Origin of the sequence: Salinarimonas chemoclinalis (assembly GCF_041514305.1) — a bacterium.
GTDB lineage: Bacteria > Pseudomonadota > Alphaproteobacteria > Rhizobiales > Beijerinckiaceae > Salinarimonas > Salinarimonas chemoclinalis.
The window spans coordinates 670649-726463 of the sequence record NZ_JBGMWH010000002.1 but is presented as its reverse complement, the minus strand read 5'-3'; the positions used below and the strand labels follow the sequence as shown (position 1 = coordinate 726463).

The 55815-nt window shown below is 71.3% G+C and carries 53 protein-coding genes and 1 pseudogene (1 of these 54 running past the window's edge); 15 read left to right on the top strand and 39 right to left on the bottom strand.

Annotated features, from left to right (window positions below; all coding sequences use genetic code 11):
• Positions 1-121 precede the first annotated feature (121 nt).
• Positions 122-751, top strand: coding sequence for a MarC family protein (locus AB9M23_RS07160; RefSeq protein ID WP_372423745.1), 630 nt, complete (start codon positions 122-124; stop codon positions 749-751).
• Between the two features lie 6 nt (positions 752-757).
• Here the strand turns inward: AB9M23_RS07160 and AB9M23_RS07155 are convergent, their stop codons facing one another.
• Positions 758-2350, bottom strand: a complete 1593-nt coding sequence (locus tag AB9M23_RS07155; protein WP_372423743.1) for a DUF3369 domain-containing protein — start codon at positions 2348-2350, stop codon at positions 758-760.
• On the bottom strand, positions 2347-3978 hold the full coding sequence (locus AB9M23_RS07150) for a PAS domain-containing sensor histidine kinase (RefSeq protein WP_372423740.1): 1632 nt from the start codon (positions 3976-3978) through the stop codon (positions 2347-2349). The genes AB9M23_RS07155 and AB9M23_RS07150 overlap by 4 nt, the downstream gene beginning before the upstream one ends.
• A 486-nt stretch (positions 3979-4464) precedes the next feature.
• On the opposite strand from AB9M23_RS07150, the gene AB9M23_RS07145 reads away from it, so the two are divergent.
• Together AB9M23_RS07145 and AB9M23_RS07140 are read left to right on the top strand one after the other, a co-directional pair.
• Entirely contained in the window at positions 4465-4905 is a 441-nt protein-coding gene (locus tag AB9M23_RS07145; RefSeq protein WP_372423738.1) for a helix-turn-helix domain-containing protein, read from the top strand.
• 302 nt (positions 4906-5207) lie between these two features.
• Positions 5208-6455 carry a lipopolysaccharide biosynthesis protein gene (locus AB9M23_RS07140; protein ID WP_372423736.1) on the top strand — a complete coding sequence of 416 codons (1248 nt, stop codon included), beginning with the start codon at positions 5208-5210 and terminating at the stop codon, positions 6453-6455.
• On the opposite strand, the gene AB9M23_RS07135 is transcribed toward AB9M23_RS07140, so the two are convergent.
• From AB9M23_RS07135 to AB9M23_RS07110, 6 genes are all read right to left on the bottom strand, one after another.
• Positions 6434-7588: a glycosyltransferase gene (locus AB9M23_RS07135; RefSeq protein ID WP_372423734.1), complete on the bottom strand. Its 1155-nt coding sequence runs from the start codon at positions 7586-7588 to the stop codon at positions 6434-6436. The genes AB9M23_RS07140 and AB9M23_RS07135 overlap by 22 nt on opposite strands.
• A complete protein-coding gene (locus tag AB9M23_RS07130) occupies positions 7585-8865 on the bottom strand; it encodes an O-antigen ligase family protein (protein ID WP_372423732.1) in 1281 nt (426 codons plus the stop codon). The genes AB9M23_RS07135 and AB9M23_RS07130 overlap by 4 nt, the downstream gene beginning before the upstream one ends.
• Positions 8862-10406: an undecaprenyl-phosphate glucose phosphotransferase gene (locus tag AB9M23_RS07125; protein WP_372423730.1), complete on the bottom strand. Its 1545-nt coding sequence runs from the start codon at positions 10404-10406 to the stop codon at positions 8862-8864. Before AB9M23_RS07125 ends, AB9M23_RS07130 begins: the two co-directional genes overlap by 4 nt.
• Positions 10407-10483: 77 nt before the next feature.
• Positions 10484-11662 carry a glycosyltransferase family 4 protein gene (locus AB9M23_RS07120; RefSeq protein ID WP_372423728.1) on the bottom strand — a complete coding sequence of 393 codons (1179 nt, stop codon included), beginning with the start codon at positions 11660-11662 and terminating at the stop codon, positions 10484-10486.
• A 47-nt stretch (positions 11663-11709) separates the two neighbouring features.
• Positions 11710-12267, bottom strand: coding sequence for a polysaccharide biosynthesis/export family protein (locus AB9M23_RS07115; protein WP_372423726.1), 558 nt, complete (start codon positions 12265-12267; stop codon positions 11710-11712).
• A gap of 98 nt (positions 12268-12365) precedes the next feature.
• A complete protein-coding gene (locus AB9M23_RS07110; RefSeq protein WP_372423724.1) occupies positions 12366-12905 on the bottom strand; it encodes a MarR family winged helix-turn-helix transcriptional regulator in 540 nt (179 codons plus the stop codon).
• 120 nt (positions 12906-13025) lie between these two features.
• Here AB9M23_RS07110 and AB9M23_RS07105 point away from each other — a divergent pair, with 120 nt between their 5' ends.
• From AB9M23_RS07105 to AB9M23_RS07095, 3 genes are read left to right on the top strand one after another with little or no spacing between them, the layout of a single operon-like run.
• The gene (locus AB9M23_RS07105; RefSeq protein ID WP_372423722.1) at positions 13026-14801 is read left to right on the top strand and encodes an N-acetylglutaminylglutamine amidotransferase; all 1776 of its coding nucleotides are present in this window, start codon (positions 13026-13028) and stop codon (positions 14799-14801) included.
• A gap of 59 nt (positions 14802-14860) precedes the next feature.
• Complete coding sequence (gene ngg / locus AB9M23_RS07100; protein ID WP_372423720.1) at positions 14861-16606, top strand: N-acetylglutaminylglutamine synthetase; 1746 nt, start codon at positions 14861-14863, stop codon at positions 16604-16606.
• Positions 16606-17769, top strand: coding sequence for an osmoprotectant NAGGN system M42 family peptidase (locus AB9M23_RS07095; protein WP_372423718.1), 1164 nt, complete (start codon positions 16606-16608; stop codon positions 17767-17769). The genes ngg and AB9M23_RS07095 overlap by 1 nt, the downstream gene beginning before the upstream one ends.
• A gap of 559 nt (positions 17770-18328) precedes the next feature.
• Here AB9M23_RS07095 and AB9M23_RS07090 read toward each other — a convergent pair.
• Positions 18329-18655 carry a helix-turn-helix domain-containing protein gene (locus AB9M23_RS07090; RefSeq protein WP_372423716.1) on the bottom strand — a complete coding sequence of 109 codons (327 nt, stop codon included), beginning with the start codon at positions 18653-18655 and terminating at the stop codon, positions 18329-18331.
• A 118-nt stretch (positions 18656-18773) separates the two neighbouring features.
• On the opposite strand from AB9M23_RS07090, the gene AB9M23_RS07085 reads away from it, so the two are divergent.
• Genes AB9M23_RS07085 through AB9M23_RS07075 form a run of 3 tightly spaced genes read left to right on the top strand, consistent with a single transcriptional unit; the run spans position 18774 to position 21686 of the window.
• Positions 18774-19571: a class I SAM-dependent methyltransferase gene (locus AB9M23_RS07085; protein ID WP_372423714.1), complete on the top strand. Its 798-nt coding sequence runs from the start codon at positions 18774-18776 to the stop codon at positions 19569-19571.
• A complete protein-coding gene (locus AB9M23_RS07080; protein WP_372423712.1) occupies positions 19571-20734 on the top strand; it encodes an MFS transporter in 1164 nt (387 codons plus the stop codon). The genes AB9M23_RS07085 and AB9M23_RS07080 overlap by 1 nt, the downstream gene beginning before the upstream one ends.
• Before the next feature lie 13 nt (positions 20735-20747).
• Positions 20748-21686 carry an aspartate/ornithine carbamoyltransferase family protein gene (locus AB9M23_RS07075; protein ID WP_372423711.1) on the top strand — a complete coding sequence of 313 codons (939 nt, stop codon included), beginning with the start codon at positions 20748-20750 and terminating at the stop codon, positions 21684-21686.
• A 50-nt stretch (positions 21687-21736) separates the two neighbouring features.
• Here AB9M23_RS07075 and AB9M23_RS07070 read toward each other — a convergent pair whose 3' ends face one another.
• Together AB9M23_RS07070 and AB9M23_RS07065 are read right to left on the bottom strand one after the other, a co-directional pair.
• Positions 21737-22450, bottom strand: coding sequence for a uracil-DNA glycosylase (locus AB9M23_RS07070; RefSeq protein ID WP_372423709.1), 714 nt, complete (start codon positions 22448-22450; stop codon positions 21737-21739).
• A gap of 34 nt (positions 22451-22484) precedes the next feature.
• A complete protein-coding gene (locus AB9M23_RS07065) occupies positions 22485-24002 on the bottom strand; it encodes a bifunctional metallophosphatase/5'-nucleotidase (RefSeq protein ID WP_372423707.1) in 1518 nt (505 codons plus the stop codon).
• Between the two features lie 210 nt (positions 24003-24212).
• Here AB9M23_RS07065 and hemH point away from each other — a divergent pair, with 210 nt between their 5' ends.
• Positions 24213-25367 carry a ferrochelatase gene (hemH, locus tag AB9M23_RS07060; RefSeq protein ID WP_372423705.1) on the top strand — a complete coding sequence of 385 codons (1155 nt, stop codon included), beginning with the start codon at positions 24213-24215 and terminating at the stop codon, positions 25365-25367.
• 67 nt (positions 25368-25434) lie between these two features.
• On the opposite strand, the gene AB9M23_RS07055 is transcribed toward hemH, so the two are convergent.
• On the bottom strand, positions 25435-25689 hold the full coding sequence (locus AB9M23_RS07055) for a YjhX family toxin (protein WP_372423704.1): 255 nt from the start codon (positions 25687-25689) through the stop codon (positions 25435-25437).
• A gap of 223 nt (positions 25690-25912) precedes the next feature.
• Complete coding sequence (locus AB9M23_RS07050; protein ID WP_372423702.1) at positions 25913-26263, bottom strand: DUF805 domain-containing protein; 351 nt, start codon at positions 26261-26263, stop codon at positions 25913-25915.
• Between the two features lie 169 nt (positions 26264-26432).
• Between AB9M23_RS07050 and AB9M23_RS07045 the strand changes: the two genes are divergently transcribed.
• Entirely contained in the window at positions 26433-27245 is an 813-nt protein-coding gene (locus AB9M23_RS07045; protein ID WP_372423700.1) for an enoyl-CoA hydratase, read from the top strand.
• Between the two features lie 105 nt (positions 27246-27350).
• A pseudogene (locus AB9M23_RS22570) lies at positions 27351-27518 on the top strand (patatin-like phospholipase family protein); the annotation flags it as partial.
• A 1579-nt stretch (positions 27519-29097) separates the two neighbouring features.
• Here AB9M23_RS22570 and AB9M23_RS07035 read toward each other — a convergent pair.
• A complete protein-coding gene (locus AB9M23_RS07035) occupies positions 29098-29601 on the bottom strand; it encodes a hypothetical protein (protein ID WP_372423696.1) in 504 nt (167 codons plus the stop codon).
• 205 nt (positions 29602-29806) lie between these two features.
• Here AB9M23_RS07035 and AB9M23_RS07030 point away from each other — a divergent pair, with 205 nt between their 5' ends.
• The gene (locus AB9M23_RS07030) at positions 29807-30970 is read left to right on the top strand and encodes a M24 family metallopeptidase (RefSeq protein ID WP_372423694.1); all 1164 of its coding nucleotides are present in this window, start codon (positions 29807-29809) and stop codon (positions 30968-30970) included.
• A gap of 7 nt (positions 30971-30977) precedes the next feature.
• On the opposite strand, the gene AB9M23_RS07025 is transcribed toward AB9M23_RS07030, so the two are convergent.
• Both AB9M23_RS07025 and AB9M23_RS07020 read right to left on the bottom strand, forming a co-directional pair.
• Positions 30978-31394, bottom strand: a complete 417-nt coding sequence (locus tag AB9M23_RS07025; protein ID WP_372423693.1) for a DUF4864 domain-containing protein — start codon at positions 31392-31394, stop codon at positions 30978-30980.
• A 95-nt stretch (positions 31395-31489) separates the two neighbouring features.
• Positions 31490-32215 carry an SDR family NAD(P)-dependent oxidoreductase gene (locus tag AB9M23_RS07020; protein ID WP_372423691.1) on the bottom strand — a complete coding sequence of 242 codons (726 nt, stop codon included), beginning with the start codon at positions 32213-32215 and terminating at the stop codon, positions 31490-31492.
• Positions 32216-32377: 162 nt separating this feature from the next.
• Here AB9M23_RS07020 and AB9M23_RS07015 point away from each other — a divergent pair, with 162 nt between their 5' ends.
• Positions 32378-32665 carry a hypothetical protein gene (locus tag AB9M23_RS07015; protein WP_372423689.1) on the top strand — a complete coding sequence of 96 codons (288 nt, stop codon included), beginning with the start codon at positions 32378-32380 and terminating at the stop codon, positions 32663-32665.
• A gap of 339 nt (positions 32666-33004) precedes the next feature.
• Here AB9M23_RS07015 and AB9M23_RS07010 read toward each other — a convergent pair whose 3' ends face one another.
• The 17 genes from AB9M23_RS07010 to AB9M23_RS06930 all read right to left on the bottom strand — a co-directional run bounded on the left by AB9M23_RS07010 (position 33005) and on the right by AB9M23_RS06930 (position 48351).
• Positions 33005-33901, bottom strand: a complete 897-nt coding sequence (locus tag AB9M23_RS07010) for a sugar kinase (protein WP_372423687.1) — start codon at positions 33899-33901, stop codon at positions 33005-33007.
• 215 nt (positions 33902-34116) lie between these two features.
• Entirely contained in the window at positions 34117-34587 is a 471-nt protein-coding gene (locus AB9M23_RS07005; RefSeq protein WP_372423685.1) for a hypothetical protein, read from the bottom strand.
• A gap of 190 nt (positions 34588-34777) precedes the next feature.
• Positions 34778-35143, bottom strand: coding sequence for an AzlD domain-containing protein (locus tag AB9M23_RS07000; protein WP_372423683.1), 366 nt, complete (start codon positions 35141-35143; stop codon positions 34778-34780).
• On the bottom strand, positions 35140-35877 hold the full coding sequence (locus AB9M23_RS06995) for an AzlC family ABC transporter permease (RefSeq protein ID WP_372423681.1): 738 nt from the start codon (positions 35875-35877) through the stop codon (positions 35140-35142). The genes AB9M23_RS07000 and AB9M23_RS06995 overlap by 4 nt, the downstream gene beginning before the upstream one ends.
• Complete coding sequence (locus tag AB9M23_RS06990) at positions 35870-36667, bottom strand: glycosyltransferase family 2 protein (protein ID WP_372423679.1); 798 nt, start codon at positions 36665-36667, stop codon at positions 35870-35872. Before AB9M23_RS06990 ends, AB9M23_RS06995 begins: the two co-directional genes overlap by 8 nt.
• A 103-nt stretch (positions 36668-36770) precedes the next feature.
• Positions 36771-37004: a DUF2783 domain-containing protein gene (locus AB9M23_RS06985; protein ID WP_372423677.1), complete on the bottom strand. Its 234-nt coding sequence runs from the start codon at positions 37002-37004 to the stop codon at positions 36771-36773.
• Positions 37001-38611, bottom strand: a complete 1611-nt coding sequence (locus tag AB9M23_RS06980) for an FAD-dependent oxidoreductase (RefSeq protein ID WP_372423675.1) — start codon at positions 38609-38611, stop codon at positions 37001-37003. Before AB9M23_RS06980 ends, AB9M23_RS06985 begins: the two co-directional genes overlap by 4 nt.
• A 53-nt stretch (positions 38612-38664) precedes the next feature.
• On the bottom strand, positions 38665-39615 hold the full coding sequence (locus AB9M23_RS06975) for an MBL fold metallo-hydrolase (RefSeq protein ID WP_372423673.1): 951 nt from the start codon (positions 39613-39615) through the stop codon (positions 38665-38667).
• Positions 39616-39751: 136 nt separating this feature from the next.
• A complete protein-coding gene (locus tag AB9M23_RS06970) occupies positions 39752-40063 on the bottom strand; it encodes a hypothetical protein (protein ID WP_372423671.1) in 312 nt (103 codons plus the stop codon).
• Positions 40064-40082: 19 nt separating this feature from the next.
• Complete coding sequence (locus tag AB9M23_RS06965; protein WP_372423669.1) at positions 40083-40775, bottom strand: orotate phosphoribosyltransferase; 693 nt, start codon at positions 40773-40775, stop codon at positions 40083-40085.
• An 85-nt stretch (positions 40776-40860) separates the two neighbouring features.
• Positions 40861-42174, bottom strand: coding sequence for a hydantoinase/carbamoylase family amidase (locus tag AB9M23_RS06960; RefSeq protein ID WP_372423667.1), 1314 nt, complete (start codon positions 42172-42174; stop codon positions 40861-40863).
• A complete protein-coding gene (locus AB9M23_RS06955; protein ID WP_372423665.1) occupies positions 42171-43124 on the bottom strand; it encodes a dihydroorotate dehydrogenase in 954 nt (317 codons plus the stop codon). The genes AB9M23_RS06960 and AB9M23_RS06955 overlap by 4 nt, the downstream gene beginning before the upstream one ends.
• Positions 43121-43963, bottom strand: a complete 843-nt coding sequence (locus AB9M23_RS06950; protein WP_372423663.1) for a dihydroorotate dehydrogenase electron transfer subunit — start codon at positions 43961-43963, stop codon at positions 43121-43123. Before AB9M23_RS06950 ends, AB9M23_RS06955 begins: the two co-directional genes overlap by 4 nt.
• Before the next feature lie 14 nt (positions 43964-43977).
• Positions 43978-45261 (bottom strand): TRAP transporter large permease, encoded by a 1284-nt coding sequence (locus tag AB9M23_RS06945; protein ID WP_372423661.1) that lies wholly within the window; start codon positions 45259-45261, stop codon positions 43978-43980.
• A complete protein-coding gene (locus tag AB9M23_RS06940) occupies positions 45258-45767 on the bottom strand; it encodes a TRAP transporter small permease (protein ID WP_372423659.1) in 510 nt (169 codons plus the stop codon). The genes AB9M23_RS06945 and AB9M23_RS06940 overlap by 4 nt, the downstream gene beginning before the upstream one ends.
• Before the next feature lie 394 nt (positions 45768-46161).
• Positions 46162-47190, bottom strand: coding sequence for a TRAP transporter substrate-binding protein (locus AB9M23_RS06935; RefSeq protein WP_372423657.1), 1029 nt, complete (start codon positions 47188-47190; stop codon positions 46162-46164).
• 120 nt (positions 47191-47310) lie between these two features.
• Positions 47311-48351 (bottom strand): helix-turn-helix domain-containing protein, encoded by a 1041-nt coding sequence (locus AB9M23_RS06930; protein ID WP_372423656.1) that lies wholly within the window; start codon positions 48349-48351, stop codon positions 47311-47313.
• An 87-nt stretch (positions 48352-48438) separates the two neighbouring features.
• Here AB9M23_RS06930 and pyrC point away from each other — a divergent pair, with 87 nt between their 5' ends.
• A complete protein-coding gene (pyrC, locus tag AB9M23_RS06925) occupies positions 48439-49488 on the top strand; it encodes a dihydroorotase (RefSeq protein WP_372423655.1) in 1050 nt (349 codons plus the stop codon).
• 62 nt (positions 49489-49550) lie between these two features.
• On the opposite strand, the gene AB9M23_RS06920 is transcribed toward pyrC, so the two are convergent.
• From AB9M23_RS06920 to urtE, 6 genes are all read right to left on the bottom strand, one after another.
• Positions 49551-50219, bottom strand: a complete 669-nt coding sequence (locus AB9M23_RS06920) for a dCTP deaminase domain-containing protein (RefSeq protein ID WP_372423654.1) — start codon at positions 50217-50219, stop codon at positions 49551-49553.
• A 5-nt stretch (positions 50220-50224) separates the two neighbouring features.
• Positions 50225-50752 (bottom strand): hypothetical protein, encoded by a 528-nt coding sequence (locus tag AB9M23_RS06915; RefSeq protein ID WP_372423653.1) that lies wholly within the window; start codon positions 50750-50752, stop codon positions 50225-50227.
• 187 nt (positions 50753-50939) lie between these two features.
• Positions 50940-53207 carry a VWA domain-containing protein gene (locus AB9M23_RS06910; RefSeq protein ID WP_372423651.1) on the bottom strand — a complete coding sequence of 756 codons (2268 nt, stop codon included), beginning with the start codon at positions 53205-53207 and terminating at the stop codon, positions 50940-50942.
• Entirely contained in the window at positions 53198-53995 is a 798-nt protein-coding gene (locus AB9M23_RS06905; protein WP_372423648.1) for a CbbQ/NirQ/NorQ/GpvN family protein, read from the bottom strand. The genes AB9M23_RS06910 and AB9M23_RS06905 overlap by 10 nt, the downstream gene beginning before the upstream one ends.
• A 555-nt stretch (positions 53996-54550) precedes the next feature.
• On the bottom strand, positions 54551-55588 hold the full coding sequence (locus tag AB9M23_RS06900) for an aliphatic amidase (protein WP_372423646.1): 1038 nt from the start codon (positions 55586-55588) through the stop codon (positions 54551-54553).
• A gap of 57 nt (positions 55589-55645) precedes the next feature.
• A protein-coding gene (urtE, locus tag AB9M23_RS06895) for an urea ABC transporter ATP-binding subunit UrtE (protein ID WP_372423644.1) crosses the window boundary here: on the bottom strand, positions 55646-55815 show its end. Its footprint extends 529 nt past the window's final position; the window shows 170 of its 699 coding nt (coding positions 530-699); its start codon lies beyond the right edge, outside the window; its stop codon occupies positions 55646-55648.

Here is a 55815-nt window from a genome sequence, read left to right as displayed (position 1 = left end):
GGGGTCCGCTCCGCTCTCGTCCTGCACGACCGCCTACCCTTGCCGCCCCTCTCGCCCCCGCGCTAGAACCCGTCGACGCGCAGGCCCGTCGGCCTGCCGCCGTGACCATGCCGGGGGGCGCATGCCGTCGATCGACATCACCGAACTCGTGCAGGAATTCGCGGTCCTGTTCGCCGTCATCGATCCCGTGGGCACGATCCCCGTCTTCCTCGCGGCGACCGCCGGGATCGCGGCGGAGCGGCGGACGGGGGTGGCGGTGCGGGCGGTCGGGATCGCGGCCCTCGTGCTGCTCGGCTTCATCGCCGTGGGGCAGATCTTCCTGGAGGCGGTGGGGGTGAGCCTCGTCTCGTTTCAGATCGCCGGCGGGATCGTGCTGTTCCTGTTCGCGCTGGGCATGATCTTCGGCGAGTCGAAGCCCGACCAGGAACGCGCCCTCGTCGAGAAGTCCGATGCCGAACTCGCGGTCTATCCGCTCGCGATCCCCTCGATCGCGGGTCCCGGCGCCATGCTGAGCGTCGTGCTGCTGACCGACAACCGCGCCCACCCGGTGCTCGAGCAGATGCTGACGGCCGCGATGATGTTCCTCGTCCTGGCCATCGTGCTCGCGCTGCTGCTCGCCGCCTCCTGGCTGCACAGGTTTCTCGGCAATGCCGGCGCGGCGATCATCAGCCGCGTCATGGGACTCGTGCTGGCCGCGCTCGCGGTCGAGACGATCCTGAACGCCGTGTTCGGCCTCCTCGCGACCCGCTGAGCGTCCTCAGGCGGCCGCAGAAGTGCGCGCCGCGGGACCGGCGGCGGCGTCGGGATGGCGCCGGGCGATCTCCAGGAAGCGCTCCAGATTGTCGAGGAACAGGCGGGTCAGGTCGGGGTCGAACTGCGCGCCGGCCTCGCTCTCGAAATGGGCGACGATCCGGTCGAGCGGCCAGGGCTCCTTGTAGCAGCGCTTGGCGCCCAGCGCGTCGAAGACGTCGACGATCGCGGTGATGCGCCCGTAGAGGTGGATCGCCTCGCCGGACAGGCCGCGCGGATAGCCGCGGCCGTCGAAGCGCTCGTGATGCTGGCCGGCGACGATGGCGCCGGCGCGGATCACCGGGCGGCTCGATTCGGCGAGCAGCGCCTCGCCCACGAGCGTGTGGCGCTTCATCACCTCCCACTCGTCGGGATCGAGCTTGCCGGGCTTGTTGAGCACCGCGTCGGGGACGCCGACCTTGCCGACGTCGTGGAGCGCGGAGGCGAGGCGCAGCGTCTCCAGATCGGCGGTCTCGAGCCCGGCGAGCCGGCCGAGTTCCTCTGCCATCGCCGAGACGCGGGTGACGTGATGTGCGGTCTCCTGCGAGCGGGTCTCCACCGCGCCGCCGAGGATCGCGGTGATCTCGGCCTGCGTCGCCTCGAGCTCGCCGCGCAGCGACAGGTTCTCGAAGGCGATCGTGATGTTGCGCGCGAACAGCCGCACGAGCTCCTCGTCGCAGATCGGACGTCGGGCGGGGTTGGCGAGGTAGAGCAGCGTGCGGGACTCGACGCTGCGGCGCGTGCACACGGCGATGTGGTCGTCGGCGACGAGGACGCGCCCGTCGAGGGCGCCCGAGATCCAGCGCTCGAGCAGGTCGGCGGGGACGATCTCTTCGAGCACGACCCGCGGCTCGCGCTCCAGCGCGCCGATCGCCGCCAGCACGTGCGGGGGACCGGATTCGACCGCGGCCGCGACGCTGCGCGCGCTCACGAGCGCTGCATCCGGCTCGAGGTAGAGGAGCGAGGTGAGCTGCTCGAGCGCGCCCCGGGCGAACTGCTCGAGGTAGCGTGCTTCGTAGAGCCGCGCGGACGCCTCGATCACCGTGCGCAGCCCCTGGCGATTGCGTTCCAGCGCGAGGATGTCGCGATGGCCGCGGATGGCGGAAACCACGGCGGAGAAGAGCTTCTGCGCGGTCAGCTCCGCCTTCTCCTTGTAGTCGTTGATGTCGTAGTCGAGGATCACGCTGCGCTCGGGGGCCTGGCCCGGCTCGCCGGTGCGCAGGATGATGCGCACTGCGTGATCGCCGCGCTCCCGGCGGATCCAGCGCACGAGGTCGAGCCCGGCGCGGTCGGTCTCCATCACCACGTCGAGGAGGATGACCGCGAGCGGCGGCAGCGTCGGCATCAGCGCGCGGGCCTCGCGCGCGGAGAAGGCCGAGTGGAAGACGACGCCGCGGCCGGCCAGCGCGAGGTCGGCGAGCGCGAGCCGCGTGACGTCGTGCACCCCGGGCTCGTCGTCGACGATGAGCACGTGCCAGGAGCCTTCGCGCGCGCCCTCGGCGGCATCCCGGGCGGAGCGGGCGGCGGCGGCGTGGGTGTCGTCGACGAGGAAGTCCATCATGCCTCGGCTCCTCGGATGGGCAGGGTCAGGACGAAGGTCGTGCCGGCGCCGGGGGCGCTGTCGACGGCGATGTCGCCGCCGAGCCGGGCCGTGACGAGGTTGTGCAGGATGTGCAGGCCGAGGCCGGTCCCGCCGCTCGAACGCTTCGTGGTGAAGAACGGGTCGAAGATGCGTGCGGCGACCGCCGGCTCCATGCCGACGCCGTTGTCCGAGAAGCGGATCTCGAGGGTCCGCGCGCCGATCGCCGCCACGAGCGCGACGCGCCGGTCGTCGCGGCCCTCGAAGGCGTGGATCGCGGCGTTCGAGACGAGGTTCGTGATCACCTGCGCGAGCGCGCCGGGGTCCGTGGTCACCTCGCCCTCCGGCTCGACCGCGAGGGAGACGCACAGGCGCGCGCGCTTCGTCGTCGGCTCGAGGCTGACGAGCAGGCTGCGCAGCCAGTCCCCCAGCGCGATCGCGCGCACCGCCTGGCTCGACTGGTCGACGGAGGTCTGCTTGAAGCTGCGCACGAGATCGGCGGCGCGCGCGAGGTTGGCGTGCGTGATCTCGAGCGAGCGCGTCGCCTCCGCGAGCCCCTGCTCGAGCTGGACGCGCCCGAGCGTGCCCTGCGCCAGGGCCCGGGTCAGCGTGGCGATCTGGCCCTGGAGATGGGTGACGGCCGTGACGCCGATGCCCACCGGCGTGTTGATCTCGTGCGCGACTCCGGCGACGAGGTCGCCGAGCGAGGCGAGCTTCTCGCGGCGGATCAGCGTCTCCTGCGTCGCCTCGAGATCGGCGAGCGCGTGACGCAGCTCGGCGGTGCGCAGCGACACCTGCCGCTCGAGCTCGGCCGTGGCCTGCGAGCGCAGGCGCTCGGCCTCGCGTCGCTCGGAGATGTCACGCACCGACAGCTGGAAGGAATCCTCCTCCTCGTCGATGAGCGTGATCGTGCCCTCGCCGGGGAAGATGGTGCCGTCGAAGCGGCGGAACTCGCGCTCGGTCTCGAACCAGCCCTGAGCGCGGGCGACGCCGAGCGCCTCCTCGACCTGGACGCGCGTCACGTCGACGTCGTTCGGCGACAGCGCGCCGATGGGCAGATCGACGATGGCCGCGTCGCCGGCTCGGAACAGCTCGTGGGCGCGCCGATTGGCGGCGACGTAGCACCCGCGGCGCGCGATCAGGATCGCGTCGCCGGAATGCTCGAACAGCCGGCGCCAGTGCTGCTCGCTCTGCGCGACGCGCTGCTCGGCGCGTCGCCGGTTGGTGACGTCGCGCACGAACACGGCCGCCTCGCCCGCCGCGGAGGAGAAGGCGGTGATCTCGACGACGCCGCCGTCCAGCGCGCCGTCGTAGGCCAGCTCCATGGTCGCCAGCGCCTCGCCCAGGAGCGCCGTGCGCCTCAGGCGGGCCGGTACGCTTGTGCCGGCGATGCGGGGGAAGGCGTCCTCCAGCGCGCGACCGATCAGCAGGGCCGGGTCGACCGCGAGCGTGCGCGCCGCCGCGGCGTTGATCCGGCGGATGCGCAGCGCGCCGTCGGCGGCGATCGCGAGCGTGACGACGCCGAACGGAATCCCATCGAGGATCGCGTGAAGGCGTGCGCCGGCGGAGCGGTCGGCGTGGTCGGGGAGGAGGGCGGCGGCTTCGATCATGGGTCACGTAACGTCAAGCTGTGATGCATCCTGACATGTGGGAAATTAATTTTTCCTGTCGCGCGCCCCCACCGGATTCGTCCGCAAGAACTCGCGCTTGCCAGCGAGTTCTGTATGGTTCAACTCGAAGTAAACCGCCCTTAGGGCGCTGCTCGCGCGAGGGGTGCCAAGCAGCACACTCATTACGATTATCAGTCGTGAACTCAAACAGAAGTAGATACTATTACGATTTTCGCGCCGAAATGCACGTTTTCGTTTGACACGTGAAGATTGCCACGCCAGAAATGCGGGAACAAAGAGTGCTCGGGGGCGTGTGGGGCGCGGTTCCGGTTTCCAGGGCGCGCCAGACTTTCCGAAACTCTGCGTTGGAGTTCGACGCTCGCGGGGTCAGGCCGCGGTGTCATTCGTGCGCGTGCAGTCGTCGTGCCGGCCGGTACGGGGGCACAACGTGGAGGCAAACGTATGTCGGGTGATGATGAGCCTAAGATGGATATGAAGAAGCATCCGAACGAGATCGATCGCGAGATCGGACGTCGCATCAAGCAGCGCCGCACCGAACTGGGGCTCAACCAGCAGAGCCTCGCGCAGCAGATCGGCGTCTCGTACCAGCAGGTGCAGAAGTACGAGAACGGAACCGACCGCGTCGGAGCCAGCCGTCTCTACGCCATCGCGAATGCGCTGCATTGCCCGGTGGCGGATTTCTACGAGCGCGGCGCGGAGTTCCGGGAGACGGGACCGGTCTACGAGCCCTCGATGGACGCGCAGCGCGTGCTCGCCACCGAGGACGGGCGGTTGCTGATCCACGCCTTCCTGAAGATCGAGGACGCCGCCGTGCGGCAGAAGGTCGTCGAGCTCGCCGCCGTGCTGGCCACGGCCCTGAAGCGGCCGTCCAACGGGCGCCGGGTGCGGCGCCGGCCGCCGCTGTGATCGCGCCCACCCGGCGCGCCCACGCGATCGCGCGCCGGGCCCCGATCGGGTGTGGACAGAGGCTGACGAATGCATGAATTCTCGTTGCCGGACATCGCGCGCCGGCCTACGGTGCCACGTGCGCCTGTGGGGGCGTACATCGAGAGCACCTTCATGGCCCGCCGATCCCGTATCGGCGGGCCTCTTTTCGTCGGCGCGCGCCGTCCTCGCGGGGCGAATGCCGGCGTCTCAACGCTTTCTCAAGCGGGGAGGGGCTAAGCGGGAGGACCGGCGCACCGCGCCACGACCGATCGAGCCGCTCCGTGATCGTGCGCACCTTCATCCCCGTCTACGGCGCCCAGCTCGCGCGGCTGGTGATCCCGGTCCTCGTGCTGCCGATCGTCGCCCGCCGGCTCGAGGTCGACGCCTTCGCCGCGCTGATGAGCGCGCAGGCGCTCGCCTACCTCGTCATGCTGGCGCCGGAGTACGGCTTCGCCACCTACGGCGCGCGCACCGTGGCGCAGGCGCGCGGCGAGGAGGGGCGGCTCGCGCGTGCGGCGCGGGAGATCGTGGCGGCGAAGCTCGTCCTCTGTCTGCCGGCCGCGGCCGCGGGGACACTCGCGGCCCTCCTCCTGCCGACGCTGGGGGGCGATCCCGCCCTCGTCGCGCTCACCGTCGCGCTCGGCCTCGCGCTCGGGCTCGCCCCCGGCTGGTTCTTCCAGGGTGTCGGCCGCGCGCAGGCCTACGCCTTCCTCGAGATCGGGGCGCTGGCGGCCTTCCTCCTCCTCGTCTTCCTGGTGCCCTACGGCCCACGCGATGCGGCGCTGGTGCTCGCGCTCCAGGCCGGGCCGCTGGCGCTCGCGGTGGCGATCGGGCACTGGATGACGGCGCGGCGCGTGGGCGTCGCGCGGCCTCCCTGGAGCGCCGTCGCGGCGCACCTGCGCGGCGGCGCCTCGCTGTTCGTGGCCAAGGCCGCGAGCGCCGCGCCGGGGCTCGGCCTCGTCTACCTCGCGGGCTTCCTGATGGCGCCCCAGCTCGTCGCGGTCTACGCCGCCGCGGAGCGCGTGGTGATGGGCTCGGCGAACGTGCTCTGGCCGGTGATGCAGGTCGTCATGCCCGAGATCGCGAGCCGGCGCGTGCACGATCCGGAGGGCGCGGCGCGCGTCTTCCGGCGCGGTGCCGGCGCGCTCGTGGCGCTCGGGGTCGCGCTCGGCGGCTTCCTGTTCGTCGCCGCCGACCCGATCGTGCGCATCCTGTTCGGCGCCGGCTACGGCGAGGCGGCGGAGGTGCTGCGCATCGCCGCCTTCATCCTGCCGCTCGTCGCGGTCAACGCGGCCTGCAACAACGGCGTCCTCGTGGTGCACGGGCGCGACCGGCAGATCATGACGATCCAGGTCGCGACCGCGATCCTCGTCTTCGCGGGCGCGGCGCTGTTCGCCGGCGGCGAGGACCCCGCGCGGCTCGCCTGGGTGCGGCTCGGTGCGGAGGTCTTCGCCGCCGCGGCGATGGTGGCCGCGAGCCTGGCCGCGGTGCGCGCGGCGTCTCCCGCCTATCCGCGCAGCGCCTCGTAGAGCGCCAGGTGGCCGCGCGCCGCCTCCCCCCACAGTGATGCCAGGTCGACCGCGATCGCCTCCTCGCGCCGCTCGTGCGCGGCGACGAGCGCGTCGGCGAAGGCCCGCGCCGGCGCGTCGACGGGCACGAGACGCGTCGCCGGGCTCGCGATCTTCGCGGCGAGCGCGGGGAAGAGCGCGAACTCGTCCGCCCGGGCCGGCTCGGTGGTGACGAGCGGCCGCGCGATCTGCGCGAGCGCGTGGAAGGTGCCGCGCCGGGCGCTCACGCCGTCGGTGTAGGGCAGGAGAAAGGCGTCGCAGGCGGCGAGCACCGTCATCAGCTCGGTCTCGTCGTCGATGCGGCCGCGGAAGTCGAGCGCGTCGGACACGCCGAGCGCCGCGGCGCGGGCGAGGAAGGCGGGCCGGTCGTCCGGCTTGTCGTGCAGAAAGTCGCCGCAGACGACGAGGCGTGCGTCGAACCCCTTCGTGCGCAGGGCGGCGAGCGTCTCGAGCAGAAGCTCGGGGCGCTTGGAGGCGTAGAGCACGCCGAAGAAGCCGACGACGAGCTGCGGGCGTCCGTCGCCCCTCGCGCGGATGCGGGCGCGCTCCGCGGCGATCGCGGCCTCTTCGCCGGGGCGCGCCATGATGTTGGGTCCGATCGGGATCATCGTCGCCGCCTCGCGCCTGGCACGCGCCACGACCGGCGAGCCGCGGAAGGCCGCGCGCTGGTGCTCGGAGACGAAGACGAAGGAGTCGGTCGCCCACACGTCCGGGAGGAGCGAGAGGTAGCGCAGCCGGTTGAGCGACATCCATTCGTGCAGCGTGACGACGATGTGCCCCCGGCGGGTCGCGAGCCGCGCCAGGAACAGTGCGACGCCCGGAAGCAGCGAGTTGCCCCAGCCCTCGATGGGCAGCTGCATGTGCACGGTCTCCCCGCGGCGCAGGCGGGAGACGATGACCCGCAAGAAGTCCAGGGGGCGGCGGGTCTCGACGGGCTCGATCCGCACGAGGCCCGGCGCGAGGACGTCGATCGCCTCGACGAGGCGCCGCGCGTAGTCCATCACGCCGCAGGTCACCGGCGCGTCCGAGCCGACGATCGTGACGGGCGCGATCGCGTCCGTGCCCGGCCCGGTGAGGGAGCGCATCTCGTTCATGCCGCGTGTCCTCCGTGGGGTGCGCTCGCGAGGCCACGCGCGCGCGCCGCCGACTCGACCCGGGCGAGCGCGAACAGGCCCCAGACGAGGCCGAGAAGCAGGTAGTAGTGCCGCCAATGGTCGGTATCGATCAGGAAGCCCTGGAGCATCTGCACGAACAGCGTCGACCAGACCGCGATGGCCAGCGGCTGCAACGAGGAGCGCATCGCCACGGTCGCGAAGCCCACGGCGACCGTGGCGAGGGTCAGCGCGAGGTAGGCGACGCCGCCCAGCCAGCCGTAGGAGGCGAAGGCGTTGATGTAGACGTTGTGGGGGTCCTCGGGCCAATGGTAGCGGAATTGGCGCGGGCCGTAGCCGTTGGGCATCTCGAACAGCGTCGGCAGCGAGCGAGCGTGGTTGCCGAAGCGGCCGGTCGGGCCGACGTCGTAGTACTGGTTGAGGCTCGCGCGCACCTCGAACATCTCGCGCACCGGCTCGATCGAGAGCGCGGCGGCGAGCGCGCCGACGCCCACCACGGGGGCGAGCGCCACGAGGCCGAGGATGCGCATGCGGACGCGCGGCGTCGCCGCGAACAGGAAGGTGAGGCCCGTCACCATGAGGATCGAGGCGCCCGCATGCCCCCAGGCGCCGCGGGAGAAGGACAGGAAGACGCCGCCCACGAAGATCACCGCGAAGAGCGCGGCGTTGCGCCAGAAACGGCCGCGGCCGGTCAGCATGTCCTGCGCGATGAGCACGAGCGGGAAGATCACGAAGGTGCCGAGGACGTTCGGGTCCTTGAACGTGCCGGACGCGCGGTCGTTGACCGTGAAGATCGCGCCGAGCCCGGCGACGTCGAAATAGCCGAGGATGCCCGCCACGCTCGCCGTCGCCGCGCCCCAGGTCAGCCCGGAGCGCAGCGCACCGAAGCGCTCGGCGCCGCGGTCGAGCAGCATGGCGGAAAACAGCACGCTCGTCGCCATCAGGTAGATCGAGACGGCGATGAACATCACCGAATCGGAGTCGTGCAGGAAGGGCGCCAGGCTGAAGACGCCGCCGATGTTGAACAGCGCCAGCAGCGCGACCATCGGCAGGGTCGAGCGATGGAGCCTCAGGCCGCCCACGGCGAGCACGAAGAGGACGAGGAAGAAGGCGAATTCCCACGGCGAGGGCTCGATGAAGGCGAAGCCGCCGCCGTAGCCCATCAGCCACAGCACCGCCCCCTCGACGCGGGGCGAGAACCCACGTCGGACCGCGGGCGCGGTCCCGCCCGCGCCGCCGAGGGCGAGGCCCGTGCTCAATACGCGTTCTCATTCTTGGAGACGAGGGAAACCGGCGTCATCGCCAGGATCTGCAGGTCGAAGAACACCGACCAGTGCTCGATGTAGTAGAGATCGTGCTCGACACGCCGCTGGATCTTCTCCTGCGTGTCGGTCTCGCCGCGCCAGCCGTTGATCTGCGCCCAGCCCGTGATGCCCGGCTTGACCTTGTGGCGGGCGAAGTAGCCGTCGACGACCTGGTCGTAGAGCCGGTCCGCGGCCTTGGCGTGGAGCGCGTGCGGGCGCGGGCCGACGAGGGAGAGGTCGCCGGAGAAGACCACGTTGAACAGCTGCGGCAGCTCGTCGATCGAGGTCTTGCGGATGAAGCGCCCGACGCGCGTCACCCGCGGGTCGTCCTTGGTGACGAGCTTCGACGCGGTCGCGTCCGACATGTCGGTGTACATCGAGCGGAACTTGAAGACCTCGATCAGCTCGTTGTTGAAGCCGTAGCGCTTCTGCCGGAAGAACGCCGGACCCTTCGAATCGAGCTTCACGGCGATCGCGGTCGCGAGCAGCACCGGCGAGAGCATCACGAGCAGGAGGCTGCCGACGACCTTGTCGAACAGCCACTTGAGCACGAGGTCCCAATCGGCGATCGGCCGGTCGAAGACGTCGAGCACCGGCACCGAGCCGATGTAGGAATACGATCGCGGGCGCAGCCGCAGCTTCGAGGTGTGCGCGGCGAGGCGGATGTCGATCGGCAGGACCCAGAGCTTGGAGAGCATCTGCAGGATGCGCTCCTCCGCCGAGATCGGGACCGTGAAGATGACGAGGTCGAGCTGCGTGTGCCGCGCGAAGTCGACGAGATCGTCCACGCGGCCGAGCTTGGGGTAGCCGGCGACGACGTCGGCGGAGCGCTCGTCGGAGCGGTCGTCGAAGACGCCGACGATCTTCACGCCGGTGTCGGGCTGGGCATCGAGAGCCTTGATCATGCTCTCCGCGGCCGGCCCGCCGCCGACGATGGCCGTGCGGCGGTCGAAGCGTCCCGCGCGGGTCATCGCGGTGAAGACGAGCGCCGTGACGAGACGCGAGGCCGTCAGCACCGCGAGCCCCGCCACGAACCAGCTCACCAGCCAAACGCGCGAGAAGGTCGCGCCGACCTTGAGCAGGAACACGGCGGCGAGCGCCACGAGGAAGACGAGCGTCCAGCCCACGGCGATCTTGAAACCGAAGCGGAAGAAGGCGCGGAAGGCGCCGATCGAGTAGACGCCCAGCGCCTGGAAGGCGAGGATCGCCAGCGCGCCGACACCGATCAGTGCGGTCCAGTACTCGAAGGAGACGACTCCGCCGAGATAGGCGGCGTGCACGACGAGGCCGCTGCCGACGACGAGGAGCGCCTCGAGCGCGCGCACCGAGCCGACGAGGACGACCGGCGACCAGCTGCGCGCGATCGGAAGCCCGCTCGCGCTCTCGGCGAGAGGCGCTCCGGCGAGGCGCGGGGCGGCGCGCCCGGGCGCGGGCCCGTCCACCGCCGCCGCGCCGGCCGCCGCCGCCATCAGGTCGCGAATGTTCAAGCCGCTCATCGTCTCGTCCCTCGCAGGGCCGGTCGTCGTCCGCCCCGTTCTCTCCGGCGTTGTAGGGAACGGGCGTGAGAGAAGACTTAAGCCGCCCGAATTTCCGCTGCGGAAGACGGACGCGGTTCGTCGATGTCGAGCGCGGCGGCGTAGGCCGCGAGCACGCCCTCGGCCATCGTGTCGAGGGCGAAGCGGCTGCGCACGTGGGCGGCGAGCGCCTCGGCCTGCGCACGGCGCGAGGCCTCGCCCTCGTCGAGCTTCGCCGCGATGGCGGTGGCGAGGCGCTCGGCGTCGTCGGGCGGGATCAGGCCCCGGTGCTGTGGCCCGAAGATCTCGGGGATGCCGCCGACGTCGGTCGAGACCATCGGCTGCGAGGCGGCGGCGGCCTCGAGCACGACGTATGGGAGAGACTCCGCCCGCGACGGCACGACCATCACGCGCGCGCGCCCGAGCGCCTGGCGGATGGGGCAGGGGCCTTCGAAGGTGATCGCGCCGGAGAGCCCCAGCTCGGCGGCGCGGGCGACGAGTGCCTCGCGGTCCGGCCCGGAGCCGACCGCGAGCAGCGTGATCGGCCGGCCGGCGGCGTGCAGCCGAGCGAGCGCGTCGAGCAGCGTGTCGATGCCCTTCGCGGCGCGCAGCTCGCCGATGTAGAGCAGGTCGAAGGCGGCGCCGGAGGTGTCCACCGGCTCGAATTCCGCGTCCGAGATGCCGTTGTAGATCACCCGCACCCGCTCCTCGAAGCCGCCGACGTTCGCCGCGAAGCGGCCGGCGATGAAGGCGCTCTCGAAGGTGAAGACCTCGGTGCGGCGGGCGAGCAGCGCCTCCACCGCCATGTAGACGCGGTGCGCGGCGGTGCCGGGACGATAGTTGAAGCTGCCGCCGTGGGGCGTGTAGAGGCGCGCCACGCGGGCGTTCGCGGGCAGCGGCAGGAGGCGGGCGTAGGCGCCGCCCTTGGCGCCGTGGGCGTGGAGGATGTTCGCTCCGGTGTCGCGCCGGACCCGCCCGAGGGCGCGCAGCGCGGAGAGGTCGCCGAGCCCCGGGTTGCGCGCGATCGGCACGCGGTGGAGGCCGAGCGACAGGCGCGGGGCGAGCTCGGCGAGGGCGGCTTCGGTGACCGCGTTGCCCGTCGTCGAATCGCAGAAGATGCCGACGTCGTAGCCGCGGGCGAGCTGCGCGCGGGTGAGGTCGAGCACGTGCCGGAACAGGCCGCCGAGCGGCGCGCGGAACACGTGCAGGATGCGCAGGTGCGGGGTCTTCGTCGCCATCGTGTCGCCTCCGGTGCCGTCGCCGGCGCGGGGGCGGCGGTGCGCGTTCAGAGCCAGCGCTCCGCGACGACGATCGTGTCTCCCGGCCGGACCGGAAACGTCATTGGCACGGCTTCCGTTACCATCGCGTCACCGACCGTGCGGGTGATCTCCGCGCTCGTGCGTGCCGCCCGCGGGGTGAAGCCGCCTGCGATGGCGACGGCGGTCTGCACCGTGATCCCGTCGACGTAGGGGAACTGCCCCGGGCTGGCGACCTCGCCGAGGATGAAGAACGGGCGGTAGGTGTCGACCTCGACCGCCACCTGCGGGTCGCGCAGGAAGCCGCCGCGCAGGCGCTCGGCGACCCGCGCCTCGACCGTGCGGGTCGTTGCGCCCGTCACCGGAACCGCGCCGATCAACGGCATGGCGATCGTGCCGGCGGGCTCCACCGTGTAGAGGTTCGAGAGGTCGTCCTGGCCGAAGACGATGACGCGCAGGCGATCGCCCGCGGCGAGCCGGTACTCCCCCTCCGGGCCGGGCTCGAGCCGGCGCGGCTGCGCGGTGACGCAGCCCGCGAGCAGCGGCGCGCCGAGGAGGAGGGCGAGGGCGTTTCGACGGTGAATCATGCGCTTGAACCATCCCGTATCCGGTTCGAGCTTTACGCGCGCATGGTTAACCGACCGTCACTCCGGTCGCGGGTCGCGCCCTCGTTCCTGCCGCAGCGTCAATCCGGCTCGCCCGCATTCCCGCGCAGGAGGGCGGCGACGGTGCGGAAGGAGGCGACGAGCCCCTCCCGCTCCCGGGGAGCGAGGCGCGCCAGAGCGTCGAGGGCGGGCGGCGGCAGCAGCGTCGGCGCCGCGGAGAGGGCGACGTCCCCCGCCGCGGTCAGCCGCGTGTGGACGATCCGCCGGTCCGCGGCGTTGCGGTAGCGCTCGACGAAGCCGCGCTCCTCCAGCTTGTCGAGGATGGAGACGACGGTGCCGGCCGAGAGGTGGCAATGGCGCGAGAGCAGGCTCGTCGTGACCTCTCCGCGCACGCGCACCGCCTGCATGACCACGATCTGCGGGATCGTCAGGCCCGACGCCCGCGAGATCGCCTTCGAGCGCGTGTCGATCGCCTGCGCGATCACGCGGATCGCCTTGGTGAGCGCCTCGATGTCCGCCTCGACCGGTTCCGGGCCGGGTGCGGTCGCGAAGCCGTCGGCCAGCGACCCAGCCGCGAGCGCGGCTTCCGGAACGAAGCGCAGCCGTTCATCGTTCGTCATGCGTGGACCTCCGGAGATCATTTGACATCAAAACATTCGAGCTGTAAACATCCGATCTCAAACGAACGGGCGAAACGCCTCGCCGCCTGGGCGGGGCACAGGAGAAGGCGAAACCACGACATGTGCGGAATCTGCGGCGAGCTCACCTTCGACGGCTCTCCGGCCTCGGCCGACGCCATCATCCGGATGACGGACGCGATGGAGCGGCGCGGGCCGGATTCGGAGGGAGTGGTCGCCCGCGGCCGCGTGGCCTTCGGGCACAGGCGCCTGCAGATCATCGACCTGTCGTCGAAGGGCGAGCAGCCGATGGTGGACGCCGCGCTCGGCCTGACGCTCGCGTTCAACGGCTGCATCTACAATTATCCGGAGCTGCGCGCGGAGCTGGAAGGGAAGGGCTACCGCTTCTTCTCGACGAGCGACACCGAGGTGATCGTCAAGGCGTACCACGCCTGGGGCCCGGATTGCGTCACCCGCTTCAACGGCATGTTCGCCTTCGCCATCCACGAACGCGAGAGCGGGCGCGTGGTGCTGGCGCGCGACCGCTTCGGCATCAAGCCGCTCTACCTGGCACAGACGCCGCGGGGCCTGCGCTTCGCCTCCTCGCTGCCGGCGCTCGTCGCGGCAGGCGACGTCGACCGGACGATCGACCCGGTCGCGCTGCAGTTCTACATGAGCTTCCACGCCGTGGTGCCGGCGCCGTGGACGATGCTGAAGGGCGTGCGCAAGCTGCCGCCGGCGACGGTCCGCATCATCGAGGCCGACGGCGCGACCACCGAGAAGCGCTTCTGGGCACTCGACTTCTCGCGCTCGGCGCAGGACGAGGAGCGCTCCTTCGACGAGTGGCGCGACCTGACGCTCGACGAGCTGCGCAAGGCCGTGGCGCGCCGCATGGTGGCGGACGTGCCGGTGGGCGTGCTGCTCTCGGGCGGGGTCGATTCGAGCCTGATCGTCGGGCTGCTGGCGGAGGCGGGTCAGTCTGGGCTGCGCACCTACTCGATCGGCTTCGAGGAGGCGAACGGGGAGAAGGGCGACGAGTTCGTCTATTCCGACCTCATCGCGAAGCACTACGGCACCGATCACACGAAGATCTTCATCCCCTCGGTGGACATGCTCGAGGCGCTGCCGGACACGATCCGCGCCATGTCGGAGCCGATGGTCTCCTACGACAACGTCGGCTTCTACCTGCTCTCGCGAGAGGTGGCGAAGCACGTCAAGGTCGTGCAGTCGGGGCAGGGCGCCGACGAGGTCTTCGCCGGCTACCATTGGTACCCGAAGGTCGACGGCTCGAACGATCCCGTCGGCGACTACGCGCAGGCCTTCTTCGACCGCTCGCACGCGCGGCTGAACGAGCATCTGGGCGCGCAGTGGCGGCTCGACCGAGACGAGGCGCGCGCTTTCGTCGAGGCGCACTTCGCGCAGAGCGGCGCCACCGACCCGGTCGACAAGGCGCTGCGCCTCGACTCGACGATCATGCTCGTCGACGACCCGGTGAAGCGGGTCGACAACATGACCATGGCCTGGGGCCTCGAGGCGCGCGTGCCGTTCCTCGACTACGAGCTGGCCGAGCTCGCCGCGCGCATCCCCTCGCGCCACAAGCTCGCGCACGGCGGCAAGGGCGTGCTCAAGGAGGCCGCGCGCAAGGTGATTCCCGCGGACGTGATCGACCGGCCGAAGGGCTACTTCCCCGTGCCGGCGCTCAAGTACATCGAGGGTCCGACCCTCGACATGGTGCGCGACACGCTCGGCTCGCGGAAGGCGCGCGAGCGCGGGCTGTTCTCGGAGGCCTACCTGCAGCGCCTCTTCGACGATCCGCGCTCGGCGATCACGCCGCTGCGGGGCTCGGAACTCTGGCAGGTGGCCCTGCTCGAGACCTGGCTGCAGAGCCACGGCGTGTGAGCCGCCGCCCGAGAGACACCGACCCGACCACCCGAGACGGAAGAACCCGGGGGCAGACCATGACCGATCTCCATCGCACCGACGCCGCGCACGTCGACCCCGCCGCCGTCCTCGCCCGGCCGAGCGCCGCGATCGACTGCGGCTGGGGCCGGCTGCTCTTCGGCCAGACCTTCGAGGACATGCGCGAGCTCGCCGAGGCGATGCGCGGCGAGCGGCCGGACCGGCGCGACATCGCCGTCTACATCCGCGATCCGCACGTGGCGCTCGCCGCGGCGCCGCAGGAGATGTTCCTCGATCCGTCGCACACCTACCGGCTCGACCTCGCGCGCTACGCGAAGAGCGAGCGGGCGCATCACGGCTTCGACGTGCGCCGGCTCGACTCGCGGGCGGACGCCGATTCGGTGAACCGGATCTACGCCGCGCGGGGCATGGTACCGGTGCCGCCGGAATTCTTCTGGGCGCGGCGGGATTCGCGCGCGATCATCCACCTCGTCGCCGAGGACGACGTCACGGGCGCCATCGTCGGGACGGTGACGGGCGTCGACCACGCCCGCGCCTTCAACGACCCGGAGAAGGGCTCCTCGCTCTGGTGCCTCGCCGTCGACCCGCAGGCGACCCAGCCGGGGGTGGGCGAGGCGCTGGTGCGTGCGCTCGCCGAGCTGTTCCAGGCGCGCGGCGCGGTGTTCATGGACCTCTCGGTCATGCACGACAACGAGCACGCGATCGCGCTCTACGAGAAGCTCGGCTTCGAGCGGCTGCACGTCTTCACCCTCAAGCGCAAGAACCCGATCAACGAGAAGCTCTTCGCCGGACCCGGCCCGGAGGAGGAGCTCAACCCCTACGCGCGCATCATCACCAACGAGGCGCGCCGCCGCGGCATCGACGTCGAGGTCACCGACGCCGAGGGCGGCTTCTTCCGGCTGACCTACGGCGGGCGCTCGGTGCATTGCCGCGAGGCCCTTTGCGAGCTGACCAGCGGCGTCGCGGTCTCGATCTGCGACGACAAGGCGGTGACCCGCCGCATCGTCGCGCGCGCGGGCGTGGTCGTGCCCGAGCAGATCGGCACGGACGCGCCCGCGGACGACGAGGCGGCGCTGGCGGAGTTCCTGAACGCGCACGGCTCCGTCGTGGTGAAGCCCGCGCGCGGCGAGCAGGGCCGGGGCGTCGCGGTGGGCGTCGAGACGATGGAGGACCTGCGCGCCGCGATCGCCGTCGCCCGCGAGCAGTGCGAGCGGGTGCTCGTCGAGCAGAAGGTGGCGGGCGAGGACCTGCGCCTCGTCGTCATCGACTTCCGGCTCGTCGCGGCCGCGGTGCGCCGCCCGGCACGGGTCGTCGGCGACGGCGAGCGCACGATCCGCGAGCTGATCGAGCGCCAGAGCCGCCGGCGCATGGCGGCCACCGGCGGCGAGAGCCGGATCCCGCTCGACGGCGAGACGGAGCGTTGCGTGACGAAGGCCGGCTACGCCCTCGACGACGTCGCCCCGGACGGCACCGAGATCGTGGTGCGCCGCACGGCGAACCTGCACACGGGGGGCACGATCCACGACGTCACCGCCCACGTGCATCCGCGCCTCGTCGAGGCGGCGGTGCGCGCGGCGCGGGCCATCGACATCCCGGTCGTGGGGATCGACTTCATGGTGCCCTCGCCCTATGAGCCGACCTACGCCTTCATCGAGGCGAACGAGCGGCCCGGCCTCGCCAACCACGAGCCGCAGCCCACCGCGGAGCGGTTCGTGGACCTGCTCTTCCCCCTGTCCATCCCGGCCGCCGTGCGGCAGGCCCACAGCTTCGAGCGGCGCGACTGATGCAACGGCTGACGATCGACACGGCGTATCTCCGCGACAGGCTCGCCGAGCTCCTCGGCATCCCCTCGCCCACGGGCTACACCGACTCGGTCGTGCGCCACACCTCGCGGGAGCTCGAGCGGCTCGGCCTCGCCTACGAGATCACGCGCCGCGGCGTGGTGCGCACGAAGCTCACCGGGCGCCGCCGCAAGCCGGCGCGCGCGCTCGTCGGGCATCTCGACACGATCGGCGCGCAGGTGAAGCAGCTCAAGGAGAACGGCCGCCTCGAGCTCGTGCCGATCGGCAACTGGTCGGCGCGCTTCGCGGAGGGCGCGCGGGCCACGATCTTCTCCGAGAAGGGCACCTATCGCGGCACGATCCTGCCGCCGAAGGCCTCTGGTCACGCCTTCAACGACGAGGTCGACACGGCGCCCGTCGGCTGGCAGCACGTGGAGCTGCGCGTCGACGCCCTGGGCCGCTCGCGGGCGGATCTCCTCAAACTCGGCATCGACGTCGGCGACATCGTCGCCATCGACCCGCAGCCCGAGTTCCTCGAGAACGGGTTCATCGTCTCGCGCCACCTCGACAACAAGGCCGGCACGGCGGCGATGCTGGCCGCGCTCAAGGCCCTCGTCGACGCGCGGCTCGAGCCCGAGGTCGACACCTACTGGCTGTTCACCATCGCCGAGGAGGTGGGGGTGGGCGCCTCCTCCGCCTTCGGCGAGGACGTGGCGGCGGTGGTCTCCGTCGACAACGGCGTCACCGCGCCGGGACAGAACTCCGACGAGTTCGGCGTCACCATCGCCATGGCCGACCAGACGGGCCCCTTCGACTTCCACCTCACCCGCAAGCTCGTGCGCCTCGCCCGAGAGAACGACATCCGCTTCCAGAAGGACGTCTTCCGCTACTACCGCTCGGATTCCGCCGCGGCGCTGGTGGCCGGCCACGACGTGCGCACGGCGCTGATCACCTTCGGCATCGACGCCTCCCACGGCTACGAGCGCATCCACATGCACGCGCTGCGCTCGCTGGCCGAGCTGATGACGGCGTACGTCGCCTCGCCCGTGGAGATCACCCGCGACGTGAACGAGATCACGACGGGGCTGAGGGGGTTCACGCACCAGCCGATGAGCCGGGCGGAGCAGCGGGCGGCGGGGCCGGGGGAGGGGGAGGAGGGGGTTTGACATCATGATTGACGCCGATCGGCTGGACTTCGCGTGGGATCCGGAGCTTCGCCCGATCGGCGAGAACTCTTTTGAGAAAGAGTCATTTGAAGCTTGGTATGATCGAAATCGCGTTCGTGTTCCGAACTAGAACCGCGGATATTGGAGCAGTGGATATATCGGCATTGGGCACACTCACCATACACCTGGATACGATTAGAGTGCCTGTCGTGGAGCCTTGAATCTTGGCAGGGTGCTGAGATCGTCAGTCGTGTTTTCAATCATGCTTGGGAACATGCGAACGCGCAGTTCGACTTTGATGCCTTTCAAGGCTTCTCCGGCAACGATCCGCGTCCCACAGCTCGGCCATTTTATCGGCAAGGAACGTGGGATTATCCGCCTCTCGTGTTGGATACGCCCGATGGCATTCGATTTCACGAGCGAGAGTTGCCTCACGTCCGATATATTGTGATTGAAGGTCACCAACGACATCGTTAATTGCGGGCATTGATCGAATTAGACAAGATTCCCACAAATATTCAGCATCAATTTTTTGTTTTGAGATTGTCTCCGAAGCCGGCTACTCCAACGCCACCCGCACCGCCACGTCCACCTTCTCCAGCTCCCGCTCCCCCAGCCGGCTCACCCGCGTCGTGATCCTCTGAAGCAGCCGCGCCCGCGCGCCTTCGGGCTCCACCGGCGGCGCGCGCGAGAACAGGTCGAGCGGGTCGACGCCGAGCGCCGCCGCGATCTTCTTCACGGATTTCAGCGTCGGCTCGCCCTCGGCGCGCTCGAGGCCGACGAGCTGGTCGGAGACGCCGGCGCGCTCGCCGAGCTGCGCCTGCGTGAAGCCCCGTGCCTCGCGCAGCGCCCGCACGTTCGCACCGAGAATCGCCTCCAGCTCCACGCATCGCCCTCCACGTGATGTGGCTTCCGTCCGAATCGGAAAATCGGAGGTGGCCAGGAACCACGATCCTCGGGTTCGGTTGCGGTGTCCAGGCTCTACACCTGGAGGAGACGACCCGATGGAAGCGCACAGGTTCACGGCGCTCGCGCGCGAGGCGTGGGACGAGGCCGCCCCGATCCACTGGCAGCATACGCAACGGCTGGTAACGGCATTCGAGAACCCGCAGACGAGCTTCGTCACGCCGATCCACGCGGCGGAGCTCGCGCGGGCGGGGCTCGAGGGCGCCGAGGTGGCGCAGCTCAATTGCAACAACGGCCGCGAGCTGATCTCGATGACGCGGCTCGGGGCCCGGCGCGGCGTCGGCTTCGACATCTCCACCGGCTTCGTCGATCAGGCGCGGCGCCTCGCCGAGGCCGCCGGCGCTCCCTGTACGTTCGAGGCGACCGACGTCTACGAGATCTCCGGGCGACACGACGGCCGCTTCGACCTCGTCGTCGTGACGTCCGGCGCGCTTTGCTTCATGCCGGATCTCGATGCCTACGTGCGGGTGGCCAAGCGCCTGCTGAAGCCGGGCGGCCGGCTGAACATCTACGACTGCCATCCGATCATCGACATGCTCGAGCTCGACCGGGATCGCGGCGAGCGGCCGGTCGCCTTCGTTCGGTCCTACTTCGACAAGCGGCCGCTCCCCCATCGCTCGGGTCTCGACTACGTCGGAGGATCGACCTACGACGCGAAGGAAATCTACTACTTCCACTACACGCTCGAGGACATTCTCTCGGCCGTGCTCGGCGCGGGTCTCCGGCTCGAGACGTTCAAGGAGACGGGAGAGGATCCGTCGCACGCCTATCCGTCCATAGAGGCGAGCGAGATCAAGCCGCCCCTGAGCTTCATGCTAACCGCGCGGGCGGGTTGATGGGAACGCGCCGATCCGGCGCGGCGCTGATCGCTTGCGTCGCCCTGTACTCCATCGTGCTGGGCGGCGTGTACGCCACCCTGGCGGTGGATCTCGCCGCGCGCGGCTTCGGTGCGCGGGACGTCGCGATCAACGCCGCGATGACGCCGCTCGGCCTCTTCGCCGCCGCGCTCGTGCTGCCGCGCCTGATCCGCGGTGCGGTGCTTCCGTGGCTGGTGGCGGCCCTCGCCGCGACGGCGCTCGTCATGCTCGGCCTGGCGCTCACGCGCTCCTACGCGGCGTGGCTCGGGCTGCGCTTCCTGCTGGGATTGTCGGCCAACGCCCTGTTCGTGGTGGCCGAGAGCACGCTGATGATCGCGATCCCCGAGCGCAGCAGCGGCCGATTCCTGAGCCTCTACAACGGTATCGTAACGGGCGGCTACGCGTTGGGGCCGCTGTTCCTCGCGGTCGCTCCGATGAGCCCGCCGGCCGCGCTCTTGGCCTGCGTCGCGGTCGTGGCGCTCTCCGCGATCCCGCTCGCCGTGGGGCTCCCGCGACACCATCTCGCCTTGCCGCCGCTCGAGGTCGGCTCGGGCCTCGTCCTGTTCGCGCTTTCCGCGCCCGCACTGGTCGTGGGCTCGGCGGCGGTGGCGATCTTCGACAACGCGGCGCTCGCCCTTTTCCCGGTGTTCGTCATGGAGACGGGCCACGGCCGCGACGTCGCGCTCGTTCTGCTCGCGGCTCTCCTCGGCGGTGCGACGCTCCTGCAATGGCCGATCGGTGCGATCGCCGATCGCTGGAGCAGCCTCGGCATGCTGCGCACCTGCGCCGGCGCCACTGTCGCGTGCTGTGCGGCGTTGCCGGCGGTCGCCAACGCCCCCGCGGCGCTCGGCGTCCTCGGCTTCGTCGCCGGCGGCACGGCGTTCGGCACCTACTCGATGATCCTGGCGCTCGTGAAGGAGCGCTTCGCCACGGGCGCCCTCGTCACCGCCAACGCCGCGCTCGGCGTCACCTGGGGTCTCGGCGCGCTGGTCGGCGTGCCGGCGGTCGGCACGGGCATGGACGCGGCCGGCCCGCTGCTCTTCGGTCCTCTGGCCGCGGTTCCCTTCCTCGTCCTCATCGCCGCGAGCCTCGCCCCGATCCCAGGCCGGGCCGCCGAGGCCGGCGAACGGCGATCGCACTGAAGAAAGGTCGACCATGCGCAACACTCCCGCCGTCCAGAGCCTCGTCTCGATCGAGCAGCTCGGCCGAAGCGACTTCGAGGCGATCTTCGCCGCGGCTAGGATTCATCGCGCGACGCTCGCGCGGGGAGAGCGCCTCGGCGAGATCACCGGCAAGATCGTCGCGACGGTGCTCCTCCAGCCCAGCACGCGCACGCGCCTGAGCTTCGAGGCCGCTGCGTTGCGGCTCGGAGGGGAAACTCTGAGCCTGTCCGATCCGTCGGCGTCTCGCGCCGGATCGGAGTGGCGAGAGAGCCTCGCGGACACCGCGCGCGTCCTCGACGGCTACGCGGACGTCGTCGTCATGCGCCATCCGGCGGTCGGGGCCGCAGCCCACTTCGCGCAGGCGAGCGGAATTCCCGTCGTCAATGCGGGGGACGGCGCCGGACCCGGCTCGGAGCACCCGACCCAGACTCTCATCGACCTGTTCACCATCGACGATCTGTGCGGCAGCCCCGACGGGGCGACGGTCTGCATCGTCGGTGACCTGAGCCAGCGCTGCGTACACTCGCTACTGAGAGGCCTTTGCACGTTCGCTGACGTCCGCGTCCTCGCCAAGACGGAGGACGAAACCCGGCTGAGCGCGGACGAGCACGACCGCCTCGCCGCCTGCGGGCTGCGCTTTCGCTACGTCGACGATCTCCGCGAGGCGCTCGAGGAGAGCGATGTCGTCTACGCTTGCGGGCACGAGGACCCGGCGCACGACGTTCCGCAGAGCATGCGGCTCGCCCCCGAGATCCTGCGGGCGGCCAATCCCCGCATCCGCGTCCTGCACCCGCTCCCACGCGGGCCGGAGCTGCCGCCGAGCCTAGACGCCTCGCCGGCGGCAGCCTATTTCGAGCAGGCCGGCAACGGCGTGCCCGTCCGCATGGCGGTTCTGGAGCGCATCCTCGCGCCGACGACTCGTGGTGCCTAAGTGGAACGCCGGTCGGCGGCCACCCCGTCCGCGTGAGGCACGCGCGCCCTTCAAGCGCTGCCCGGTACGCTCCAGTCGACGCCCTCGTCCCCGTGCGCCGCGAGCCAGGCGTTCGCCCGCGCGAAATGCCCGCAGCCGGGAAAGTCGCGGCGGCGGTTCAAGGGGGAGGGGTGGCCGGTCTCGAGGACGAGGTGCTTGTCGCGGTCGACGAGGGCGGCGCGGGCGCGGGCCTTGTCGCCCCAGAGCAGGAAGGCGACGCGCGGGCGTTGCGCCGAGACGGCGGCGACCGCGTCGTCGGCGAGCTGCGCCCAGCCGAGCCTCAGATGCGCGCCCGCCTTGCCGGCCTCCGCCGTCAGCGCCGTGTTGAGGAGGAGCACGCCCCGGCGCGCCCAGCCCGAGAGATCGCCGCGGCCCGGCGCGACGGACGCGCCGTCGGCGGCGCATTCGGCGAGGATGGTCTTGAGGGAGGGTGGCAGCCGCCGGCCGCCGACGTAGGAGAAAGCGAGGCCATGGGCGTCGCCCGGGGACGGGTAGGGGTCCTGGCCCAGCACGACGACGCGCACGCGCGCGAGCGGGGTCAGCGTCAGCGCCGCGAAGACGTCCTGCGGCGGTGGTACGAGCGCCGCGCCGGCCGCGAGGCGGGCGTCGATCGCGTCGCAGACGCGCTCGGCGGCGCCGTCTCGGAAGAAGGGCAGGGCGGTCCAGCCGGCTCCGTCCGCCGCCTGCCGCTGGCGCTCGCGGAAGTCCGCGAGCGCCTCTCTCATCGGCCCCGTGCCGGGTCCCGTCATCGCGAGCCGGTCACTGCTGGATGACGATCCGCTCGCCGACGGTCATCTCGCCGATGCCGTCGTTGGCCGCGATGTAGTCGATCACCTGGCTCGCCATCAGCTGGCCCGCCGCCGCGTCGACCAGCGTCTCGCCGCCCGCGAGCATGCCGTAGCCGTCGCCGCCGCGCAGCAGGAAGTCGTTGGTGGCGAGGCGGTAGGTGGCGTTCGGGTCGAGCGGCGCGCGGCCGACAGTCACCTCCTGGACCCGCGAGCCGGGCGCCTCGGACGGGTCGACCACGACGGACAGGCCGGAGATCTGCGCGAAGGAGCCGGCCGCCTCGGGCAGGCGGGCGTAGCCGTGCTCCAGCGCGAGCTTCAGGTCCTCGCCGGAGATGGTGACGAGCACGGTCGTGTTGCCGAAGGGCAGCTCCGAGAAGACGTCGCGGCGCGTGAGCGTCGTGCCGGGATCGTAGGTGCGGTCGGCGCGGATGCCGCCGCCGTTGGTGAGCGCGACGTCGGCGCCCGTCGCCGCGCGCATGGCGTCGGTGATGACGTTGCCGATGGCGGTCTCCATCGAGCGCACGCTGGCACGGCGCGAATCGAGCGCGATCGCCGTGTCGCCGATGGCGACGTCGAGCGCTTGCGAGAGCTCGGCCTCGTAGCCCTCGACGATCGCGGCGATCTCGGCGTTGGGCTCGACGCCGGCGGTATCGACGATCTCGAAGCGCGGGCGCCAGGACACGTCGCGCTCGTCGCCGTCGATCTCGAGCGTGACGTCGAGGCGGGTGACGACCACGTAGTCCGCCTGCGAGGAACTCTCCACCATGGCCGTGCGGCCGTCGTAGACGACGCGCAGGTCGTGGTCGTGGCCGGTGAGGATCACGTCCGCGAGGCGCCCGTCGTACATGGCCAGATCGACGTCGCGACCGGAATGGGCGACCGCGACGACGATGTCCGCGCCGGCCTCGCGCAGGGCTGCGGCCTGGGCGGAGGCGGTCTCCAGCTCGTCGGCGAACCGCACGTCGCCGGGGCTCGACACCTGCGCGGTCGTGGCGGTGGTGAGGCCGAAGAAGCCGATCCGGACGCCCTCCACCTCGACGAGCCGGCCGTCCTCGTGGCCGGGCAGCGGCTGGCCGTCGGCGCCGCGCACGTTCGCGGCGAGGATCGGGAAGGTCGCCTCGCCGGCGCGCTCGAGATAGACCTCGGGGCCGAAGTCGAACTCGTGGTTCCCGGGCACGAAGACCGCCGGATCGAGCGCGTTGAACAGCGCGATCATGTGCGCGCCCTCGTCGAAGCCGCACAGCAGGCAGGGCGAGATCGTGTCGCCGGCATGGATCAGGAACGTGTTGGGATTCTCGGCGCGCTCGCCCTCGAGGACGGCGGCGAGCCGGGCGACGCCGCCGCGGCCGTCCCGGCTCTCGCCCATCCGGTCGATATCGTTCACCGAGACGAAGCTGATCGTGACGTTCGTCTCCTGGGCCGCCGCGAAGCCGAAGGTCGCGAGGACCGCGGCGCCGGCCAGGAACCCGCGCATGGAAGCCTTGAACATGTGTGATTGCCCCTTGGAAAGGATCGCGGGCGCGACAATAGCGCCCGCGATGCGCTTTGTCTTGTCGCGTAGCCATCTCCGCTCTTAAATCGTGCGTATGCGTTTGAGATGTGCGCGCAGGCCCTCTATCTAGGGGGCTGCGCGGGCGCCGCGCTCGTGCGAACGCGACGCCCCCGCGCCGGACCCGACGAGACCCGAGGACCGCCACCCGTGAACGAGATCGTCCAGCCCGCCTCATTCGACCTCCAGGCCGCCCGCCGGCCGGATGGCGAGCGCCCGCAGCCCGCGCGCCACGAGGCCGCCCGCGCCGACGACGCCCGCGAGGCGGAGTTCCGCTCCGTGCGGCTGCCTTCGGACCATCCGCAGGTGAGAGCGGGGCGGCTGGGCGTGCTGATCATGAACCTCGGCACGCCGGAGGCGACGTCCTACTGGCCGATGCGCGCCTACCTCAGGGAATTCCTCTCCGACAAGCGGGTGATCGAGACGCCGCGCTGGCTGTGGTGGCCGATCCTCAACCTGATCATCCTCCAGACTCGCCCCAAGAAGAAGGGCCGCGACTACGACCTGATCTGGAACAAGGAGCGCGACGAAGGCCCGCTGAAGACGATCACCCGCTCGCAGGCCGAGCAGGCGCAGGCGCGTCTGCGCGAGATCGCCGGAGACCGCGTCGTGGTCGACTGGGCGATGCGCTACGGCAAGCCCGCGGTGAAGCCCGCGCTCGAGAACCTGCTCGCCCAGGGCTGCGACCGCATCCTGCTCGTGCCGATGTACCCGCAATATTCCGCCGCGACGTCGGCGACGGCCTGCGACAAGGCCTTCGAGGCGCTGATGACCATGCGCTGGCAGCCCAGCGTGCGCGTGGCGCCGCCCTACCACGACGACCCGGTCTACATCGAGGCGCTGGCCGATTCGATGAGGAAGGAACTCGCCAAGCTCGACTTCGAGCCGGAGATGATCCTCACCTCGTTCCACGGCGTGCCGCGCAAGTACCTGCTCCAGGGCGATCCCTACCATTGCCACTGCGCCAAGACCTCGAGGCTCCTGCGCGAGACTCTGGGCTGGCCGAAGGAGCGCTGGATGCTCACCTTCCAGTCGCGCTTCGGACCCGACGAGTGGCTCCAGCCCTACACGGACGAGACCGTGAAGGGGCTCGCCGAGAAGGGCGTCAAGCGCCTCGCCATCGTCGCCCCGGGCTTCTCGGCGGACTGCCTCGAGACGCTCGAGGAACTCGACGGCGAGAACCGCGAGATCTTCGAGCACAACGGTGGCGAGCAGTTCGCCTACCTGCCCTGCCTCAACGATTCCGAGGAGGGGATGCGGGTGATCGACCACGTCGTGGCGCGCGAGCTGCAGGGCTGGCTGTGAATCCGCGGGCAATGGGGGCGCCCGCCGCCGGGGCGGCGGGCGCGTCTTTCGGGGTCGTTTCAGCGCGTCAGCGGTTGTCGAGCTGGGCGCGCACCGCGGCGAGGCCGCGCTGCGTGATGCGGTAGGGCGCGCCTTCGCGCGAGGCGATGAGGCCGCGTTTGCGCAGGCGCTCGAAGAGCGCGAGCGGGAAGCCGGCGAGGCGGTGGCCCTCTCTCGTGAAGCAATCGGCGCCGACGATGCGGCGGCCGTCGCGGACGTGGCGGACGAAACCGCCCTGCGCGAGCGCGTGAAGCACGCGCTGCTCGTGCTTGGAGACGTTCATGGATGTGCGAAAGCCCGTGTCGCGGGGACGTGCGCCCGCCCTCCCGGACGGCCGTCGCGCGGCGCGGGTCCGGGTCTTCGGGGCGGGCGTGCCGAGGGGCCGCGAAGATCGCGGCCCGGTCAGCGCACGGCGACAAGCTCTCGCATCGAGGCTCCATGAGCGAACGGAGGGCAGCTAAACCATCCGGCCGGACGTGGTCAAGGCAGCCGTATCGTGCGAGCCGTCACACACCCGCCCGCGCCAGCGGGTCCGGACCGAAGCGGTTGTCGCCCGGCGTGCCCTCCAGCAGGCCGAGGTCGATCAGCGCCCAGAGGAAGCCGACGACGGGGATGAGCAGCAGCAGGCACCACCAGCCTGACTTGTCTCGGTCGTGGCAGCGCTTGATGTGCAGCATCAGGCCCGCGAGCTGCAGCACGATGGTGATGATGAAGGGCACGAGCCCGTCCGTGCCGAACAGGATCGTCGAGATCAGGGCGACGACGAGCAGCGCCGCGACGCCGATCCACCAGCGGCCCCGCTCGATGCGCCCCTCCGGCGTGGTGAACATCCATTTCCAGTCGAGATTGGTCGGCATTCCGGTTCCTTCCTGTCGTGCATTCGCGGCCTGCGGGAGCACGCGATCGCGAGCTTCGCCGTAGGTCAACGCGCGCGACCGCCCGTGCGTTTCGCCGCCGGAGACGGCGGATGACGCGCGGCCCGGCGCGGGCTACACCCGGAGCGTCTGGATCGCGGAAGGATTGGCGATGAGCGCGACGCGTGACGAGGGAGCCGGCGCGGGCCGGGTGCGCCACACCATCGAGGACGGCGTCGCGCGGATCGTGTTCGATCGCACGGCGGCGCGCAACGCCTTCACCTTCGCCATGTACGAGGAGCTGCACGACCTGTGCGGCGCGCTCGAGGCCGACGCCGCGGTGCGGGTGGTCGTGCTCTCGGGGGCGGGCGGCAAGGCCTTCGCGGCGGGGACCGACATCGCGGCCTTCCGCGACGTGCGCACGGCGCAGGACGCGCTCGCCTACGAGGACCGCATCGAGCGGGTGCTCGGGCGGCTCGAGAGCCTCGCCAAGCCGACGATCGCGATGATCGCCGGCGCCTGCACCGGCGGCGGCGCGGCGATCGCGGCCTGCTGCGACCTGCGCGTCGCGGAGGCCGGAGCGCGGATCGGCTTCCCCATCGCGCGCACGCTCGGCAATTGCCTGTCGGTGCGCAACCTCGCGCGGCTCGACGCGCTCGTCGGCACCGCCACCGTCAAGGAGATGATCTTCACCGCCCGCCTGCTGCCGGCGCCGGAGGCGCTCGCCAAGGGCTTCCTCACGGAGGTCGCCCCCGATGCGCAGGCGCTCGAGGCGCGGGTCGCGGAGCTCGCGGCGACGATCGCGAATCACGCGCCCCTGACCCTGGCCGCGACGAAGCGTGGCCTCGCGCTCGCGCGGGTCGGCGCGCGGGCGCAGCCGGGCGCGGGCGACGATCTCGTCGTGTCCTGCTATACGAGCGCGGATTTTCGCGAGGGCATGGAAGCCTTTCTCGCCAAGCGCGCGCCCCGCTGGCGGGGACGCTGAGGCCGGCGCGGCGCAGCGCCCGCGCCGCGGCCGCGACCGCGCGCTTTACGCGACCCCCGATCCTGTGGCCTCATCCCCACCCGGACAGGCTGCGGGAGGGGGGAGATGGCGAACGAGGCGCCCGGGCGGGCATGCGACGTCATCATGAAGGGCGGCGTCACGTCGGGCGTCGTCTATCCGGGGGCGGTGCTGGCGCTGGCGACGAGCTACCGATTCCGCTCGATCGGCGGAACGTCGGTCGGCGCGATCGCCGCCGCGATCACCGCCGCCGCCGAGCTGAACCGTCAGGGTGGCGGGTTCGACGTGGTCGCCGGCCTGCCGAAGGACATCGCGCGGCGCCTGCCGGGGCTCTTCCAGCCGGCGCCGGAGGCGCGCGCGCTCTACGCGATCGTGCGCCACGGGCTGATCGAGCGCCGGTTCGGCCGCGCGGCCTGGACGCTCCTCCTGCATCACGGCCAGTTCGTGATCGTCGGCGCGATGGTCGCCCTCGTGCTCGGGCTGGTCTCGACCGCGATCGGCGGGAGCCTCTTCGCCGCGCTGTTCGCGCTCCTCGTCTTCGCGATCGTGACGGTGGGGCTCGGCGCCTGGAGCGTGGTCGCCGGCGCGACCGGGGTGCTGCGCGAGAACTTCTGGGGCCTTTGCCCGGGCCCCACCCAGCCCGACGCGGAGGGCATCGGCCTCGCCGACTGGCTCGCCGAGGCGATCGAGGCCGCGGCGGGTCGCGCCGCGCCGGAGGATCCGGAGGCGCTGCGTGCGCCGCTCACCTTCGGCGATCTCGCCGCGAACGGCCCGCCCGACGCGGCGGAGGACGCGCCCGGCCGCATCACCCTCGCCATGATGACGACGAACCTCGCGATGCGCCGGCCCCACCGGCTGCCGGAGCTGGCGCGGACCGGGCCGGGCGAGGCGTTCTCGGCGCTCTACTTCGACGAGGCCGAGTTCCGCAGGGTCATGCCCGGCTGGATCGTCGATTGGATGACGCGGGGACCGAAGGCCGAGCGCGGCCCGCAGGAGAGGCTGTGGCGGCTGCCGGGGCCGGACGACCTGCCGGTCGCGGTCGCCACGCGCATGAGCCTGTCGTTCCCCATCCTGATCTCGGCGGTGCCGCTGCACGCGCCCGACCGCGGCGGCACGATCCGCCGCGTCCTGTTCAGCGACGGCGGCCTGTCGAGCAACTTCCCGATCCACTTCTTCGACGCGCTCCTGCCGCGCCGGCCGACGTTCGGCATCTCGCTCGAGCCCTTCGGCACGCTCCACACGGCGCCGCGGGTGATGCTGCCGACCGATCCCGATCCCGACCCCTGGCGCGGCTACCTGGAGCCGGAAGGTCCACTCGGCTTCCTCGCGATCGCGCTCGATTCCACGCAGGAATGGCAGGACCGGCTGCAGACCGCGTTGCCGGGCTATCGCGAGCGCGTCGCCGACGTCTACCTGAAGAAGGACGAGGGCGGCCTCGACCTCGCCATGCCCGAGGAGACGATCGCGGATCTCACGGCGCTCGGCGCCCAGGCCGGCGCACTGCTCGCGAGCGGCGCGTTCGACTTCGAGGACCACCGCTGGCGCCGCTTTCTCGTCGCCTACGCCCGGCTGGAGGAGACGCTCGCATCGAGCGCCGAGCGGTGGGGCGCGGGCGTCGGGCCGAACGGGCGCACGCTCGCGCAGGAGATCGCGGCGATCTCCGAGGCGCCGACGAGCTTCGGCGGCACCTCTCCGGCGACGATGAGGGCGATGCTCGCGCGCTTCGACGCTCTGATGGCCCACGTCTCGACCTGGAAGGGCCCGCTCGCGCCCCGGGCCGACATCCCCGAGCCCGAGAGCGCGCTGCGGATCACCCCGCGGCCGTGAACGCCCGTCAGCGCTCCGTCACGCCGAGCCGCGCGGGGATCTGACGTCCACCCTCGTAGTGCCCGATCCAGATGTCGTATTGGCCGGACAGCGGGTTGGTGAATTTCAGCAGCGGGTCGAGATTGCCGCCGCTGTCGTCGTCGCAGTGCCAGGCCCCGCTCGGATCGTTGATCACGAGGATCGTGTCGGCGCTGGAGCGCACGAAGAACGTCAGCGCGAAGCCCGGAGCAGCGGAATAGTTGACGCGTACGTCCGGTGCATCCGCGATAGATCCGTCACAACCTGAAACGGACCTCGCGTTACGCGTGCCGCCGGCGCGGACATTGATCCAGCGCGGATCGTTGGGAAAATTGGCATTGAGGTTGAGCGTCCCGAAAGACGGGTTTCGGCCGACGTCCTGCCCGACCGTCGGCGACCCTCCGAGCGTCGCGAGTGCGAGCGCGGCGACGAAAACACGAAACATGAACGCCCCCTTCCTGCAGTCACCCCGCGCCTCGTGCGCGATCTGCATGCGGCCGACACTATACACAGGCGAATACCGTTGAATAGCGCTCACGGCCGCGCTTGCCGGTCGGCGGAAATGCGAGGATTACTGCGGGGTGCAGCATGGCGGACGTCGAGACGAGAGATCGGTGGCTCGGGTGGCGGCCACCGCTTACGATCCGCACTCGCGGCACGTCATCGTCGATACGTCGGGATCACCGCAGGGCGCAGCAATGAGCGACTCGAAGAACCTCCACTTCACGCGAGCCGAGCTCGACGGGCGCGTCGCCGCGACCATCGCCGCCATGGAGCGCGACGGGCTCTCGGCGCTGGTGATGTTCCGCCAGGAGAGCATGTACTGGCTCACCGGCTACGACACGTTCGGCTACGTGCACTTCCAGGCCATGGTGCTCACCACCGACGGACGTCTCGTCCTCCTGACCCGCTCCGCGGACCGGCTGCAGGCGGCGTTCACGTCGACGGTGGAGGACGTGCGGGTGTGGCGGGACCGGGAGGGCGCGACGCCGGAGGCCGAACTCGCGGGCATCCTCCGGGAGCTCGGCCTCGCGGGCAAGCGGCTCGGCGTCGAGTACGAGGCCTGGGGGCTCACCGCGGCCAAGGGCAAGCGGCTCGAGGCGGCCCTCGGCGACGCCTTCGCGCTCGAGGACGCGTCGCTCCTCGTCTCGCGCCTGCGCGCGGTGAAGAGCGCGGCCGAGATCGCCTGCGTGCGCCGGGCGGCGGAGCTCGCCGATGCGGCGCTCGCGGCGGCACAGGCGCGGGCGATGGCGGGCGTGTTCGAGGGCGACATCCTCGCCGACATGCACGGGGCGATCGCGCGCGGCGGCGGCGACGATCCGGCGAACGAGTTCATCATCGGCTCCGGGCCGGGCGCCCTGATGTGTCGCTACTACACCGGCCGCCGGACGGTGTCCGCCGACGACCTGCTGACGCTGGAGCATGCGGGTGTCTACCGGCACTACCACGCGGCGCTGATGCGCACCTTCGTCGTCGGCCGCCTCGATCCGCGGCTCGCGGCGATGCACGCCGCCGCGCGGGAGGCGCTGCTCGCGACGGAAGCCGCGCTGCGGCCGGGCAGGCCCATCGGCGAGGCCTTCGACGCCCATGCCCGCGTGCTGGACGCCGCCGGCTTGCACCACGCCCGGCTCAACGCCTGCGGATATGCGCTCGGCACGACCTTCGCGCCGAGCTGGATGGACTGGCCCATGCTCTACGCGGGGCAGACGTACGAGGCGCGCCCGGGCAACGTCTTCTTCGCCCACATGATCCTGTTCGACGAGGCGGCGGGGCTCGCGATGACGCTCGGCCGAACCTCGCTCGTCGGCGAGCGCGGAGCCGAGCCGCTGTCGGCGGCCTCGCTCGACCTCGTGCGCGTCTGAGCGCCGCTCAGGCGCTCACGCCGGGAATGCGCAGGAGCTGGCAGCCGGAGATCTTCCAGCTGCCGTCTGGCTGCTGCTCGAGCGAATAGATCGCCCGCCAGGCGACGCCCGCCTGGTCGATGATCGTCACTTCCTGAATCGGGCCGGCGGCCGTCTCGCGATAGGAATCGAAGCTGAAGTCGCGCGGGCGGTAGACCGGCGGGTAGCCCTGCCGCACCATCGCCATGAACCGGTCGTGGCTCGGGAAGAGGCGCTTGATGCCGGGCGCGGCGTGGGAATAGGCGAGGGCGCCGTCGTCTGCGAGGAAGGCGCGCAGCTGCCCCTCGATCACGGATCGCGCCGCCGCCTCGTCGGCGCGGGCACCGGCGGTGGGCAGGACGGCGGCGGCGAGGAGCAGCGTCAGGGCGGCGAGGAGAGCGCGCATGAAAGGGCTCCGGGTGGCGGATCACACGTCCTCACCGACGTAGGCGCCGGGTGGTCGCCGGCAAGCGCGGCTGCGTCGATAGGTCACCATGCGCATCACCACGGCAACGGCTCGCCGCGATAGTCGTAGAAGCCGCCCGTCGCGCTCGGGGCGAGCCCGTCCAGCACCGCGAGCAGTCGCGCTGCGGCCACCTCGGGCGTCGCCACCGAAAGGCCGGCCTTGGCGAAGGGGGCGGTCAGCCGCGTGTCGACGGTCCCCGGATGCATCGCCACGCACAAGGCCCGTGGCCGGCGGCGGGCGAGCTCGATCGCCGCGGTGCGGACGATCTGGTTGAGCGCGGCCTTGGACGCCCGATACGCGTACCAGCCACCCAGGCGGTTGTCCCCGATCGAGCCGACCCTGGCCGACAGCGTCGCGAAGGTCGCCTTGCCATCCTCGGCGAGGCGCGGGGCGAGGTGCTTGACGAGCAGCGCCGGCCCGATGGCGTTGACGGCGAAGCTGCGCGCCATCGTCTCGGGGTCGATGTCCCGCCAGGAGCGCTCGGGGCGTATCTCGGCGTCGTGCAGGAGGCCGGTCGCGTCGATCACGAGCGTGAGCGGCGCCCCCGCGAGCCGCGTGTCGAGACCCGCGGCGAAGGCGGCGATCGTCGCCTCGTCGGCCACATCGAGGGGCGGGGCGCCGGCGCGGGAGGCGCGCAGCACGGGCGCGAAGCGTCCGTCGGCCACGAGCGCGTCCGCGAGCGCGGCGCCGATGCCGCCCGACGCGCCGACGACGATCGCTGCGCCCGGGGGAACGGCCGGGGCGGGGGAGGGTGCGTTCATGGCTGCGGAAGAAGGGCGCGCGGCGGGTCCGACAAGGCCGCTCCGCCTTCGATCCACCACATTCACGCGGCCGAATGTGGCGAGCCCGCGCCATCGCCGCACCAGACGGCGAGGCTCGTGTGCGACGGGGGCCAATTCCGGAACAGGGAAGGACGCTCCGCCATGCCGTCGTCATCCACCGCCCGCCGGCCCGCAGCCGCCGCGCACGCCGACCCGCACGACATGCTCCCCGCCGTCCAGGAGACGCTCGCGATCCTGGCCGATCTCGCCTTCGCCCACGCCTCCGCCCGGGAGCGCCTCGCGCTCTGGGACGGGCCGGAGGCGGTGAAGACCGAGATCGCCCGCGACCTCGACGCCCGCCACGCCGCCGCGGCGGCGCCCTACGAGCGCCGGCTGGCCGCGCTCCAGGAGCGCGCCGCCGGCACCCGGACTCTCGCCGCGGTGGACTGACGTCGAGGTGGGCTGACGTCGAGGTGGGCTGACGTCGAGGTGCCTACGCGTCGAGATCGCATGTGCGCTGTACGGGGGCAGCCCCGACCGACGAGCCGCGCCGCTGCCGACGCGCGATCGGGGACTCCCCTCTCCCTCGTGGAGAGGGGTGGGGGGTGTGGGGCTTTCGGAACGGGGCTGCGCGCCGATGCCGTCCGGCGTCGCCGGAGGGCTGCATCGGCCGGGTTACAAGTCCTGCACGCCCCCCCACACCCGCCCCTCCCCACGAGGGGGAGTGGAGACCGTCGGCGGGTTGCGCTACAGGATTGGTCCTCTCCGCCGCGTTCGGCGCTGGCCTCCTCAGGCGGCGCGCTCGGGGAAGCGGGTCATCGCGGTCTCCACGTCCGCGCGGGTGGGGAGGCTCGCCTCGTTGCCGAGGCGCTGGATCGCGTGGGTGGAGGCGCCCCGCGCGAAGGCGAAGTGGTCCGCCCAGGTGCCGCTCGGGTTCGCCAGATGGGCCCAGACGTAGGCGCCGTGGAAGATGTCGCCCGCGCCGTTCGTGTCGACCACCATCTCGCCGGGTATGGCGAGCGAGGGCATGTGGCGCGCCTCGCCGGTCTCGTCGTACCAGACCATGCCGCGCTCGCCCATCGTGACGCCGCCGACGCGCACGCCGCGGCTCTTGAGATAGTCGAGCATCTCGCCCGGGGAGAGGCTCATCTGCTCGCACAGGCGCTCGGCCACGACGGCGACGTCGATGAAGCCGAGGAGTTCGTGCGTGTTCGTGCGCAGGCCCCCGCCGTCGAGGGAGGTGAGCATGCCCGCCTCGCGGCAGGTGCGCGCGTAGTGCAGCGCTGCGTCGGGCTGGTGGCCGTCGAGATGCAGCGCGCGGCAGCCGGCGAGGTTCAGCGGCGGGAACGGGTGCAGGAAGTCGTCGTCGCGGCAGCGCACGATGGCGCGCTTGCCGCCTTTGGGCATGATGAAGGACAGCGAGCTCTCGCGCACCTTGCGGTGATGGACGCTGATGCCGTAGCGCGCGGCCATGTCGATGAACATCCGCCCCAGCCAATCGTCCGCGACGGTGGCGAGGAGGTCGGGGGCGATGCCGAGCTTGGCGCAGCAGAAGGCGGCGGAGACGGCGTTGCCGCCGAAGGAGATGGCGTAGTCCTGCGCCACCGTCTTCTCGTCGCCCGTCGGCAGGTGGTCCGTGACGAAGGTGACGTCGATGTAGGCCTGCCCGATGAACAAAGCTTCCAACGGCCGCTCTCCTGGGATGGTCTTCCGGGTCGGTGCGAGCGGAAGGGATCACGGCCCGCGCGCGCGCGCAAGAGGGCGCGTGCAGGTTTCGGCCGAGGACGGGCGGCGGGATTGAAACGCTTCAGGCGCAACCTCTCGCGACGAGGCGCGCGCTCGGGTACGGGACGCCGGCGCGGGCGCGTCGGCGTCCCGGTGGTTCGGGGCGCATGGGTGGCTCAGCCGACGAGCATCGCCATCGCCGGCACGGCCAGCACGAGGCCGGTGGTGATGCCCAGCGCGAGCAGCCGCTGGCCGCGCTGATCCACCGAGGCGCGCACGCGCCGCGCGGCGGTGGAGGCCTCCATCGTGCGGCCGTTCAGGCAAGAGCACAGGATGCGGTGCGCGTCGCCCTCCGACAGGCCGAAGAAGGCGACGCCGTCGCCGAGCCGGTCGCTCTCCAGCCCCTGCCCGCGCAGGACCGGGTCGTGGTAGGCGACCGTCAGAGGAGAGTCGTCGGCACGCATCAGGTGGCGCGTCTCGCGGGGCTGGAACTCGATATCGCCCAGCGAATGGAGCCGGCGGCGGGGATCCGCCTCCAGCAACTCGACCCAGCGCTCCAAACGCTCGCGGCGGGTCAGGACCTCCTTGGGAGGCTGGTACGCGACATCGGCAACGCTACGGAGCTGTTCAACACGCTTGTGTTCCATCGAACCCTCCTCTGGCGACGGTACGGTCCTCTCCGGACGCCGACCTCCGATGATGGGGCGCACATTTCACCCGTGCCGTACGGCGAAAGTTCGGCGCTCTCGCTCAACGGTGCACATCCGCGAAAGATCCGGATGGCGCCGCCCGTTCTCCGGGCAATTTCGTGACGCGGGACCGGGCTTTCGCGACGCGTCACGATCCGTCGAGGGCGATGGTGGCCGCCGCGATCAGGAAGACCTCGCCGGCGAGGACGCCGAGGACGAGCGAGCGGCGGGTGAGCCAGAACGCGGCGAGCCCGAAGGCGACGGCGCCGAGGCGGGCGGCGAGCGGCACGAGCGCGAGCGCGCCGGTCGGGAAGACGAGGAGCTTCGCCACCACGGCGGCGAGGAGCGTCGTCGCCACCGCCCGCACGAAGACGAGGATCTCCGAGTTCTCGTCGAGGCCCCGCGAGAGCACGACGCCGAGCACGCGCCAGACCTCGCTCGGCAGGAAGCCGAAGAGGATCAGCGCCAGGTACGGCGCGAGCCCGGCGCCGACGATGGCCTCGAGCCCGCTCATGCGCCGCGCCTCCGACGCGCGCGCCCGACGAGGTAGGCGATGGTGCCGCCGACGAGGCCCGTGAGCAGGAGATCGAAGTCGCGCCCGACGAGGTGCCCGAAAGCCGGCGCCAGCGCGAAGCCGAGCACGATCGCGACGACGTCGACCGCCGTGCGCGCGCCGGCCGCGAGCGCCAGCGTGAAATAGACCGGCGTGATGAACAGGAGGCCCGAGGCGAGCGGCGCGGGAAGCGTTCCCGACAGGAACCAGCCGACCCCGGTGAGCGCCGTCGTCGTCACGAGGCAGGCGTTGGCGAAGCCGAGATAATAGGGCAGGCGCTCCTCGGCCGGCATCCGCGGCAGCCGCCGCAGGCTCTCCACCCAGACCGTGACCGCGATGTAGTGCGCGATGGCGATCTGCGCGAGCAGCCCCTGGCCGGGACGGCGCAGGAGCGGCATCAGCGCGATCGTCATCGGCAGGAAGCGGATCGAGGACAGGCAGATCGCGGCGGCGATCAGCGGCAGCGCGACCCCCGCCGCGAGCGAGCCGTAGAACACGACCTGCGCGGGGCCGGCCCAGATCAGCAGCGTGGAGAGCATCGCCGCCCCGAGCGGATGCCCCACGTCCTGCGCCAGGCTGCCGACGCCCACCAGCGCGAAGCCCACGACCCAGGCGGGGAGCGCGAGCGCGTCGCGTGCGCCGCGCAGGACGAGGCGACGGGTCGTCGCGGGGGCGGCCGCCTCGCCCTCAGCCACCGGGGCGCGCCTTCTCCCCGCGCGCGGCGAGCCGGCGACGCTCGATGTGCTTGGCGATGCGCAGGTGGCGGGCGATGGCGTAGTTCATCGCCGTGAGGAAGCCGTAGACGCCGCGCACGGCGTGGCGGCGCCCGACATAGGCCTTGAGGAAGGCGGCCGGGAACTCGACGAAGACCCGCCAGGTCGGGATCGTCGCGCCGCGCGCCTCGAGGTCCTCCGCCTGCCGGTCGGAATAGGCGTTGAGCTTGGCGATCTGGTCACCGAGGGAGCGCACCGAGCGATGCCGGATCGTGCCCTTCAGCGCGCCGATCCGCGCGCCCGGCGCGAGCTCGACCCGGTCGTGGACGATCGAGGGCGAGTAGCGGCCCCTGTCGCGCCGGTAGAGCCGCACCGGCGCGAGCGCGTAGGCCAGCGGGTGCACGTCCTCCTCGCCGGGGAAGACCTCGGCGATGCGGGTCGTGTAGGCGTCCTGCTCCGGCTGTCCTGCGGCGAACAGCGCGCGGATGTGCGCGACCATCTCCGCCGGCACGACCTCGTCCGCGTCGAGGTTGAGGAGCCAGGCGTGGCGGCACTGGTCCTCGGCGAAGCGCTTCTGCGGCCCGTAGCCGGCGAAGTCGTGGTGGATCACGCGCGCGCCCCTGGCCGAGGCGATCGTCCGCGTCTCGTCGGTGGAGCCCGAATCGACGACCACCACGTCGTCCGAGAGGCCGGCGACGGCGTCGAGCGTCGCGCCGATCCGGTCGGCCTCGTCCTTGACGATGAGGAAGATCGAGAGGGGCAGGGGAGGCACCGGCACCGTCCACGGGAAGGAGCGCCGCGACGGGAGCGGCGCTCCTAGCTAGACGCTGCGGCGGGTCGGCTCAAGCGGCAGGACGCGTTCGCGCGTGCGCGGATCAGCTTCGCACCCGCCCCTCGGCCAGCGCGATCGCCTCCTCGAGCACCGTCTCGTCGCCGACCTGGTTGGCGAGGATCAGCACGAGACGGGTGTTCAGCGCCGCGCTCTCCTCGTCGGAGAGGCCGCGGTGGGCGTCGATCAGGGCGCGGTAGGCGCGGTCGGGGTCCGGCAGGCGGCTCGTCGTGTCGAGCCCGCCGGGGGCGGGGGCGGGGGCGGCTCGTCCCTCGATCATGCGACGTCTCCCAGCATGCGGCGCGCGGCGGCGGCGATGCGCTGCGGGTCCTCGTGGCGGAAGCGCGCGGCGAGATGCTGGTCGGGCCGCACGAGCCAGGTCGCGCCGGGCACCGCGTCGAAGCGCTCGCGGAAGCACCCCTCGATGTCGATCAGGTCCTTGCCGATCACGATCCGGCGCAGGCCCTCGGGCGGCGGGCCGTGGTCGGCGCCGTCGGGCATGACGATCTCGACCGCGTCCCCGCCGATCTCGGCGAGGAGCCAGGCCGGCGTGCCGTCCGCACGCTCCATCGGCGCGTCGGGGAGCGGCGCGCCGAGGCGCGCGGCGCCGGCCCATGGCTCCGCGTCCGGCGTCGAGAGCGGGGTCCGGCGATACGTCGTCGGTGTCGACAATCGGCCAGAGTTGACCATCCGCTTCGCGAAGTCGCAGCCGCGCGCGAGCGTCAGCGCGGCGTCGCGAAAGCGCATCTCCTGCGCCGAGCGGGGCGCGATGAAGTCGGTCGCGCGGGTCGAGTGGCCGATGTTCTCGTCGGCGGCGGCGACGCGCTCGACGTCGTAGGTGTCGATCAGCGTCGCGGGCGCGTCGCCCCGGACCACCCGCGCCAGCTTCCAGGCGAGGTTCTCCGCGTCCTGGATGCCGGAATTGGCACCGCGCGCGCCGAAGGGCGAGACCTGGTGCGCCGCGTCGCCGGCGAAGACGACCCGTCCGTGCACGAAGCGCTCCAGCCGGCGGCATTGGAAGGTGTAGACCGAGACCCATTCGAGCGCGAAATCCTCGTGGCCGAGCATCCGCGCGATGCGCGGGCCGACCACCTCCGGCTTCTGCTCGTGGACGGCGTCGGCCTCCGCCCCCAGCCCCAGGTCGATCCGCCAGATGCCGTCGGGCTGCTTGTGCAGCAGCGCCGAGCGCCCGGCGTGGAAGGGCGGGTCGAACCAGAACCAGCGCTCGGTGGGGAAGGCCTCCGACATGCGCACGTCCGCGATGAGGAAGCGCTCCTCGAAGGCCTCGCCCACGAAGTCGAGCCCGAGCATCGCGCGGGTGGGGGAGCGCGCGCCGTCGGCGGCGACGACCCAGTCCGCATGGAGCGTGTAGGGGCCGTCCGGCGTCTCGATGGTGAGCGCGACGCCGCCCGGGAGGAGCGCGAGGCTCGTCACCTCGTTGCGCCAGCGGATCTCGAGGCCGTCGAGCTCGCGCGCGCGCTCCACCAGGAAGTGCTCCAGGTAGTACTGCTGCAGGTTGACGAAGGCCGGCATGGCGTGGCCGGTCTCGGGCAGGAGGTCGAAGGCGTAGAGCGCGTCCTCGCCCTGGAAGACGCGCCCGACCTTCCAGCCGACGCCCGTCTCGACGCAGGCGCGCCCGACGCCCAGCCGGTCGAGGATCTCCAGCGTGCGCTTGGCCCAGCAGAGCCCGCGCGAACCCTCGCCGATCCGGTCGGCGTCGTCGAGGAGGACGACCGGTACGCCGCGCTGGGCGAGGTCGACGGCGCAGGCGAGACCGACGGGGCCGGCGCCGATCACCACGACGGGGCGACGCGCGGGCGCGCCCTCCTGGTCCGGCGAGCGACGGTAGGCGAACTGGTAGAGGGACTTGCGGGCGTTTTCTGACATGTCCGTGCCATCCTCCCGGCACCGCCCCGGCGGGGCGATGTCGGCCTCCGACCTCATCCCTGGAGTGCGGCCCACATCTCGCGATCGCGCTCGGCCGTCCAGATCGTGGGGTGGTCGACCCCCGAAGCCTCGTCGAAGGCGCGGGCGACGTTGAAGGGCTGGCAGTGCTCGTAGATGGCGAAGGCGCCGAAGCGCGGGTCCATGACGGACCGCGTGGCGTCGTAGGTCTCCTTGAGCGAGCGGCCCCTGGCGACCGACAGCTCCGCCTGGGTATAGAGCGTCTGGACGAAGTCGCGGGTCATGCCGATCGCCTCGCGCACCGTCGCGCGGTCGGTCAGCGCGTCGCCGCGGCCCGGCACGAGGGCCTTCGGGTCGGCGTTGCGGATGCCGTTCAGGGTCTCCGGCCACTCGCGCAGATGGGCGTCGCCGCAGTAGCAGGCCGAGTGGTACTCGACGAGGTCGCCCGAGAACATGACCTCGGCGTCCGGCACCCAGGCGACGACGTCGCCCGCCGTGTGGCCCGCGCCGAGGTGATAGAGCTTCACCTCGCGCTTGCCGAGGAAGACGCTCATCTCGGTGTCGAAGACGAGGTTCGGCCAGGTCAGCCCGGGAATCGACTCGGCGCCGCGGAAGAGCCGCGGGAAGCGGCCGAGCTCGCTCTCCCAGTCCTGCTGCCCGCGCTCCTCGATGAGCGCCATCGTCAGGTCGGAGGCGATGATCCCCTGCGCGCCGTAGGCCGAGGCGCCCAGCACGCGCACCGCGTGGTAGTGCGTCAGCAGCACGTACTTGATCGGCTTGTCGGTGACGCGGCGCACCCGGGCGATCACGTCGCCCGCCATCGCCGGCGTCGCCTGCGCGTCGATCACCATGCAGCAATCGTCGCCGACGATGATGCCGGAATTGGGGTCGCCCTGCGCCGTGTAGGCGTAGAGGTCCGGCCCGATCTCGGAGAAGGTGACCTGCTTCTCCGTGGTGTCGCCCGTCGAGGCGAAGCTCTTCGACATGTCTCGCTCCAGCTTTCCGCGTCGCGAAGCCCGGACGTCGCCGCGCCTCGCGCGCCCCGTCGCCTGCGGCGCCGGCCCACCGTATCCGCCAACGCGATTCGATGCACGTTCCGCGGCGCGCGCTCGCCCGATCCCCTCAGCCGGCGGCCAGCGCCGCGCGGATCGCGCCCGCGAGCGCGGCGTCGCGCGCGTCCGGCGTGGCAGCCGCGTCGTAGGCGTCGAGCGTCGACACCATCCGGTCGCGGAAGGCGTGCGCCGTCGCCTCGCTGAGCGCCTGATCGGCGTAGAAGTCGCAGAAGGGCTGGGCGAGGCGTGCGAGCACGAAGAGCGCGACGGTGTCCGGATCGCCCGGCTCGGCGGCCCGCGCGAGGCAGGCCTGGATGAACTCCTCGGCCGCGTGCACGCCGAGGGGACCGTCGACGAGGATGCGCTTGACGTCGTCCAGCATGTCTTCTTGCTCCTGAGGGTCAGCTCTGCGGGAAGCTGCTCGCCCCGCCGTGCGCCGCCGACCATTCCATCGGGCTGTTGAGGAAGGCCTCGACCTCGTTGAGGGTCTCGGCGGCGAAATAGCCCTGCGCGCGCGCCACCGCGAGCACGTCCCACCAGGTGGCGAGCGAGTGCATGGTGATGCCGTGCTCGCTCAGCGTCTCCTTGGTCTGCGGGAAAATGTCGTAGTGGAAGATCACGAAGGTGTGCTCCACCGTCAGCCCCGCGGCGCGCAGCGCCTCGCAGAAGCGGATCTTCGAGCGCCCGTCCGTCGAGAGGTCCTCGACGAGCACGATGCGTGCGCCCTCGCGGAAATCGCCCTCGATCTGAGCGTCCCGCCCGAAACCCTTGGGCTTCTTGCGGACGTACTGCATGGGCATCGACAGCCGGTCCGCGATCCAGGCGGCGAAGGGGATACCCGCGGTCTCGCCGCCGGCGATGGCGTCGAGGGACTCGAAGCCGATGTCGCGCAGGATCACGGAGGCCGCGAAGTCCATCAGCGTGTTGCGGATGCGCGGGTAGGAGATCAGCTTGCGGCAATCGATGTAGACCGGGCTCGCCCAGCCCGACGTGAAGCGGAACGGCTCGTCGGCGCGGAAATGCACCGCCTGGACCTCGAGCAGCATCTTGGCGGTGAGCTCGGCGATCAGAGCCTTGTCGGTGAAATTCGTCACGGGATCGTCCTTCCATCGGCGCGCGGCGCCTCATCTAGCCGCTGAACGGAGGGACGTCCAACGCTCCATGCGCTCTGCCCACGCCTCATTTCGCGCGATCCGCCAGCGTCTTGCCGAGACGCGCCATGACGCGGACGGCGATCATCAGATCGTCGATCTCCATGTGCTCGTGCGGGTTGTGTGACCCCTTGGTGTTGCGCACGAAGATCATGCCGCTGGGCACGCCCGCCTGCGAGAACACCGCCGCGTCGTGGCCGGCACCGCTCGGTACGGTCTCGGCGGGGAGCGACTGCGCCTCCATCTCCGCGAGCATCGCCTGGAGGATCGCCGGATCGAGGCTCGCGGGCGCCGAGCGCACGGGCGCATCGAAATGGAAGCGCACCCCGCGATCGCGCTCGATCGCGCGTGCCTCCGCGTGCGCCAGGCGCTCGACGGCCTCGAGCGTGCCCGCGTCGAGGCTGCGCGCCTCGAAGCTGAAGGAGACCTCGCCGGGGATGCGCGACATGGCGTGGTGGGCGGCGTCGGTCTGGACGATGCCGGTCGTCAGCACGAGATCGCCGCCGTGCTGCTGAATCGTCGCCCAGTGCTCGTCCATGCGCATCACGAGCTCGCACATGGCGAAGACCGCGTCGCGCCTGAGCCAACGCGGGACCGCGCCCGAATGTCCGGCCTCGCCGAGGCAGCGGATCTCGCGATGGCGGATGTTGCCGCGAATGCCCGTGACGCCCGCGACGGGCCACTTGCGCTCGACGAGGACGGGGCCCTGCTCGATGTGGAGCTCGACGAAGAAGGCGAAGGCCTTCGGGTCGACGAGCGGCTCGCCGGCGGCGATGCGTTCCACCGGAAGGCCCGTCTCGCGCATGGCGTCGGCGAGCGTGCCGACGCCGTCGCGGCGCCGGGCCTCGAGCGCGGCGCCGCCGAGGCGCCCGAACAGCGCGAGCGAGCCCATGTAGGCGCGTCCGAACCAGGCGCTCTCCTCGCCGCGCAGCGCGAGCACCCGCAGCGGCACGCGCCCCGCGCTCGTCCCCTCGCGCACGACGGCGAGGAGTGCGAGGAGGCCCGCCACCACGCCCGCGAGGCCGTCGTAGTTGCCCCCCTCCGGCACGGTGTCGACGTGCGAGCCGAGATAGCCCGCCCGCGCGGACGGATCGGTGTCGCCGGGGGCGGCGACGACGAGATTGTCGCCGGGATCGCGCCAGGTCTCGAGGCCGAGGGCGCGGGCGGTTTCCTCGAGATGGGAGAGCATGCGGCTCTCGACGGCGCTGTAGGCCGGGCGCGAGAGGCCGACGCGGTCGGGCGACATCGCCGCCGCATCGGCGAAGAGGCGCTCGGCGAGCGCGCGCGGGTCGAGGCCCGCGAGATCGGCGTTCGCCGCGACGGGCCCGGTGCGCAGGTTCATGCGCGCGCCTCCAGGGCCGTGTCCCCCATCATGTCGCGCTCGGTCTGGGTGAGGTCGAGGGAGCCGATCACGTCCTCGATCCGCGCGATGCCGTTCGCGCGGCAATGCTCCTCGAGGTCGTCGATGACGTCCACGAGGGCGCACGGGTGGACGAAGGAGGCCGTGCCGACCTGCACCGCACGGCAGCCGACGATGAGGAACTCGAGCGCGTCCTTCGCGGTGGCGATACCGCCGCAGCCGATCACCGGGATGGTCGCGGCGCGCGCGCATTGATAGGCCATGCGCAGGATGATCGGCTTCACGGCGGGCCCCGAGAGCCCGCCCATGACGTTGCCGAGGCTCGGGCGGCGGGTCTCGACGTTCACGCTCATGGCGAGGATGGTGTTGGCGACGACGAGCGCGTCCGCGCCGCCTTCCTCGGCGGCCCGCGCCACGGCGGCGACGTCGCCGGCGTTGGGCGTCAGCTTCGCCCAGAGCGGCAGGTGGGTCGCGTCGCGCAGCCGCCGCACGATCTCGCGGGTGCTCTCCGGGCGCATGGCGAAGGCCTTGCCGTCGTCCTCGAGGTTCGGGCAGGAGATGTTGATCTCGATCGCCGCGACGCCCGCGACGCTCACCGCGCGCGCGAGTTCGGCGAAGGCGTCGGGCGTGTTCGCCGAAATCGAGACGACGAGGGGCGGGCGCCACTGCGAAAAGCGCGGGATGACGTCGCGCACGAAGGCGTCGGCGCCCTTCGAGGGGATGCCGATCGAGTTGAGCATGCCGTTCGGCACTTCCGACACCCGCGGCGTCGGGTTGCCCAGCCGCTTGTCGGGCGTGATCGTCTTCGTCACGAAAGCGCCGAGACGCTCGAAGTCGAAGATATCGGCCTGCTCCAGGCCGAACGTGCCCGAGGCCGGCATCACCGGGTTGGCGAGCGCGAGCCCGCCGCAGGAGACGGAGAGGTCGATCATGCGAGCGCCTCCGCGAGCGGGAACACCGGCCCCTCGCAGCACACCCGCCGGTGCACCGTCTCACCGTTCTCGCGGAAGGGCCGGACGCAACAGAAGCACACGCCGACCCCGCAGGCCATCTGCTGCTCGAGCGCGACCTCGCCGAAGAGGTCGTGGCGGGCGGCCACCGCCTGCGCGAGGCGCGTGAGCCGGCTCGATCCGCAGACGTAGAGCGCCGCGCAGCGTCCCTGCGCGACGAGATCCTCTAGCAGCCCTTCGACGTGCGGGACGGCGGAGGTGCCCTCGGCGTCGGTCACGGTGAGCACGTCCGCGCCGGCGGCCCGCATCTCCTCGACCGACATCACGAGATCGGGGGCGCGCGCGCTCAGGATCGCGGTGACGCGATGCCCGTTCGCGCGAGCGAAGGGCACCAGCGGACCCATCGTGGCGAGCCCGACGCCGCGGCCGAGCAGCACGATCGGCGCCTTCGCCTCGGGCAACGTGAAGCCGATGCCGAGCGGGCCGAAGATGTTGAAGCCGTCGCCCGGCCACAACCGCGCCATGGCGGCGGTGCCCGTGCCGGTCACCTTGTAGAGGAAGCCGACGCGGTTTCGCTCCGGCTCGATGCGGTAGACGCTCATCGGCCGGCGGAAGAAGGGCTCGAGCCCGTCTCCGCCGGGGCAGAGCAGGTGGTAGAACTGGCCCGGGCGGGCGTGCGGTGCGCCCTCGGGCAGGTCGAGGGAGAGGTAGCGGTACTCGTCGTTGACCGCGACGTGCTCGCGCACCACGGCCTCCACCTCCAGGGGGCGCGGGGGCGCCGCAGGAGAGGCCACGTCGGGATCGAGCATGGGGATGATCATGGGAAGCGCTCTCCTCAGCCGAGGATCAGCCTGGGGAAGAAGGTCGAGAGCTGGGGCACGTAGGTGACGACGGCGAGGACGGCGAGGTTGATCAGCACGAAGGGCCAGACGCCCGCGATGATCGTCGCCACCGGCTTGCCCAGGGTGGAGGACGCGACGAAGATGTCGAGGCCGAAGGGCGGGGTGATCATCCCGATGCAGATGTTCAGGCACACGATCAGCCCGAAATGGACGGGATCGATGCCGAAGGTCATCGCCACGGGATAGAGCGCCGGGACGAGGACGAGCAGGGCCGAGTTCGGGTCGATGAACATGCCGGCGACCAGGAAGAGTACGTTGACGATCAGCAGGAAGACGATCCAGTTCGCCTCGATCGTCTGCATGAAGTCGATCACGATCCCCGGCAGCTGGGCGAGCGTGATGAAGTAGGAGACGAGGCTCCCCATCCCGAGCAGGATGAAGATCACGGTGTTCGTCACCGCGGCCCGGCCCGCGACGCCGAAGAGGCCGGCGAAGGTCAGCTCGCGGTAGACCACCGCCTCGACGAAGACCGCGTAGACGACGCTCACGGCCGCGGCCTCGGTGGGCGTGAAGATGCCGCCGTAGATGCCGCCCAGGATGATGACGGGCAGCCCCAGCGCCCAGCCGGCGGCGCCGGTGGCGCGCATCCGCTCGCGCAGCGACGGCGCGGCCGTGGCCTCGCGCCCCATGCGGTACGAATCCCACACGACGTAGAGAGCGAAGGCGAGCGCCAGCGTGATGCCGATGACGAGCCCGCCGGCGAAGAGCCCCGTGATCGAGGTGCCGGTCAGCCAGCCGTAGATGATCAGGGTGATCGAGGGCGGGATGAGGAGCGCGGTCTCCGCCGAGGAGACGATGAGGCCCAGCGCGAAGCGGTCCTTGTAGCCGGACTTGATCAGCTCCGGATACATGATGCGCCCCAGCGCCGCGACGGTGGCGGGCGCCGAGCCCGACACCGCGCCGAAGGCGGCGCAGGCGCCGATCGTGGTGTGCCCCATGCCGCCGGCGCGGTGGCCGAGGAAGGCCTTCACCAGCGCGGTCAGGTCGCGCGCGATGCGCCCGCTCGCCATCAGCTCGGCGGCGAAGATGAAGAAGGGGATCGCGAGCAGCGTCGAATGGTTGATGCCGCCGACGATCTTCTGGCCGATGACGATGTCCGGCAGGCGGTCGAACCAGATCTCCTTGATCATCAGCCCCGGCAGCCCGAGCACGAGCAGCATCTCGAAGCCCAGCACGAGAAGGAGGATCGCGAAGGCGAAGAGCGCGGCGACGATCATGACGGGCGCTCCGGATGCTCGTGCTCGAGGGCGCGCTCCTGGATGCCGAGAAGGCCGGCGAGGTAGCGCAGCGCCAGGAGCGAGAAGCCGACGGGGAGGGCGAGGTAGAGGATCGCCGTCGTCAGCCCCAGCGTCGGGCTCACCTGGCCCGTGCCGAGCACGAGGCGGGTGATGTCCCAGCCGAACCAGACGATGGCGAGCGAGAAGGCGAGCCCGACGAGGTCGATCAGCCGCCGCACCATCCGGCGCGCGCGCCGCGAGAAGGTGGCCAGCAGCGAGGTCATCGCCACGTGCTTGCCCTGCTCCAGCGCGAGGCCGAGCCCTAGGAAGACCATCCACACCATCAGCCAGCGCGTGGCTTCGTCGACCCAGGCGAGCTCCCGGTAGAGATCGGTGGATACCTCGCGGGCGAGGACGGCGCCGCTGTAGAGGATGGTCATGGCGATCATGAGCGACGCGAGGAGCACCCGCTCCACCGTCGCGATCACCCGCAGGAACGCGATCACGGGTCTTGGTCTCCGGCTCGGGGCCTCGCGCGGGAGGCTCCCACTTCGATGCGCCCCTCTCCACGAGCGCCGGGCACTTCACGCACTGAACAGGTGCAGACTTCAGGTGCGTACCTGACGCCTGACGGTGACGCAGGCCTTCCTTCCCCCTTGCGGGGAAGGTGCCCCCGAAGGGGGCGGATGGGGGGCGTGATGCCGGGTGAGACCTCGCCGTTGCTGTCGCGACCGTGGTCGCCCCGCATCCGCGGCGAGATCGTCCTGCACGCCCCCCACCCCCGGCCCCTCCCCACGAGGGGGAGGGGAGAACGTCGCGCTCTGCATCCGCGCTCGTAGACGTCCTGCTGCCGCTGCCTGCGCCAGAAGGAAGAGAGGAGGACGTCGCACACCGCGGCGATCACTCGCCCGTCACGTCCGCGTACTGCTCCTCGTAGACGGCGACGATCGCCTGCCCAGCATCGCCGGCGAGACCGAGATAGGCGTCGCGGGCGCGGGGATACATCGTCTCGCGCAGGGCGGCGCGCTCGTCGTCGGTCAGCTCGCGCACGTTCATCCCGGCTTCCGTCAAGCGCTGGAGGGCGGCGGCCTGCGAGGCCTCCTTGATCTCCTCGACCTGCGGGCGGACCTCGTCGAAGGCGGCGACGATGACGTCGCGGTATTCCTGCGGCAGCGAGGCCCACCAGCCGGGATTGAACAGGACGATGTCCTCGTTGGCGCCGTGGCCGGAGACGAGGAGGTTCTCCTGGACCTCGTCGTACTTCATGGTCGCGATCGTATCGAGGGCGTTCTCCTGCCCGTCGACGACGCCGGTCTGCAGCGCGGTGTACAGCTCGCCGAAGGGGAGCGCGACGGCGGAGGCGCCGACCGCGTTGAACTGCTCGATCAGCACGGGTGAATCCATCACGCGGAAGCGCTGGCCCTCGAAGGCCTGCACGCTCTCGAGCGGCTTGTTGGACGTGAAGCTCTTGCGCCCGTTCGGCCAGATGGCGATCGCCTCGAAGCCGCGCGGCGCGAAGCTGTCGAGCACGGCCCGGCCGAAGGCGCCGGTGCGCAGTGCGTTCGCCTGCTCGCGGTCCGCCGGGTAGACGAACGGCACGTCGAGGATGGAGACGGCGGGGTTGAAGCCCGCCAGGAACGCGGCGGGGGAGACGGTGCCCTCGATGACGCCGAGCTGGACGCCTTCGTTCATCTCGCGCGCCTGGCCGAGCTGGCCCGCGGGGAAGAGCTGGAACACGACCGCGCCGTCGGTGCGCTCGGCGACGAGGTCGGCGACGATCTCGAGACCCTGGTGACGGGCCTGCTGGGGCGACTCGAGGTGCCCGATGCGGGCGGTGAATTCCTGGGCCGCCGCGGGGCCCGAAATCGGGCCGGCGGCGATGGCGGCCGCGAGGCCGGCCGCGAGGACGAGTGTGCGCCGTGAGATCATCGAGGGTGTTCCCTTGTTTCTTCCGCTCCGGAAGGGCCTAGGGAAGAGCGTCGCGGCGCCTCTGTCAACAAGAAAGTCTCAAAAATGAGACGAGACGATGGGCAGACTCGTGCCCGTCTTCTAGGCAGGCTCGGCGCCGTGGCGCGCGAGGAGGGCGCGCAGGTGCGCGAGCGCCGCCTCGCCCCGCAGCGCGCTGGCGCGCAGCCGCGCGGCGATCTCCTCGTGCAGCGCCATCGGCTCGGGCGCGGACGTGATCAGCGCGACGCCGAGCCGGACGTTGGGCTGCTCGCCGAGTCGGAAGGGCGAGATCGCGAGGACGGAGCGGTCCGCCTGGCGAAAGATCTGGAAGGTCGTCGCCGGCGTCGGCTCGAGCACGATGCCGATCGCGACGTTCGCGGGCGGATCGGCGACGAGGGCGGCGATGTGCTCGACCTCCCGCCTCGCCTCGCGCCGGCGGCGCAGGATCGTCGCCTCGTCGAGGTCGTAGCGCCCGACCGCCCCGTGGGCGAGGAAGCGTTCGATGTCGGAGGACGAGATCAGGCTGACGATGGCGGGCTTCGCCGCGCGAAACCAGGCCTTGCGCTCGCGCAGGACGGCGAGCAGCGTCTCCAGCGCCGCGCCGTCCCCGTCGCCGGCGCGCGGCCCCTCGCGCAGCACCTCGGCGAGCATGGCGTCGTAGGCGTCCGAGGTCAGCAGGTAGGAGACCGGGGCGAACAGGCCGATGATCTCGTGCGACGCCTCCTCGAGCTGGCGCATGCGCTCGAAGAAGGCGACGGCGGTCGGGACGTACTCGATGCCCGCGCCGAGCAGGCTCGCGAGCGAGGTGTCGAGCACGTCGGCGATGCCCGCCAGCGTCTCGATCTTGGGGATCTGGCCCTGCTCCGCCCGGTAGAGCGCCGCGCGCGAGATGCCGATGCGTGCCGCGACGTCCTCGGGCGTCAGCCCGCGGCCCATGCGGAAGGCGCGCAGGCGCGCGCCGACGTCCGAGAGGCGGATGCGCTGGCTCGGCTCGGCGGCGTGATCGGCGTCGGTCGGGGCGACGTCGGGGGTGGCGTGGGCGTCGGTGATCGGAATCGGGCGGCTCCTGTCTCGTTCGGGCGCGATCCTGGCGTCAGCCGCGCGCGGGGGCAAGCCGCGCCCGAACGCCCGATCGCGGTCCATCCGGCGGCTTTTCCGAATTGCGGGGCGGCACCGGAGCGCGTACGTCCGGTCTCCCGCGCCTCACGCGCGGCGAGGACGGAGGGACGCATGCGCACGATCACCATCCGCCAGCCGGCCGACATGCACGTCCATTTCCGCGACGGCGCCATGCTGCGCACCGTCGTGCCCTGGACGGCGCGCACGGTCCACGCCGCGATCGTGATGCCGAACCTCTCGCCGCCGGTGACGAGCGCGGCCATGGCCGCGGCCTATCGCGAGCGCATCCGCGCGGCGATCCCAGAAGGCTGCGATTTCACGCCCCTGATGACCTGCTACCTCACCGACGACACGGACCCGTCGGACCTCGTGCGCGGCCACGCCGAGGGCGTCTTCACGGCGGCGAAGCTCTATCCGGCCAATGCCACCACCAACTCCGCCCACGGCGTCAGCGACATCCGCAGGCTCGACCGCGTGCTCGCGGCGATGGAGGAGGCGGGCATTCCGCTCCTCACCCATGGCGAGGTGGTGGGGCCGCACGTCGACATGTTCGACCGCGAGCACCGCTTCCTCGACGACGTGCTCACGCCGACGCTCGATCGCTTCCCGCGGCTGCGGGTCGTCATGGAGCACGTGACGACCCGCGAGGCGGTGGCCTTCGTGCGCGCCCATCCCGAGCGCATGGGTGCGACCATCACGCCCCAGCACCTGATCTACAACCGCAACGCCCTGTTCGCCGGCGGGCTTCGGCCGCACATGTTCTGCCTGCCGATCCTCAAGCGCGAGGAGCATCGCCTCGCCCTGCGCGCGGCGGCGACGAGCGGCGAGCGGCAGTTCTTCCTGGGCACCGACACCGCGCCGCACCTGCGCCACGACAAGGAGAGCGCCTGCGGCTGCGCCGGCGTGTTCTCGGCTCCCGTGGCCATCGAGGCCTATCTCGGCGTCTTCGCCGAGGAGGACGCGCTCGACCGCTTCGAGGCGTTCGCCTCCCTCAACGGCCCCGCCTTCTACGGCCGCGCGCCCTCCGAGCGTCGCGTCGGCTACATCGAGCGTTCTCGGCCGGTGATGCGCGCCCTCGAGGTGCCCGAGCACGGCGAGCTGGTGCCGCTGTTCTCCGAGGGGGAGACGCGCTGGTCGCTGGACGGTGTGGCGCTCCGATAGGGATGCCGCACTGGTGCCGACGAGGCGGAACCGCCGTGCTGGGACGTCGGCGCTCGCAGTGCCTAGGACGTAAGCCGGAACGCGGCCACGATGATGCCGGCGGTCAATCCGACGACCAGCGACCGAATAACGAAGTTGAGGTTCTCGATCGTCGGCTTTTGGCTGTCCAGCTTTGTCTCGATGTCTCGGATCTTTTCGGCGAGCCCCTGGAGTGAATAGATCTCTCGCGACATTTGCTGTGCAAGGCTTGGGTCGATCTGGCTTAGACCCTTGCCTGTATAGACGTAGGGCTTGCTCGACTTCCTATCCATGTCCGCAAACCAGATTTTGAAGAAGGGTTCTCCTTGAGCGACATGGATCGTCCCGGAACCCGCGTTGAACACCGCGAACACGAGGTTGCCCCGATAACCCGGGTCGACGTGGAAGCCCGACACGTTGATCAAACCGCCGAACTTCTTCCCGGTGCGCATCGAGATGAACGCCATGGCGTCGTGCGGGACGGCCACCTCCTCCAGCGTCAGCAGGAAGGCGAACTGCCCCGACGGGATTCGGAACGTTTCGCCGTCCGCGAGTGCGTTGTTGATCTTCCCCCCTTCGCCGGATCCGTCGGGGGAGCAGTAATATCCGCGTCCGACCCTCAGATTGTATGAGTTGACATCGACCCGCTCGCGCTCGAACGGTCGGATGACGTCGTGGTTGTCGATGAGCTTCTCGCCGCTCCAGAACGTCATCGTCGTCAGCCGCGAATGAAGAAGTTCCGCCGCGCGAGTTCGCGGCGGCGCTCGCCGATGCGTGTTACGAGATCCATTCCCGCCAGCGAGGAGGCGTTGAGGACAAACCGGCATACGTCCCGATTGGCGTCCCGGAGGATGGCGTGGGCATCCTCCAGATGATCGAGCTTCTCGCATCCGTCGCAGAAGCGGCCGACCGGCTCGGCCAGCGCTGGGAGGAACCTCGTGCAATCCGAGATGGCGGCGGGCGCGAGCGCGAAGGTCGCCAGATTCTGGTGAAGCGCGTTGGCGGCGCTCAGGCAGATCAGCGCGGTGTCGACGATCGTCTGGTCCACGCTCTTGGGCTCGGCGTGCGTGCGGGCGAGACGACCGACGTACTTGGCATAATGCAGCCCGTAGTGCTTCAGGCGGTCCGTCTTCGACAGGGACGCGATATCCGGATGGCTATGCTGATCGTGCGCGAACTGCTCCTGCTGCAGGATCAGCAGGAAGGCGCACGGGGCGTGTACATCGCTCTCGATCCGGGCCAGCATGAACGTCCACCCTGTGTCAGCGACGCCAGGTCCGCTTATCTGTCCCTCTACCGTAGCCCGATTCGGTTGACAATCGCTCCCCTGAAGCCGTCGGCGGGCGCGCCGTCCACAAGGGTCGCCGCGCCGCCCCTCTGGCGGATGGGCCCTGCCGGCGGAGATCGACGCAGGACGTCGACGGCGTGACGCCTCATCGCACCAGCCGGCAATAGACCTGCGGCAGGCGGTCCGGCAGGGCCTCGACGCGGGGCAGGTGTGCGACGTTGGCGCGGCCGAACACGGTGGCGAGGGCGGCCTCGTCGCGCGGCGCGACCGCCACGCAGAAGGCGTCGACGCCGAGCGCGGCCGCCTCCTGGACGGCCTTGCGCGCGTCCTCGACCAGATGGCGCGGATCGGGGCAGTCCACGTCCGACGGCTCGCCGTCGGTGACGAGGAGGATCAGGCGGCGGTGGGCGCGGGAGGTGGCGAGCGCGCGCGTCGCCATGCGCAGCGCCGCGCCCATGCGCGTCGACAGGCCGGGGCGCAGCCCCGCGAGCCGGCTCTTCGCCGGGGCCTCGAAGCGCTCGTCGAAGTCCTTGATCCGCGTGTAGTGCACGTTCTCCCGACCGTTCGAGGCGAAGGCGTGCACGGCGAACGGGTCGTCGAGCGCGTCGAGCACGCGCGCGAGCACGGCGGTCGCGTCGCGCATCACGGAGAAGACGGAGGTCGTCGTGCCGCCGATCGTGTCCTTGGTGGATTCGGAGACGTCGAGCAGCAGGACGAGGGCGACGTCGCGCTCGGCGATGCGCACGGTCTCGAACACCCGCGGGTCGGGCGTGAGGCCGAGGCGCTGGTCGAGAACGGCGCCGATCGCGGCGTCGAGGTCGAGCCGCTCGCCCTCGGCCCGGCGGCGAAGCCGCTTCGGCCGGCCGATCCGCGCCTGCCGCACGAGCGCCTCGGTGCGCGAGAGCGTCGCGGGCCGCGCCTCGATCCAGCGATCGACGAGATGGGCGGGGGCGGTGCGCGGCCGCTCGTCGAGGACACTCACCCAGTCCGGCCGCAGACGCGCGGCATGGTAGTCCCACTCCGGCAGCCGCAGGACGAGCCGGCTTTCCTCGCCGGCGTCGCGCGGGCGGGCCGGTGCGTGCGGCGCGTCGGCCCCGCGCTCGCGGCGCTCGCGATCGGGGGGCGTCCGAGGCGTCTCGGTCGTTTCGATGCGCACGCCCTGCGCCGCGATCTCCGGCGCGTCGACCGGGGGCGGCGCGTCGGGCTCGAAGAGCCACAGGCCGGAATTGTCGTCGCGGTAGACGGGCTGGGGCACGTAGGCCTTCGCGTCGAAGCGCACCCGCATCTGGCCCAGATCGTTGCCGAGCACTCCCGCCGCCCGGCGGAGCGCCGCGGGATCGGGGTCCGCCAGAGCCGCCTCGAAGAGCGTGCGCCCCTTCGCGACCCAGGGGTCTTCGTCGGGGCAACGCGGGTCGACGAGCGCGCGCGAGAGGCGGGCGAGCAGGCTCTCCGCCGTCTGCGCGCCCTCGGCGCGGGCGTCGTGGAAAGGCAGCCACAGCCGCGCGAGGCCCGGCAGCGCCGCCATCGCCAGCCGCTCGACGCGCGCGTCCTCCATGAGCGAGACGATGGCGATCTGGACCGGCTTCAGCGTGCCCGGGTCGAGACGCCCTCTCCCGAACGCGAGATGGGCGCCCACATGGGCGAGCGCCGCCCGCTCGAGCCGCTCCGCGGCCGAACCGCGATAGCCGCGGAAGCTCTCCGGCAGGAGGACGAGACGTCCGTCGAAGCGCGTGCGCCGTGCCGCCCGCGGGTCGCCCTCGACGCTCGCGGGGCGCACGAGCGGGTGGACGCCCAGGATCGCGGCGACGAAGCGCGCGAGCCACGGCGCGCGCTCCGCGAGCGGTCGCTCGCCGGCCTCCGCCTCGAGCGCCGCACGGCCCTCCCGGGAGGAGAGCGTGACGAAGGCGACGAGCCGCCCCGCGTCGCCGCCCGCGTGCGCGACGCCGGTCTCGACGAAGGCGTCGTACGCGTCCGCTTCGAGCCGGACGAGGAGGAGCGGGCTCGTGCGCACGAGCGGCTCGACGGCGGCGGGTGCGCGCTCCGCGAGCCGGGCGAGCGTGCCGAGGACGCGTGCGACGTCCCCCTGTGCGGGCAGGCGGGGGAGGAGCCGGGGGATCTCCGTCAGCACCGCCGCCGCCGCCCGCCGGCCGGCGCGGGCCAGGAGGTCGGGCGCGTGCTCCGCCAGGGGGGCGAGCGCCTCGGCGCGGCCGGCGTCGAGGCAGGCCCGAGCGGCGTCGACGAGGCTCGTCGTCACGAGGGACGACGGGCCGGCGCGCTCCACGACCGTGGCCAGCCCGGCGCGCCAGGCGGCCTCGGCATCCGCGCCCGCGGCGGCGTGCAGCCGCGCCGCGAGCGCCTCGACCCGCGCTCTCGGATCCCTCCCCGCCGGGTCCTGGCCGGATGCTACAGGCACGCGTCGACCGCCTCGGCGAGGGTGCGGCGCAGGTCCGGCTCGTCGGTGAGCGGCAGCGTGATCGCGATCTGCGCCGCCACCGCGGCCGCGACGCCGCGCCCCATCAGGCGCCCGGCCTGGATCAGCATGCGCGTCGAGGCGCCCTCGTCGAGGCCGTGGCCCTTGAGGTTGCGGCTGCGCTGGGCGATGCGCACGAGCAGCTCGGCGGCGTCGAGCTCGATGTCCGCCTCGCGGGCGACGATGCGCGCCTCGCGGACGGGATCGGGGTAGCCGAAATCGAGGGCGACGAAGCGCTGCTTGGTCGATTCCTTCAAATCCTTGAGCACGCTCTGGTAGCCGGGATTGTAGGAGATCACGAGCTGGAAGTCGGCATGGGCGCGCACGAGCTCGTTCTTCTTCTCGAGCGGCAGCACCCGGCGATCGTCGGTGAGCGGATGGATCACCACCGTCGTGTCCTGGCGCGCCTCGACGATCTCGTCGAGATAGCAGATCCCGCCGTGGCGCACGGCCAGCGTCAGCGGCCCGTCGTGCCAGCGGGTGCCGTCCGCGTCGAGCAGGAAGCGGCCGACGAGGTCGGAGGCGGTCATGTCCTCGTGGCAGGCGACGGTGACGAGCGGGCGCCCGAGCCGCCAGGCCATGTGCTCGACGAAGCGCGTCTTGCCGCAGCCGGTCGGGCCCTTGATCATCACCGGCTGGCGCAGCGCGTGGGAGGCGGCGAAGAGATCGATCTCGTCGCCCTGCGGTGCGTAGAAGGGCTCGGCGTCGATGCGGTAGTCGGAGAGGGGCATCGTGGGTTCCGTGGTCGGGACGGCGGGCGGGCGCCCGCGGATGCGGGAGCTGGTGGATCGACACATCTCCTGTGCCCAGGAGGTGGCCGAGAGTCGTCGATGCCCCCTGTCCTTCCCTGTAGGGGAAGGTGTCTCGGCGCAGCCGAGACGGATGGGGCGCGCGGAACGCGCGTTCGGCGAAGCCGAAAGGCCGGTGGAATGCCGGACGCGGCGGCTTCCGCTTCGCGGAACGCGTCGCTGTCGCGCCGCGCCCCATCCGTCACGCAGCCTTAGGCTGCGCGCCACCTTCCCCTACAGGGAAGGAGAAGACCTGCATCCGGCCTCGTGGGTCCGTCGTTCGACGTGACGTACCGCAGACATGTGCATCGACAGGCCACGACGGGGCGGGGAGGATGTCGGTGCGATGCATGTCCGTGATCGTTGACGACCTGCTGCCGCGGCCTGCTCCGGCGAGATGTGTCCACGCGGTCGGATGAGAGGTGCGGGCCGTCCCGGGTGCGGCCGGGCCGGCCCGCGCGAGCGCTCGTGCTCGGGGTTCAGAGCATCGGCGGATGCTCAGCGGTGGGCGGAGCGCTCGTTGGGGATGCCCTCGATCGGGCATTCGTCGGTGCCGGCGGTGGAGCGGGTGATGGCCTCGACCATCTCGCGGGTCCCCTCGGGGTCGGAGATCCACTTCTGGTAGAAGTCGTAGGGGCAGGCGGCCACGCCCTTGTCGCTCTCGCCGGAGTTGATCATGCCCGTGTAGCCGCGGTGGACGAGCTTGTAGAGGTGGTTCTGCGACTGCATGTTGCGCCGCGCGTCGCGGATCAGCGACTTCGAGAGGGCGGCGTACTGGATGCCGTAGTCCTCCTCGCCGCACTCGCCGAGCGTGCGGCCGTCGAAGCCGATGAGCGCCGAGTGGCCGAAGTAGGAGTACACCCCGTCGAAGCCGGCGGCGTTGGCCACCGCCACGTAGACGTTGTTGGCGAAGGCCATGGCCTTCGACATGATCACCTGCTGCTCCTTGGCGGGATACATGTAGCCCTGGCAGCGCACGATCAGCTCCGCGCCCTTCATGGCGCAGTCGCGCCAGATCTCCGGGTAGTTGCCGTCGTCGCAGATGATCAGGCTGACCTTGAGCCCCTTCGGCCCCTCCGAGACGTAGGTGCAGTTGCCGGGATACCAGCCCTCGATCGGCACCCAGGGCATGATCTTGCGGTATTTCTGCACGATCTCGCCCTGGTCGTTCATCAGGATGAGCGTGTTGTAGGGCGCCTTGTTCGGGTGCTCCTCGTGCTGCTCGCCGGTGAGCGAGAACACGCCCCAGACCTTGGCCTTGCGGCAGGCCTCGGCGAAGATCGCCGTCTCCTCGCCCGGGCAGGCGGAGGCGGTCTCGTACATCTCCTTCTGGTCGTACATGATGCCGTGGGTCGAGTACTCGGGGAAGATCACGAGATCCATCCCCGGCAGGCCGACCTTCATGCCCTGGATCATCTCGGCGATCTTGCGGGCGTTCTCGAGCACCTCCTCGCGGGTGTGCAGGCGCGGCATCTTGTAGTTGACGACCGCCACGCCGACGGTGTCGTTGCTGCTGGAAATATCGCCGTGAAGCATGGGTCTTTCCTCCGTTTGGGAACGTGCGTTGTCCGGCGCGGCCCGCGGCCGTGGCGGTCAGACCGCCATGTGCCGGTGCACCAGGTCGTCCGTCAGGTCGGCGACGGCCCCGGCGGCGACGACGTGCCCCTTCTCCAGGATGGCGAAGGAGGAGGAGGCGCGCCGCGCGAAGGCGATGTCCTGCTCCACGAGCACGATCGTGATGCCGAGCTTGGTATTGAGGGAGA

Bases quoted from the DNA above. Each gene is read 5' to 3' on its own strand.
- AB9M23_RS07160 (WP_372423745.1), top strand. From the start codon at position 122: ATGCCGTCGATCGACATCACCGAACTCGTGCAGGAATTCGCGGTCCTG.
- AB9M23_RS07155 (WP_372423743.1), bottom strand. From the start codon at position 2,350: ATGATGGACTTCCTCGTCGACGACACCCACGCCGCCGCCGCCCGCTCC.
- AB9M23_RS07150 (WP_372423740.1), bottom strand. From the start codon at position 3,978: ATGATCGAAGCCGCCGCCCTCCTCCCCGACCACGCCGACCGCTCCGCC.
- AB9M23_RS07145 (WP_372423738.1), top strand. From the start codon at position 4,465: ATGGATATGAAGAAGCATCCGAACGAGATCGATCGCGAGATCGGACGT.
- AB9M23_RS07135 (WP_372423734.1), bottom strand. From the start codon at position 7,588: ATGAACGAGATGCGCTCCCTCACCGGGCCGGGCACGGACGCGATCGCG.
- AB9M23_RS07125 (WP_372423730.1), bottom strand. From the start codon at position 10,406: ATGAGCGGCTTGAACATTCGCGACCTGATGGCGGCGGCGGCCGGCGCG.
- AB9M23_RS07120 (WP_372423728.1), bottom strand. From the start codon at position 11,662: ATGGCGACGAAGACCCCGCACCTGCGCATCCTGCACGTGTTCCGCGCG.
- AB9M23_RS07115 (WP_372423726.1), bottom strand. From the start codon at position 12,267: ATGATTCACCGTCGAAACGCCCTCGCCCTCCTCCTCGGCGCGCCGCTG.
- AB9M23_RS07110 (WP_372423724.1), bottom strand. From the start codon at position 12,905: ATGACGAACGATGAACGGCTGCGCTTCGTTCCGGAAGCCGCGCTCGCG.
- AB9M23_RS07105 (WP_372423722.1), top strand. From the start codon at position 13,026: ATGTGCGGAATCTGCGGCGAGCTCACCTTCGACGGCTCTCCGGCCTCG.
- ngg (WP_372423720.1), top strand. From the start codon at position 14,861: ATGACCGATCTCCATCGCACCGACGCCGCGCACGTCGACCCCGCCGCC.
- AB9M23_RS07095 (WP_372423718.1), top strand. From the start codon at position 16,606: ATGCAACGGCTGACGATCGACACGGCGTATCTCCGCGACAGGCTCGCC.
- AB9M23_RS07085 (WP_372423714.1), top strand. From the start codon at position 18,774: ATGGAAGCGCACAGGTTCACGGCGCTCGCGCGCGAGGCGTGGGACGAG.
- AB9M23_RS07080 (WP_372423712.1), top strand. From the start codon at position 19,571: ATGGGAACGCGCCGATCCGGCGCGGCGCTGATCGCTTGCGTCGCCCTG.
- AB9M23_RS07075 (WP_372423711.1), top strand. From the start codon at position 20,748: ATGCGCAACACTCCCGCCGTCCAGAGCCTCGTCTCGATCGAGCAGCTC.
- AB9M23_RS07070 (WP_372423709.1), bottom strand. From the start codon at position 22,450: ATGAGAGAGGCGCTCGCGGACTTCCGCGAGCGCCAGCGGCAGGCGGCG.
- AB9M23_RS07065 (WP_372423707.1), bottom strand. From the start codon at position 24,002: ATGTTCAAGGCTTCCATGCGCGGGTTCCTGGCCGGCGCCGCGGTCCTC.
- AB9M23_RS07055 (WP_372423704.1), bottom strand. From the start codon at position 25,689: ATGAACGTCTCCAAGCACGAGCAGCGCGTGCTTCACGCGCTCGCGCAG.
- AB9M23_RS07050 (WP_372423702.1), bottom strand. From the start codon at position 26,263: ATGCCGACCAATCTCGACTGGAAATGGATGTTCACCACGCCGGAGGGG.
- AB9M23_RS07045 (WP_372423700.1), top strand. From the start codon at position 26,433: ATGAGCGCGACGCGTGACGAGGGAGCCGGCGCGGGCCGGGTGCGCCAC.
- AB9M23_RS07035 (WP_372423696.1), bottom strand. From the start codon at position 29,601: ATGCAGATCGCGCACGAGGCGCGGGGTGACTGCAGGAAGGGGGCGTTC.
- AB9M23_RS07030 (WP_372423694.1), top strand. From the start codon at position 29,807: ATGAGCGACTCGAAGAACCTCCACTTCACGCGAGCCGAGCTCGACGGG.
- AB9M23_RS07025 (WP_372423693.1), bottom strand. From the start codon at position 31,394: ATGCGCGCTCTCCTCGCCGCCCTGACGCTGCTCCTCGCCGCCGCCGTC.
- AB9M23_RS07020 (WP_372423691.1), bottom strand. From the start codon at position 32,215: ATGAACGCACCCTCCCCCGCCCCGGCCGTTCCCCCGGGCGCAGCGATC.
- AB9M23_RS07015 (WP_372423689.1), top strand. From the start codon at position 32,378: ATGCCGTCGTCATCCACCGCCCGCCGGCCCGCAGCCGCCGCGCACGCC.
- AB9M23_RS07005 (WP_372423685.1), bottom strand. From the start codon at position 34,587: ATGGAACACAAGCGTGTTGAACAGCTCCGTAGCGTTGCCGATGTCGCG.
- AB9M23_RS07000 (WP_372423683.1), bottom strand. From the start codon at position 35,143: ATGAGCGGGCTCGAGGCCATCGTCGGCGCCGGGCTCGCGCCGTACCTG.
- AB9M23_RS06985 (WP_372423677.1), bottom strand. From the start codon at position 37,004: ATGATCGAGGGACGAGCCGCCCCCGCCCCCGCCCCCGGCGGGCTCGAC.
- AB9M23_RS06980 (WP_372423675.1), bottom strand. From the start codon at position 38,611: ATGTCAGAAAACGCCCGCAAGTCCCTCTACCAGTTCGCCTACCGTCGC.
- AB9M23_RS06975 (WP_372423673.1), bottom strand. From the start codon at position 39,615: ATGTCGAAGAGCTTCGCCTCGACGGGCGACACCACGGAGAAGCAGGTC.
- AB9M23_RS06970 (WP_372423671.1), bottom strand. From the start codon at position 40,063: ATGCTGGACGACGTCAAGCGCATCCTCGTCGACGGTCCCCTCGGCGTG.
- AB9M23_RS06960 (WP_372423667.1), bottom strand. From the start codon at position 42,174: ATGAACCTGCGCACCGGGCCCGTCGCGGCGAACGCCGATCTCGCGGGC.
- AB9M23_RS06955 (WP_372423665.1), bottom strand. From the start codon at position 43,124: ATGATCGACCTCTCCGTCTCCTGCGGCGGGCTCGCGCTCGCCAACCCG.
- AB9M23_RS06950 (WP_372423663.1), bottom strand. From the start codon at position 43,963: ATGATCATCCCCATGCTCGATCCCGACGTGGCCTCTCCTGCGGCGCCC.
- AB9M23_RS06945 (WP_372423661.1), bottom strand. From the start codon at position 45,261: ATGATCGTCGCCGCGCTCTTCGCCTTCGCGATCCTCCTTCTCGTGCTG.
- AB9M23_RS06935 (WP_372423657.1), bottom strand. From the start codon at position 47,190: ATGATCTCACGGCGCACACTCGTCCTCGCGGCCGGCCTCGCGGCCGCC.
- AB9M23_RS06930 (WP_372423656.1), bottom strand. From the start codon at position 48,351: ATGGACCGCGATCGGGCGTTCGGGCGCGGCTTGCCCCCGCGCGCGGCT.
- pyrC (WP_372423655.1), top strand. From the start codon at position 48,439: ATGCGCACGATCACCATCCGCCAGCCGGCCGACATGCACGTCCATTTC.
- AB9M23_RS06920 (WP_372423654.1), bottom strand. From the start codon at position 50,219: ATGACGTTCTGGAGCGGCGAGAAGCTCATCGACAACCACGACGTCATC.
- AB9M23_RS06915 (WP_372423653.1), bottom strand. From the start codon at position 50,752: ATGCTGGCCCGGATCGAGAGCGATGTACACGCCCCGTGCGCCTTCCTG.
- AB9M23_RS06905 (WP_372423648.1), bottom strand. From the start codon at position 53,995: ATGCCCCTCTCCGACTACCGCATCGACGCCGAGCCCTTCTACGCACCG.
- AB9M23_RS06900 (WP_372423646.1), bottom strand. From the start codon at position 55,588: ATGCTTCACGGCGATATTTCCAGCAGCAACGACACCGTCGGCGTGGCG.